Source organism: Shewanella sp. VB17, from assembly GCF_013248905.1.
GTDB lineage: Bacteria > Pseudomonadota > Gammaproteobacteria > Enterobacterales > Shewanellaceae > Shewanella.
Window position 1 is genome coordinate 2,246,653 of record NZ_JABRVS010000001.1, and the last position, 57,671, is coordinate 2,304,323.

The 57,671-nt window shown below is 41.4% G+C and carries 46 protein-coding genes and 1 pseudogene (1 of these 47 running past the window's edge); 29 read left to right on the plus strand and 18 right to left on the minus strand.

The genetic code is table 11. The features are described 5' to 3' along the window. Window positions 1-197: 197 nt before the first annotated feature. The 9 genes and pseudogenes from HQQ94_RS09650 to HQQ94_RS09685 form a co-directional block, all read right to left on the minus strand. On the minus strand, window positions 198-866 hold the full coding sequence (locus tag HQQ94_RS09650; protein WP_173294221.1) for a DUF2057 domain-containing protein: 669 nt from the start codon (window positions 864-866) through the stop codon (window positions 198-200). 9 nt (window positions 867-875) lie between these two features. Further along, on the minus strand, window positions 876-1,550 hold the full coding sequence (locus tag HQQ94_RS09655; protein WP_173294222.1) for a primosomal replication protein: 675 nt from the start codon (window positions 1,548-1,550) through the stop codon (window positions 876-878). Next, complete coding sequence (locus tag HQQ94_RS09660; RefSeq protein ID WP_173294223.1) at window positions 1,547-2,317, minus strand: TSUP family transporter; 771 nt, start codon at window positions 2,315-2,317, stop codon at window positions 1,547-1,549. The genes HQQ94_RS09655 and HQQ94_RS09660 overlap by 4 nt, the downstream gene beginning before the upstream one ends. Before the next feature lie 8 nt (window positions 2,318-2,325). After that, the gene (dinG, locus tag HQQ94_RS09665; protein ID WP_173294224.1) at window positions 2,326-4,398 is read right to left on the minus strand and encodes an ATP-dependent DNA helicase DinG; all 2,073 of its coding nucleotides are present in this window, start codon (window positions 4,396-4,398) and stop codon (window positions 2,326-2,328) included. A 415-nt stretch (window positions 4,399-4,813) separates the two neighbouring features. Next, window positions 4,814-5,185 (minus strand): DoxX-like family protein, encoded by a 372-nt coding sequence (locus HQQ94_RS09670; protein ID WP_173294225.1) that lies wholly within the window; start codon window positions 5,183-5,185, stop codon window positions 4,814-4,816. Between the two features lie 844 nt (window positions 5,186-6,029). Further along, on the minus strand, window positions 6,030-6,188 hold the full coding sequence (locus tag HQQ94_RS09675; RefSeq protein ID WP_173294226.1) for a hypothetical protein: 159 nt from the start codon (window positions 6,186-6,188) through the stop codon (window positions 6,030-6,032). A gap of 209 nt (window positions 6,189-6,397) precedes the next feature. After that, window positions 6,398-7,429: a transposase gene (locus HQQ94_RS09680; protein WP_173294227.1), complete on the minus strand. Its 1,032-nt coding sequence runs from the start codon at window positions 7,427-7,429 to the stop codon at window positions 6,398-6,400. Between the two features lie 95 nt (window positions 7,430-7,524). Further along, a pseudogene (locus HQQ94_RS22555) lies at window positions 7,525-7,764 on the minus strand (alpha-amylase family glycosyl hydrolase); the annotation flags it as partial. A 502-nt stretch (window positions 7,765-8,266) separates the two neighbouring features. Then, window positions 8,267-8,482 (minus strand): hypothetical protein, encoded by a 216-nt coding sequence (locus tag HQQ94_RS09685; protein WP_173294228.1) that lies wholly within the window; start codon window positions 8,480-8,482, stop codon window positions 8,267-8,269. A 505-nt stretch (window positions 8,483-8,987) separates the two neighbouring features. Between HQQ94_RS09685 and HQQ94_RS09690 the strand changes: the two genes are divergently transcribed. From HQQ94_RS09690 to ndk, 3 genes are all read left to right on the plus strand, one after another. Further along, window positions 8,988-11,408 (plus strand): DNA polymerase II, encoded by a 2,421-nt coding sequence (locus HQQ94_RS09690; RefSeq protein WP_173294229.1) that lies wholly within the window; start codon window positions 8,988-8,990, stop codon window positions 11,406-11,408. Window positions 11,409-11,640: 232 nt separating this feature from the next. Continuing rightward, the gene (locus tag HQQ94_RS09695) at window positions 11,641-12,831 is read left to right on the plus strand and encodes a porin (RefSeq protein ID WP_173294230.1); all 1,191 of its coding nucleotides are present in this window, start codon (window positions 11,641-11,643) and stop codon (window positions 12,829-12,831) included. A gap of 432 nt (window positions 12,832-13,263) precedes the next feature. After that, window positions 13,264-13,695: a nucleoside-diphosphate kinase gene (gene ndk, locus HQQ94_RS09700; RefSeq protein WP_173294231.1), complete on the plus strand. Its 432-nt coding sequence runs from the start codon at window positions 13,264-13,266 to the stop codon at window positions 13,693-13,695. 108 nt (window positions 13,696-13,803) lie between these two features. Here ndk and dusC read toward each other — a convergent pair whose 3' ends face one another. After that, window positions 13,804-14,742, minus strand: coding sequence for a tRNA dihydrouridine(16) synthase DusC (dusC, locus tag HQQ94_RS09705; RefSeq protein WP_173294232.1), 939 nt, complete (start codon window positions 14,740-14,742; stop codon window positions 13,804-13,806). A gap of 239 nt (window positions 14,743-14,981) precedes the next feature. Here dusC and HQQ94_RS09710 point away from each other — a divergent pair, with 239 nt between their 5' ends. The 12 genes from HQQ94_RS09710 (at window position 14,982) to HQQ94_RS09765 (ending at window position 27,781) form a co-directional block, all read left to right on the plus strand. Further along, entirely contained in the window at window positions 14,982-15,347 is a 366-nt protein-coding gene (locus HQQ94_RS09710) for a hypothetical protein (protein ID WP_173294233.1), read from the plus strand. Between the two features lie 334 nt (window positions 15,348-15,681). Further along, window positions 15,682-16,518: a DUF692 domain-containing protein gene (locus HQQ94_RS09715; protein WP_173294234.1), complete on the plus strand. Its 837-nt coding sequence runs from the start codon at window positions 15,682-15,684 to the stop codon at window positions 16,516-16,518. Further along, complete coding sequence (locus HQQ94_RS09720; protein ID WP_173294235.1) at window positions 16,518-17,264, plus strand: DUF2063 domain-containing protein; 747 nt, start codon at window positions 16,518-16,520, stop codon at window positions 17,262-17,264. Before HQQ94_RS09715 ends, HQQ94_RS09720 begins: the two co-directional genes overlap by 1 nt. Window positions 17,265-17,628: 364 nt before the next feature. After that, a complete protein-coding gene (locus HQQ94_RS09725; RefSeq protein WP_173294236.1) occupies window positions 17,629-17,997 on the plus strand; it encodes a YbaN family protein in 369 nt (122 codons plus the stop codon). A gap of 185 nt (window positions 17,998-18,182) precedes the next feature. Next, window positions 18,183-18,728 (plus strand): adenine phosphoribosyltransferase, encoded by a 546-nt coding sequence (apt, locus tag HQQ94_RS09730; protein ID WP_173294237.1) that lies wholly within the window; start codon window positions 18,183-18,185, stop codon window positions 18,726-18,728. A gap of 108 nt (window positions 18,729-18,836) precedes the next feature. Then, the gene (dnaX, locus tag HQQ94_RS09735; RefSeq protein WP_173294238.1) at window positions 18,837-21,299 is read left to right on the plus strand and encodes a DNA polymerase III subunit gamma/tau; all 2,463 of its coding nucleotides are present in this window, start codon (window positions 18,837-18,839) and stop codon (window positions 21,297-21,299) included. Between the two features lie 84 nt (window positions 21,300-21,383). Then, complete coding sequence (locus HQQ94_RS09740) at window positions 21,384-21,713, plus strand: YbaB/EbfC family nucleoid-associated protein (RefSeq protein ID WP_173294239.1); 330 nt, start codon at window positions 21,384-21,386, stop codon at window positions 21,711-21,713. A 12-nt stretch (window positions 21,714-21,725) separates the two neighbouring features. Then, complete coding sequence (gene recR, locus HQQ94_RS09745) at window positions 21,726-22,325, plus strand: recombination mediator RecR (protein ID WP_173294240.1); 600 nt, start codon at window positions 21,726-21,728, stop codon at window positions 22,323-22,325. A 196-nt stretch (window positions 22,326-22,521) separates the two neighbouring features. Next, on the plus strand, window positions 22,522-24,438 hold the full coding sequence (htpG, locus tag HQQ94_RS09750) for a molecular chaperone HtpG (RefSeq protein ID WP_173294241.1): 1,917 nt from the start codon (window positions 22,522-22,524) through the stop codon (window positions 24,436-24,438). Window positions 24,439-24,516: 78 nt separating this feature from the next. After that, window positions 24,517-25,362: a tetratricopeptide repeat protein gene (locus HQQ94_RS09755; RefSeq protein ID WP_173294242.1), complete on the plus strand. Its 846-nt coding sequence runs from the start codon at window positions 24,517-24,519 to the stop codon at window positions 25,360-25,362. A gap of 116 nt (window positions 25,363-25,478) precedes the next feature. Beyond that, window positions 25,479-26,123 carry an adenylate kinase gene (gene adk, locus HQQ94_RS09760; RefSeq protein WP_173294243.1) on the plus strand — a complete coding sequence of 215 codons (645 nt, stop codon included), beginning with the start codon at window positions 25,479-25,481 and terminating at the stop codon, window positions 26,121-26,123. A 353-nt stretch (window positions 26,124-26,476) separates the two neighbouring features. After that, window positions 26,477-27,781, plus strand: coding sequence for an inosine/guanosine kinase (locus tag HQQ94_RS09765; protein WP_173294244.1), 1,305 nt, complete (start codon window positions 26,477-26,479; stop codon window positions 27,779-27,781). An 85-nt stretch (window positions 27,782-27,866) separates the two neighbouring features. Here the strand turns inward: HQQ94_RS09765 and HQQ94_RS09770 are convergent, their stop codons facing one another. After that, on the minus strand, window positions 27,867-29,177 hold the full coding sequence (locus HQQ94_RS09770; RefSeq protein WP_173294245.1) for a dicarboxylate/amino acid:cation symporter: 1,311 nt from the start codon (window positions 29,175-29,177) through the stop codon (window positions 27,867-27,869). Between the two features lie 215 nt (window positions 29,178-29,392). Here HQQ94_RS09770 and HQQ94_RS09775 point away from each other — a divergent pair, with 215 nt between their 5' ends. Further along, window positions 29,393-31,810: a hypothetical protein gene (locus HQQ94_RS09775; RefSeq protein WP_173294246.1), complete on the plus strand. Its 2,418-nt coding sequence runs from the start codon at window positions 29,393-29,395 to the stop codon at window positions 31,808-31,810. 88 nt (window positions 31,811-31,898) lie between these two features. On the opposite strand, the gene astB is transcribed toward HQQ94_RS09775, so the two are convergent. Continuing rightward, window positions 31,899-33,236: an N-succinylarginine dihydrolase gene (gene astB, locus HQQ94_RS09780; protein WP_173294247.1), complete on the minus strand. Its 1,338-nt coding sequence runs from the start codon at window positions 33,234-33,236 to the stop codon at window positions 31,899-31,901. Between the two features lie 496 nt (window positions 33,237-33,732). Between astB and topA the strand changes: the two genes are divergently transcribed. Then, window positions 33,733-36,387: a type I DNA topoisomerase gene (gene topA / locus HQQ94_RS09785; protein WP_173294248.1), complete on the plus strand. Its 2,655-nt coding sequence runs from the start codon at window positions 33,733-33,735 to the stop codon at window positions 36,385-36,387. A 147-nt stretch (window positions 36,388-36,534) separates the two neighbouring features. Here topA and HQQ94_RS09790 read toward each other — a convergent pair whose 3' ends face one another. Further along, window positions 36,535-37,308, minus strand: coding sequence for a hypothetical protein (locus HQQ94_RS09790; protein ID WP_173294249.1), 774 nt, complete (start codon window positions 37,306-37,308; stop codon window positions 36,535-36,537). Window positions 37,309-37,535: 227 nt separating this feature from the next. Here HQQ94_RS09790 and cysB point away from each other — a divergent pair, with 227 nt between their 5' ends. After that, a complete protein-coding gene (gene cysB, locus HQQ94_RS09795) occupies window positions 37,536-38,510 on the plus strand; it encodes an HTH-type transcriptional regulator CysB (protein ID WP_173294250.1) in 975 nt (324 codons plus the stop codon). A gap of 62 nt (window positions 38,511-38,572) precedes the next feature. Here cysB and HQQ94_RS09800 read toward each other — a convergent pair whose 3' ends face one another. Further along, window positions 38,573-39,949, minus strand: coding sequence for an L-serine ammonia-lyase (locus tag HQQ94_RS09800; RefSeq protein ID WP_173294251.1), 1,377 nt, complete (start codon window positions 39,947-39,949; stop codon window positions 38,573-38,575). Window positions 39,950-40,264: 315 nt separating this feature from the next. Here HQQ94_RS09800 and nagZ point away from each other — a divergent pair, with 315 nt between their 5' ends. Together nagZ and HQQ94_RS09810 are read left to right on the plus strand one after the other, a co-directional pair. After that, the gene (gene nagZ / locus HQQ94_RS09805; RefSeq protein ID WP_173294252.1) at window positions 40,265-41,284 is read left to right on the plus strand and encodes a beta-N-acetylhexosaminidase; all 1,020 of its coding nucleotides are present in this window, start codon (window positions 40,265-40,267) and stop codon (window positions 41,282-41,284) included. 254 nt (window positions 41,285-41,538) lie between these two features. Then, window positions 41,539-41,811: an acylphosphatase gene (locus tag HQQ94_RS09810; RefSeq protein WP_173294253.1), complete on the plus strand. Its 273-nt coding sequence runs from the start codon at window positions 41,539-41,541 to the stop codon at window positions 41,809-41,811. 7 nt (window positions 41,812-41,818) lie between these two features. Here the strand turns inward: HQQ94_RS09810 and HQQ94_RS09815 are convergent, their stop codons facing one another. From HQQ94_RS09815 to HQQ94_RS09825, 3 genes are all read right to left on the minus strand, one after another. After that, on the minus strand, window positions 41,819-42,766 hold the full coding sequence (locus tag HQQ94_RS09815; protein ID WP_173294254.1) for a peptidoglycan binding protein CsiV: 948 nt from the start codon (window positions 42,764-42,766) through the stop codon (window positions 41,819-41,821). 1 nt (window position 42,767) lies between these two features. Beyond that, window positions 42,768-46,241, minus strand: a complete 3,474-nt coding sequence (gene mfd, locus HQQ94_RS09820) for a transcription-repair coupling factor (RefSeq protein WP_173294255.1) — start codon at window positions 46,239-46,241, stop codon at window positions 42,768-42,770. Between the two features lie 75 nt (window positions 46,242-46,316). Further along, a complete protein-coding gene (locus HQQ94_RS09825) occupies window positions 46,317-46,910 on the minus strand; it encodes a hypothetical protein (protein ID WP_173294256.1) in 594 nt (197 codons plus the stop codon). A 97-nt stretch (window positions 46,911-47,007) separates the two neighbouring features. On the opposite strand from HQQ94_RS09825, the gene HQQ94_RS09830 reads away from it, so the two are divergent. The 4 genes from HQQ94_RS09830 to HQQ94_RS09845 all read left to right on the plus strand — a co-directional run bounded on the left by HQQ94_RS09830 (window position 47,008) and on the right by HQQ94_RS09845 (window position 50,912). Further along, window positions 47,008-48,240, plus strand: a complete 1,233-nt coding sequence (locus HQQ94_RS09830) for a lipoprotein-releasing ABC transporter permease subunit (RefSeq protein WP_173294257.1) — start codon at window positions 47,008-47,010, stop codon at window positions 48,238-48,240. Between the two features lie 100 nt (window positions 48,241-48,340). Then, on the plus strand, window positions 48,341-49,051 hold the full coding sequence (gene lolD, locus HQQ94_RS09835; RefSeq protein ID WP_173294258.1) for a lipoprotein-releasing ABC transporter ATP-binding protein LolD: 711 nt from the start codon (window positions 48,341-48,343) through the stop codon (window positions 49,049-49,051). Beyond that, entirely contained in the window at window positions 49,048-50,304 is a 1,257-nt protein-coding gene (gene lolE, locus HQQ94_RS09840) for a lipoprotein-releasing ABC transporter permease subunit LolE (protein ID WP_173294259.1), read from the plus strand. The genes lolD and lolE overlap by 4 nt, the downstream gene beginning before the upstream one ends. Window positions 50,305-50,345: 41 nt before the next feature. Continuing rightward, complete coding sequence (locus HQQ94_RS09845) at window positions 50,346-50,912, plus strand: YdcF family protein (protein WP_173294260.1); 567 nt, start codon at window positions 50,346-50,348, stop codon at window positions 50,910-50,912. A 23-nt stretch (window positions 50,913-50,935) separates the two neighbouring features. On the opposite strand, the gene HQQ94_RS09850 is transcribed toward HQQ94_RS09845, so the two are convergent. Continuing rightward, window positions 50,936-51,442, minus strand: coding sequence for a DUF2062 domain-containing protein (locus HQQ94_RS09850; RefSeq protein WP_173294261.1), 507 nt, complete (start codon window positions 51,440-51,442; stop codon window positions 50,936-50,938). Window positions 51,443-51,485: 43 nt separating this feature from the next. Between HQQ94_RS09850 and HQQ94_RS09855 the strand changes: the two genes are divergently transcribed. The 5 genes from HQQ94_RS09855 to HQQ94_RS09875 all read left to right on the plus strand — a co-directional run. Continuing rightward, entirely contained in the window at window positions 51,486-53,774 is a 2,289-nt protein-coding gene (locus HQQ94_RS09855) for a DNA internalization-related competence protein ComEC/Rec2 (RefSeq protein ID WP_309247243.1), read from the plus strand. Between the two features lie 34 nt (window positions 53,775-53,808). Next, window positions 53,809-55,623 carry a lipid A export permease/ATP-binding protein MsbA gene (msbA, locus tag HQQ94_RS09860; protein ID WP_173294263.1) on the plus strand — a complete coding sequence of 605 codons (1,815 nt, stop codon included), beginning with the start codon at window positions 53,809-53,811 and terminating at the stop codon, window positions 55,621-55,623. A gap of 3 nt (window positions 55,624-55,626) precedes the next feature. Continuing rightward, window positions 55,627-56,640 carry a tetraacyldisaccharide 4'-kinase gene (gene lpxK, locus HQQ94_RS09865; protein ID WP_173294264.1) on the plus strand — a complete coding sequence of 338 codons (1,014 nt, stop codon included), beginning with the start codon at window positions 55,627-55,629 and terminating at the stop codon, window positions 56,638-56,640. A 1-nt stretch (window position 56,641) separates the two neighbouring features. Continuing rightward, on the plus strand, window positions 56,642-56,818 hold the full coding sequence (locus HQQ94_RS09870; RefSeq protein WP_173294265.1) for a Trm112 family protein: 177 nt from the start codon (window positions 56,642-56,644) through the stop codon (window positions 56,816-56,818). 195 nt (window positions 56,819-57,013) lie between these two features. After that, window positions 57,014-57,671, plus strand: the 5' portion of a protein-coding gene (locus HQQ94_RS09875; RefSeq protein ID WP_173294266.1) for a lipopolysaccharide kinase InaA family protein. 65 nt of this gene lie beyond the right edge of the window; 658 of the gene's 723 nt are visible here — the first part of the coding sequence; it begins with the start codon at window positions 57,014-57,016; the stop codon falls past the right edge of the window.

Below are 57,671 nucleotides of genomic sequence, written 5' to 3' on the forward strand. Positions count from 1 at the left end.
TCTACGGTATTTAGTTTGCTACTATAATGATTTTTGAGCAATAAAAATATTTGCCATGTTATTGATTATTCTAGTGCCTGTTGGTGATAATACCAATGGATATTATGATGTGAGCATTTAGTGCTGCTAAGACAGTGGGACACAATGTCGACTAATAATTGTCGACATGGATGATAGCTGCCTAAACCGGCGTGACGTTATAGCTGTTTTATTGCCCAGCTCATAAATTCTTTTCTTGTTTTAGGATCGGCATGTGACCACCAATATTGCAGCATTTGCTCTGATTGAAGTGCTTTGTTGACTTGGGTACCGGTTATTGCGTCCATCGGTGCTGCTTTACTGACAGGTGCGGTGACAGACGCCATCATCGTTGCTTTGGTGGTAGTATTGATAAGGTTGGTTGCATTTTGGCTGGTTCCTCCCCCGAATAAATGATTAACAAATGAGTCTTCGGTAAAATCTGTTTGTTTAACGGAGTAATTCACCGTACCAGAATCATTGCGGGTGATCACAACTTGGGGCGATTTAGCAAAAGAGACGGGGTGTTTTATCACCTCACCATCAGCCGCTGTTAATGTGTAATGGTGATCGCCATCTACCGTTAAGGTAATAATAAAAGGTGATGATTTAATAAAGCTTTCAGCGTCACTAAAATCATCTTGTATCAGATCATGGTAGCGGATCGCGATTTTATGATTGCCATTTTCAAGCTCGATATCTGATTGATGGCTAAACAAACTTGATGCTATTTTTGTTCCGTCTACTGCAAGGTATTCGAACGACATCGGTATATGTAGACTGGCAGCAAGTACTGAAGAGGAACTGAGTAGTGCGATGATGGCGGTGATTGGCATAACTGATTTCATTGTTGTTCCTTAACGATTAAAACGTCTGTATGTATGTGTTTGAGGGCGCTCAAAGGCTTGTATACGCTCTTCAATGTAGCTAATTGCTTGTCGACATTTACCTAAACGGCGGTGAACAAGTAAAATCTCATTTTGCATGTTAATTTTGTCAGTACTATGACAGCTATCGAGTTTGGATTGCAAATTTTGAATTTTTTGTTCGAATGTTTTTACCCAATTTAAATGTTTGTTTAATTCTTCGTAGAGTTGATGGCTATTTTGCATGACGCCAGCAGCTATCCAATTAAAGCCACTGTCATTATGTGATTGATGCCGACGCTGCTGGGCTTTTGCGATACGCATTTTTTTCTGTTGTTCTGCTGATTTGGCATCTAAAGATGTGGTTGCCATTGCTCGTTTTACTGCGGTGAATCTGTCTTGAATACGTTGACAGCTTAAGAGGATAGTATTGGGTGATATCTTATTGTTGATCAGTTTTTCTAGTTGCTGAATACTTTTATTAATCTGATTAATACAAGAAGATAGCTCTGCACCTGTTTGTATAAAAAGCGTATCGTTAAAACGCTCTGTATCTTGTAGCAAACGTTGCTGTCCTTTGGGGAGTTTAGCGTCATGCTGGAGGACTTCTTGTTCCAGTAGCTTCTGCTGTACTCGTAATCGTTTGAGTAATTCACTTGTTGTCACCAGGCGCCCCACGCTAAGTTAACGGCAATAAGAAGAACAATAACCGTAAATACAGGGCGAATAAATTGCACCCCAAATTTGATGGCTGAACGCGCACCAATAAACGAGCCTATCATCATGCATACCCCCATAGATAAACCGAGGATCAGGTCGACTTGACCTAGTGCAAAAAAGATCACTAGCGAGGTTAAATTACTGATAAAGGTCATTGTTCTGGCTAAACCACAACTATAGAGTAGTGGTTGATGATAATAGTGGGTACTGGTGATGGTCCAAAAAGCGCCAGTACCAGGACCGGCAAAGCCATCATAAAATCCCAAAGTGAAGCCTAGTAACCATTGTTTTAAACGGCTAGCGGCTTTTTTGAGAGGAACATACTGTGTACAGCCCATGGCATTAGGGGTGCACAGGGTATAAATCGCAATCGTAATAATGAGCAGCGGCAATACTTTTTCCAGCCATTCTTTATTAATGTAATGCACTAACAATGTACCACTGACCGCGCCTAAAAACGTGGCGATGAAGCTGTGATACCATAAACTTGGAGAGAAAAAATTTTGCCGATAATAGGTCAATGCAGCCATGGATGAGCCAAAGCATGCTGCCAGCTTATTGGTACCTAAAGCTAAATGGGGGGGAATACCTAAGGTTAGCAGTGCTGGGATCGACAATAAGCCTCCACCACCAGCAACGGCATCAATAAACCCTGCGATTAAGCCTATGGCAGTAATAATAGCCCAAGCATTAGGCTCTAACAGTAGCTCCAAAAGTACTCCTACTCTATTACACGGCGAAAAGGAGGCAAAGCATCGAGCAATGATTTGCCATATCTTTTACTCACCAGTCGTCTGTCTAAAATGGTGATGCGGCCGTAATCTTGCTCTTTGCGTAGTAATCTACCACAGCTTTGAATTAATTTGCGTGATGCATCTGGAATCGTCAGTTGTAAAAAAGGGTTTCCGCCTTTGATTTTGATGTACTCAGCATGGGCTTGTTCTACTGGGGAGGTCGGTACCGCAAAGGGGAGCTTAGTAATGATTAAATTGGTTAAGTAGTCTCCGGGTAGATCGAGTCCCTCAGAGAAACTGCCTGTGCCAAAAATGATACTGGGTTCATTGTTGTCACATCGCAGCTTATGTTTAGTGAGGATCTCTTGTCTGGAAGCAGTGCCTTGGATCTGCAGAGCGGTTTTAATTTTGTTTTCGACAAGGTCGGTGACTTTTTCCATTTGCCAATACGATGCAAATAGCACTAAGGTTGCTTGTTCTCCATCAACTAAGGTGATGATTTGCTCTGCTAATTCTTCAGTGTATTTGTCATCTGTGGGTTCAGTGTTCATTTTTGGTAAATACAGGGTTGCATTTTGTTTAAAATCGAAGGGAGAATCTAAGGCTAAAAAGCGACTTCCATCATTAATTGAAAGGCCTACTTGTCGAGTAAAGTGATCAAAATTATTTAATGCTCTTAAGGTCGCACTGCACAACACTACACCAGCGGCTTTATCCCATAGTAGTTTTTCCAGCATAAAACCGACTTCGATTGGGGATGCATTAAACAGATAATCGAGTTGTTTACCAGTGATCAATTCTATCCAACGTGCCATAGGCGCACCTTTAGCATTATCGACTTTGGCCATCATTTTCCATAGCTTTTGAAGATTTTCTAACCGCTGTAACATAAAGCCAGTTTCAGATAACAAGGGCTCAGCTTGCTGCTTGGGAATATCGCCATCTTTTATGGCTTCAGCCAGTAAGGTTTGCATTTTATTAAACTGTTTGAGTGCCTTGGTCGATGTGGTAGCCAGCTCTTCAGCTTGGCTTAACAGGCCTTCAGGTAGTTTTCCGTGCTCGAAACGGAACCGATTTTCTTGATTATCGAATCGGGCTGTTTGGCTATCACAGTAGTGCGCAATGAGAGTTAACTGGGCGGTTAAATCAGTAATGTGATCGTGCATCGCTTGTACTGGTGCGATAATATTGTTGGTTTTTATTTGAGTTTGTAGCTTGCTGCTGGTTTTATCTATTTTTTCAAGCCATTCGATGGCCCCTCTTAATGTTGACTGGGCACTGGAAAAATCTCTGGCAACTTTGGGTAAGTGATGGGCTTCGTCGATAATATAATACAGTTCTTCAGGATCGGGCAAAATCACCCCACCGCCCAATTCAAGATCGGCGAAGAGTAAGCTGTGGTTAGCGATGAGCACATCCCAAGTGTCGATGTCTTCACGGGCTTTATGGAAGGGACAATGCCTGTGACTGGCTAATTGTTTATGGCAGCTGTGTTTATCACAGGCTATTTGTTGCCAAAGATGGTCGGGCAGTTGCTCTGGTAATGTGTCACGCTCGCCGTTCCACTTCCCTTCGTGGTATTGCTTAAACAAAGATTGTAATAGTACTATCTGGCTATTGTCGGGTTTGGTCTGCCACATGGCCATTTGGGTACCATCATCAGGCCCGGTTAACAGCTGTAACTTTGAAAGACAGACATAACGTTGGCGACCTTTGACTAACCCAAAAGTAAAGTTTAACTTTGACTGGGCAAGAAAAAACGGCAGATCTTTGTGGAGTAATTGTTCTTGCAAGGCGACGGTTGCCGTGGCAATACAGACCTTTTTTTTATTGGCCAATGCTAAAGGTATTGAACCCAATATGTAAGCCAAAGATTTACCAATACCCGTCCCTGCTTCTACTACGATAATTCGCCTCTGCTTATCGTATTCGCCCGCCAATGTTTTTGATATCTCTGCGACAATATAATTTTGTTCTCGCCTGGAACGAAAATCAGGTAGTGCGGCAGAGATACCTTTGTATATCGTGCGAATTTGAGTTTTTACATCAGCAGGTAACATGCGCATACTATGAGAGAGAAATAGAGCTGTACATAATAACAGTCTTTTTTAATATTGCATGCTTTTTAATGGCGATAACCTTTTGGGGTTATTCAGGGAGGGGGAGTTGGATCTGATGTTTGATTGACTTAATACCAATGGCATTAAATATATGATCAATTCAGAGGCTCTCAAACTTTTCAATTCAAGGCGCATTGAGGAAAGAATGCTTGTATCCCTTGTGCATCGATGCAAAGTCGAAGTGGAATGTTTGAGCGCCTATATATAGGACGGGTTTCAAAGCCCTACATTGGACTTCCTTGAGTAAGCTAACGCCCTATTAATCGCCAAATGTAGTTGGCTAAAATGTTGAGATCCGAAAACAGCCAACTGTATGTTTTTCCACTTTAATAGATTGTTATACATACAATTTACACTACTGACGAGTAGGTGATTTACCTAATAATATAAAGCTTAAACCAATTAGTGGAATATTAGTTGTTACCGGGTTAAAGGCTCCGACCAAAAGCTGAGGTTGTAAAACAGCAACAAAAAACAGTAAACCAATTAGACCTGCAACATTTAACATAACAACCGTACGGTTGTTATAAAATATGATAAATATTAAACCAAAGATCAGCTCGCCAAGACCTACTGATTTAGTGATTAAATAAGACATTTCGTCAGAAAAACCTAAGCTAGCAGTCATTGCTTTTTCTAACGGAGCAATATGCAATAATTTTGGGAAAATACCGTGGTAAAGCCAACTAAACCCAATAATGTATCGTGCAATTTGTTCAGATGACACCTGACACTTCCTTGTATGTATAACGCCAGCTTAAGCGGGCTAAAATAGTTGGCTAAAATTGTGAACGGAGTGAAACTGCCAACTGTTTTTTGTCCGTTTGAACGCCTTGTGTACGCCCAGCATGGGCATGAACTCATGAGGTGACTTTCTATTATACATAAGCTTTGTAGGAAGATCACCGTTACTCTTTCTAAAAGAGAATAACTTACTGTTATTAAACGTTAACGATTAGCGAATGGCAAGGGCTTAGCCGCGAGGCTTGGTCTGAAGGACTGATATGTTGCTCCTGCAATATCTGCATTTCCACCATCCTTGGTGGTCAAGCCGCTAGCCCTATTAAGGATTAAAGAGTGCGAGCTGATGAACAAGAAGATCATATGAGGCGTAGGCTAGAGGGATACAGCAAGCATTGAGTAATGAAAAGCTTGAAGTAATGGTTAAGAAAACGGGGTTATGTTCACTAAGAAATGGATGGATCGCAGTTCACTCGGAACAAAGAAGTTAGCAAGAAAGTTGAAGTTAGGACATTTTATTGTTGAGTTCTAGCCATGAACCGCCCTCGGTTCTGGCATCCTCGGTAACAGCTCCCTGCGTTACTCTACCTCCTAAATCTGACTTCCAAGGAAAGGACGAAATGTTTTATTTTGTAGGAAAAAAATAGACCATTTAGTCGTGTGCGGAGCGGCATGCAGGGTGATGTGGGGGCTGGACACCTCCGGCTACCCGTATATGAACAAAAATTGGTTAACTTGTCGGCTAACAAGTTTCAAATATCTTTTTTATTGGGTTCATTTAACTGGTTTGGTGTTTAGTCGGCTTGCTGATCACTATAGCAATATTGGTGTTAATTGCTTGCAGCAGGCTGATGTGCAGATACTTCTGCGGCACGCTGTGAATACTTCCATGTAAGCTCGACGATGGCATCTGATGTGAATGGATTCACAAATGCCGTGATAACAGGGATGTTATAGAACGGCCATGCCACCAACGGCCGCAGCTTCATCTACACCTGCTCTTATCAACAAGAGTAAAGCAAAGCATGGTTTCTTCGATTGATATTTTATGGTTGCTGACTCGATTATGGACAGTTATTAGTTAGAGCTGAGACTCTAATTAAACTGACATTGATTAGAAAAAGTACCTTGGTTTATTCGGAACCCCTAATTATTTCCAAGTATTTGTAGATGATTGCTCGATTTCAGTGATATACGACTAAGGCGAGGGGTGAAGTGCATCGCTACTGGCCTTACCTTTGCACCATTGACCACTGTGATGCTGTCTTTTGAAGGCACACATGGCATCCCAGCGACCACTAATACCACTGTATTGGCGGCGAAACTCTTTTGCTGAGGTGATCCAGACATCGGATGAGATACCAAGTTCATCAAGTAATTTAGGACGACTTGAGTCGATGAACCCTCTTTTGTCTGGCCTAATTGCTCTGCCAGTCCAATCGATAAGTTGTAAATAATCACAGAAATTAAATGGGATCCCTGATTGAGGTGCTAAATGAGCAGCACCATCAAATTGGACAAGGGGGTTGAGTCGCTCACTCGAGGTGAGTTCTGATGTATCATCATTTGGTTTAGTGTCTTTATCAGGTGTGTTTAGCGTGTTAATGCGCTCCTGAATAGACGTATAATCAGAAGCTTGCAGTGTGTCGGCAATTCCCGCTCTAATAGGGTTTAAATCAACATACATCATGCAGGCGAGTAGTGCTTGTTCATCAAGTAGAGCTTGTGACTTAAAGCGCCCTTCCCAGAAAGCCCCTTTACACTCATCTTCACGGTTGGACCTACGGGCAATCTCTTCGTTTAGGCAGCGCATAAACCAGGATATGCTAGATAAACGCTCGTGCCACTCAGTCAGTAAACCATCAAGAAGTATTCGCTCTCCTTCAATCAAAGCGTCACCATTCATGTATTTAGTGGCTACATCATGGCCCTTGGTAATCTGGCACCATCGGGTAATTATTTCACGGTGGCTCAAAGACTTGGCTTTATCCATGTCAATGTTAAGTACTAAATGGTAGTGATTGTTCATTACCGCATAAGCGCATATATCAATACAAAATATGTTCGAAAGCGCTTTGATTTTATCGACAATCCAGCCGCGACGATGCTCATAACTTTTCCCAGTGAGCTTATCTTCCCCACATAGGTAGGCCCTTCTTACACAACGATTTATTATGTGATAAAACGGCGTTGATTCTGCATCAATGAGGGTTCTTCTAGCTGACGTCATGATCGTTATCCTGAACAATACATAGTTGAGGTAACTTAAAGGCTAGTAGAGGATATGCTAAAGCACAAAAGATATGGCTGTCCCGTCTTTCTTCTTATGTCAATGTTAAGTACTAAATGGTAGTGATTGTTCATTACCGCATAAGCGCATATATCAATACAAAATATGTTCGAAAGCGCTTTGATTTTATCGACAATCCAGCCGCGACGATGCTCATAACTTTTCCCAGTGAGCTTATCTTCCCCACATAGGTAGGCCCTTCTTACACAACGATTTATTATGTGATAAAACGGCGTTGATTCTGCATCAATGAGGGTTCTTCTAGCTGACGTCATGATCGTTATCCTGAACAATACATAGTTGAGGTAACTTAAAGGCTAGTAGAGGATATGCTAAAGCACAAAAGATATGGCTGTCCCGTCTTTCTTCAGTTTCAACAATAGTCAACACAAACTCCTAGAGATATAACAGCTTATTGATTAGCAGCAGGATAACCTCCTGCTTTCTTGTAAGTTTCTTCGCCAAAATATCACTTGTAAGTGTTTGTTGTAAATATATTATGTAACAAAAAAATACAGGTTAAATATGACAATTTAGCAGATAAAAAAGATGCATAGGTGTTTACGAGGTCTGCATAGCACTTTTATATAGATATTACAAACCATTGATAATAAAGAGTTAATGTTTGGCAGTTAGTATTATCGATGGGCGTTGTTGCCTAAACATATAATCATCCGAAATTAGGGTGTAAACAGCATAAAATCTTGAAAAAATGAATGCTGAAAACAACTGACGCATGAAACATGCATGCCTTCGTTGCTCCGAGCAACAATGATTTTAGGTTGTGCTTTTAGGAAACAACGCCTTATCGATGCGCCAATCCAACGATTTATGCATCTTTTTCATAGCAATTATCTCAACTTCAGTTATACCTGTATATAAATAAAAAAAAGATGGGACAGGCATAACTTTGTCTTGCTTGAAATAACGTGTGTAGATGCGGCTGCGAGCTTCCAAAACAAGGCCGGAAATGTTCCTTACATTTCTAGGCATTTCCCACATCCTTGTGAGTCAGACGTTTTGGCAGAGCTCACTGGCCTATTCAGTTCCATACTGAATTAGGCATTTCCACCGTCCGTGGCGGTCAGATGTACTTGCAGCGTGCCACAAAAGTACCTACACAGATCCCGCTGAGCAAGCGATAGATAACCCTGAAGGTTCGACCTTCAACAACCCGAATAGATACCAACTCAACTAGAAGCTCAAATTTAACTAACAAAATGAACTATTGTGAAAATATGGCCTTTATTCGAAGACTAGCTAATTTTGAGGCAAAAATAAGTTAGTAAGCTCACCCTTAAACCTTAAATAAAATAGACGCGTTTTGCCCTAAGATGACTCTGAAACAAGCATGTTGACGTGACTTGATCATCAAACATAAACTTACCCGGTCGTTTGCTATTATACTGTACATAATAACAGTAATTGATTAGGCTTAGTGACACAATGTTGAGTTTATTGAATCAAATAAGCTCAGACTTTACTGTGAGTGTGGGTAATGAGTACAGAAGTATCGCTTCAAATCAGTGTTAAAGGCAGAATACTATCACGGCATGTGGTCCAACAGTCTGGATCTCTGTGGCTACATTACTACATTAACACAATCGCTGGGCCAATATTAGTACAAATACCTAATGCTGAATACCTGTGCTTTTGTGCTACATCTACCTTAGATAGGCTGCTTAGTGCATCAGATCTGACCACAATACGCACTAAACCATTAGCATTGAAAAATTTCGATCTCAATAATGTGACCGCACTTTATTGTTCATCACGGCAGAGTTTTAGAAACTTGACTCGAGCAAGTGTTGATCTTGCCATCCCTTTGTATGAAGCTGATATTCGTCCAGAACATCGATACTTGATCGAGCGATATATTGCGTTAGATGTTGAGTTTATTGGTGAGTATGCATCTAATCATCAACAAGATTTACCAATATTGATTGGCAATAGAGCCCGTAAAGCTGAGTTAACGATGCCGTTAAAAGCCATTTCATTGGATTTTGAATGTCGCTTTGATGGTGAGCTTTATTCAGTGGGCTTATACGGGAAAAGTGGGGACACTGCTTACCAGAAAGTCATGATGATTGGCGTTGCGCCTAATATTTCACATCACTCATGCCTTGGCACTGAAGATTTGCAGCAGGCAAGAGAATATGTCGAGTGGGTGGCCGATGAAAGATCACTCATTTTGCAATTGATAGCCTGGTTTCATGAGTATGATCCCGACATCATTATAGGCTGGGCAGTGGTCACTTTTGATCTGGCGTTATTGTATCGTAGGGCAAAGGCGCTTGGGATCAAGTTAAGCATTGGCAGAGGTGGGGCTGAACTAGGCTGGAAGGTGGCGGACAAATTTAGACCTGAGTCACTTTCGTTGCCAGGGAGAGTGGTCTTAGATGGGATCGATTGGCTTAAGGCCGCGTTTTATCGATTTGACAATTTTTCGCTTGAATGTGTGTCGCAATCCTTGCTTGGCGAAGGTAAAGCTATTCATAGTGTGGAAAATCGTGTTGATGAAATTAACGATCTGTTTGTACACGATAAGTTAGCACTTGCCCATTACAATTTGACTGATAGTCGTTTGGTGTGGGATATTTTTACGCATACTCAGTTGTTTGAGTTTGCCATTGAACGCTCTCGACTCACCGGTTTGGAATTGGGACGGGTAGGGGGCTCTGTTGCCGCTTTTAATAATTTATACTTGCCACATTTGCATCGAGCAGGCTTTGTTGCGCCAGCCATGGCATCAACTCAAGGAGTTGCCAGCCCAGGTGGTTATGTGATGGACTCATTACCTGGCTTATACCAAAACATCATCGTGCTTGATTTTAAAAGTCTCTATCCTTCCATTATCCGCACCTTTCTTATTGATCCTAAAGGATTGATACAAGGGCTATCAATGCCTGAACTTGATACAGTTAACGGTTTCTTAGGTGGTAAATTTAGTCGGCAAGATCCTATTTTACCTCAGTTAATCAAAAGCTTATCGGCACATCGTGAGCAGGCAAAGTGTGAACGTAATGGGCCTTTATCGCAAGCGATTAAGATTATTATGAATTCCTTTTACGGTGTATTGGGCTCTAATGGCTGTGTATTTCATGATACCAGATTGGCGAGCTCTATTACGCTAAGAGGTCATGAGATCATGAAGCAAACCAAGGTATGGATTGAAGCGCAGGGATATAAAGTGATCTACGGCGACACCGATTCTACGTTTGTCTGGTTAGGAGATAGTGAGCCTGCGCTCGATGTTGATAGCATTGGCCAGAGACTTGTTAAAGGCATTAATCAGCAGTGGCAGCAAAAACTCAGGGAGACAATGAATATTGAGTCTTTTTTAGAGCTTGAATATGAATCTCATTATGAGCAATTTTTCATGCCGACATTAAGAGGCTCTCTAAAGGGATCAAAAAAACGTTATGTTGGTGCTTTTACTCAGTCTGATGGCGAGTTAGCTTTGGTGTTTAAAGGGATGGAGCAGGTTCGAAGTGACTGGAGTCCTCTGTCAAGACGAGTGCAAGAAGTGTTGTATTATCGATTGTTCTCCAAACAAGATGTGACTGCTTTTTTACAGGAAGTGATAACCGATTTATTGGCAGGCAAACTTGATAGTGAACTGGTGTTTTCAAAAACATTGCGTAGAGATATTATCGATTATACCGCCAAGTCGTCACCTCATGTGAAAGCAGCTCAAATTCAATATGAATTATCAGGTCAAGAAAGATGGTCAAAAAAAGGGGCCAGAATTGACTATTTAATGACAGTTGATGGGGCAGAGCCTGCCTTTTATCGGCAAGCCAATATCGATTACCAGTATTACATTGATAGGCAGCTGGGGCCGATAGCCGATCCCGTGTTGAGTATTTTAGGAGACAGCTTTTTTAATATGACATCTAAACAATTGACGTTAATATAAATAATATTATGTTTCTTTTGTGTTTTCAATTTGTTTTATTTTGGTTTTAATGTTGATGGTATTTAGTTTTTTTGGATGGTTATCGGGTAAAAAGCCGTATTTTTATGATTTTCTGCTTTGAGTACAAGATGATCTTTTGTTAATCTCGCTTCGAAGTTGGAAAGTAAAAAAAGACAACGGAATGATCACAATAAAAAATAAGCAGACTGAAAACATTAAGGTTAGATATCAGATGAAAAAAACACTATTAGCATCGGCTTTAGCAGCGGTTATATTTGTCCCGACAGTTTCGGCTATCGAGATCTATAAAGACGACAAAAACACTGTTGCGATTGGCGGTTGGATGGATGCGCGCATCATTAACACCCAAGGTGAAACCAACGTCATGAACGGTTCATCACGCATTAACTTTGCGTTTAACCGCGATATGGGTAATGACTGGCAAACATTCACTAAGTTTGAATGGGCAGTAAATCCATTTGGCACGAGTGAAATCGTATACGGCAGTGACAGTAAAATTTCGTATGAAAACGATGAATTTTTTACTAATCGCCTTGGTTATGTTGGGCTTTCTCATGATAAATACGGCTCATTGGCGATTGGTAAGCAATGGAGCTTATGGTATCTTGACGTCGTAGGTGCAACTAACTTAGTTAACACGTGGGATGGTAATGCGTCTGGTACTTACACCTACAATAAAGGTGATGGCTCTGTGAACGGTACAGGTCGTGGTGATAACACGGTACAGTATCGTAATAGCATTGGCGATTTTGGCTTCGGGCTACAAGTGCAGTTAAAGCATGACGAAGCGACATTGGGAGCAGATGGGGGTCTTGATGGCACTAATAATGGTCCTTTTGAAGGATTGCGTATTAATGCTGACAGTATAGAGCGCATAGAATTCAATCAAACGATTGGTGGCTCTGTAACCTACGCAGCAACAGATAAATTAACCTTAGCCGCTGGTTTTAACCTTGGTGAGTTCGAGGCGACACAACGTTCTGGTGAAGAAATTTCAGAAACCGATTCTATTTATGGCCTTAGTATGACATGGGGCGGGTTCGAGCAACCAGGTTTTTACGCTTCTGTCAATATTAACCAAAATGAGTTCCATGACACCGATAACATAGGCCGTATCATGCCTGATGCCGTTGGTCTTGAATCATTGTTCACTTATAAATTTGATAATGGTCTTAAGCCTATCTTTGGTTATAACTACCTAGAAGCGGGTGATGATTATGAAGCTCGTTATAATGACGGTAAATTTAAGCGTCAGTTTATTCTAGTGGGTCTTCACTATGTCTGGGATGATCAGACTATGCTTTACCTCGAAGGACGTAAAGACATGAGTGATTTTAATGAACTTAACGATACACCAGATGAAGATGATGGCGTTGCTATCGGTATAAGATACTACTTGTAATTTCATTACTCAGGTAATGTTAAAACGCCCTCTTGAGGGCGTTTTTATTTTCTGTTGTCCATTCCCTATTTAGCAACTTGTGATGATCCCATTCATTGTTTGTAATGAAAGAGTCCTAGTGGCAATACGGCATGTTGGCACGGTGAAATAGGGATATTGTCAATATCTGTTGAATTAACGTGTTCATCTGTAAGTTTTTTATTTTATTGTTGGGTTTTACGTGGCTTAGGATATTTAATACCAATTGCATTAAATATATGATCAATTCAGAGGCTCTCAACCTTTTCAATTCAAGGCGCATTGATGAAAGAATGGTTATTGCCTTGTTCTTAAATTCAAATCACATTATCCTGTTTTTAAAGGTAGGATTTTGATTGATAATTTCGTATAATCCGCGCAAATCAAACCCTGTTTATTAAAAGGAAGCTTTTCATGGCTATCGAACGTACTTTTTCTATCATTAAGCCTGATGCTGTTGCTAAAAACAACATCGGTGCTATCTATAACCGTTTTGAAACTGCTGGCCTGAAAATCATTGCATCTAAAATGGTTCACTTGAGCCAAGAGCAAGCTGAAGGTTTTTATGCTGAGCATAGCGAACGTCCTTTTTTCGGTGCACTTGTTGCGTTTATGACATCTGGCCCTATTGTGGTTCAGGCACTTGAAGGCGAAAATGCTGTTCTAGCTCACCGTGATATTTTAGGTGCGACTAACCCAGCTGACGCAGCACCTGGTACCATTCGTGCTGATTTCGCACAAAGCATTGATGAAAACGCTGCACATGGCTCAGACTCTGTGACTTCAGCTGAACGTGAGATTGCTTATTTTTTCAGTACTGAAGAGCTTTGCCCACGTACTCGTTAATTTTTGTCGAAGATAGCGTGAGATAAAAAGGAGCCAATGGCTCCTTTTTTTATTATCTGCACTGCCAATCATCAGCAGCATCTTTAAAAGGGTTTTAAGGTCAGCGTGTTAATGTTCTGCTTCGCTTTTAAGTAGGGCTAAAATATCAGGGGTTTTCTTCATCACACGCACTTGTAAGAATAGGGCTTCAGCTTCAGCATAATGTTTCACCATAAACTTGAGCCACTGTTTAATTCTCGCTGGGTAATATTTTTCTTTTACACTGACGATTTCATAATGGGAATAGTGCAATAGTAATTGCATCACTTCATTCCAAGGCATCATTGCTTGGTTCGTTTTGATCACATGAGCCAAATTAGGCACTGCGAGCGCTCCTCGTCCGACCATGACATCATCGCATCCGCTTGTCGCTTTGCAGTTTAGATAATCTTGGTGACACCAGACTTCGCCATTTGCAATGACGGGGATGGATATCGATTCACGTATGAGATTAATATAATCCCAGTGTGCTGGCGGTCGATAGCCCTCTTCTTTGGTTCTGGCATGAACCGTCAGTTCAGTTGCACCTGCCGATTCGATAGCTTGTGCGATTTCAACGCAGCGGCTTTTATCGTCCCAGCCTAATCTAATCTTGGCTGAAACAGGGTGTGACAAAGGTACGGCTTCCCTTACGGCTTGAGTCACCTTATAGATTGTTTGTGGCTCTTTGAGTAATGCCGCGCCGCCATTGCTCCTGTTTACCGTCGGAGCCGGACAGCCATAATTGAGATCGACCCCTAAAGAGCCTAACTCTATTGCTCTTATTGCATTTTCAGCCATCCAATTAGGATGCTGGCCTAACAGTTGCAGTCTAACTGGCGTCCCAGCTTTGGTTTTACTACCATGGGCTAATTCGGCACAAAGGCGATAAAAAACTTTTTCAGGTAAAAGTTGATCAACGACGCGAATAAATTCACTGATCACAAGATCATAGCCGCCCACTTGAGTTAGCAGTGAACGCATTGGGGCATCGGCAACGCCTTCCATTGGAGCAAGTATTACACGCATTAATTTTTTCTTATTTGAAATAACATGGCTTATTAGCTGTACTGATTGAATCGGGGTATTTTACCTTAAGGCATTCTGGGATACAAAAGCTATAATCATTGAGTGTATTGATCATGAATAAAATTTTTACATAAAAAATGAAATTAAATTGAAACGTGTCGGGTCTTTTAATGTAGGCCAGCTGACAAGCATGTCGTTGGCATCTAAAACAACTTACATGAATACGGAAGGAAATAATTATGAATTTAGTTAAAAAAACTGTTGTTGCTGCTGCCTTAGGTACTGTTGTTATCGGTTCTGCATATGCAAGTCAAGCTCAAGCTAACCCATTTGGGTATAGTCAGATGGACGCTGGGTACCAACTTGTTGATGGCGAAGGTAAGTGTGGTGGCGATATGAAGAAAGATAAAGAGGGCAAGTGTGGTGAAGGGAAATGCGGTGAAGGCATGAAAAAAGCTAAGGAAGGTAAGTGTGGTGAAGGGAAATGCGGCGAAGGCATGAAAAAAGCTAAGGAAGGTAAGTGTGGTGAAGGTAAATGTGGCGAAGGCATGAAAAAAGCTAAAGAAGGTAAGTGCGGTGAAGGTAAATGTGGCGGTGATAAATAAATTATCTCGTATGAGATGATGCAGCAATGCGATATGGTATACCCAAGCCACCTCAAGATACAGGATTGATCATGTCGAGAAGTGACCGAGTTCAATGGCGTTAATTGTTCCTGCATTAACGAAGAAATAGGTTACTTATCGCCATTCCCTGCGTGAGTTCAATCACTGCCTTATTCAGGCATATTATGATGACTCTGAAACGAGCATATTGAAGTGGCTTGAGTAGATATCAATAAGGCCAGTTAAGCTGGCCTTATTTGTTTGTAAAAGATTGTTTTTTGATATGAATATTGTTGCTCCCAAGGTGAGTTCGATTTTTATTTAGGAGGTGAGCATGAGTGAGCATGCCAAAGTAGGGCTGGGTCTTAGGCGTGAAATGCTGGATGAGTTTTGTCAGTCTGTTCCCGAAGAGATTCATTTTTTTGAGGTGGCGCCAGAAAACTGGATGACGTTAGGGGGCAAATATGGACGTCAGTTTAAGCAGCTAACGCAGAGGCATGATTTTTTTTGTCACGGTTTATCACTTTCCATTGGTGGGCCATCTCCACTTGATGTGCCATTTGTAAAAAATATAAAATCCTTTATGGATGAGCATAATATTTCCGTTTATTCCGAACATTTAAGTTACTGTTCTGGCTCTGGGCACATGTATGATTTGATGCCGATCCCATTTACCGAAGAGGCAGTTCATTATGTAGCAAAACGGGTTAAGCAGGTTGAGGATATTTTAGAACGCTCGTTAATTCTTGAAAATGTGTCTTTTTATGCCGCACCTGGTGCACAGATGTCAGAGGTCGAATTTGTTACAGCTGTACTCAATGAAGCAAATTGTAAGCTTTTACTTGATGTGAATAATATCTATGTGAATTCGATTAATCATCAATATGATGCGAGTCAGTTTTTACGCGCGATGCCAACAGAGCGAATTGAGTATTTACACATAGCGGGTCATTATGAAGAGGATACCGATCTAATCGTTGATACTCATGGTGCTGATATCGTGTCACCGGTATGGGCGTTATTGGCAGAATGCTATGAGATCCATGGTGTGTTCCCCACTTTATTAGAACGGGATTTTAATATTCCAGAGACGCATATTTTACTTAACGAAATTAATAAAATTGCTCAATACCAACAAACGCATCTTGGGGCTATCTCAAGGAGGGCATAATGAGTTTTGTACAGATCCAGCAATCGTTTGTTGATTACATCAAACAAGTCTCCTTCGAATTACCCAATGGGACAGATGCACGAAGAATGAAGGTGTATCGAGAATTATTTTTTAATAATGTAGAAGGCTTTGTTTCCGGTGCTTTTCCTGTATTGAAAACGTTATATAGCAGTGATAATTGGTTAGTGTTAGTGCAAACCTTTTTTGCAAAACATGATTGTCAAACACCAATATTTATTGAAATAGCTCAAGAGTTTTTAACTTTTTTGCAAACAGAATATGAATTTAATGCTCATGATCCAGTATTCATGTTGGAGCTTGCACATTATGAATATATGGAATTAGTGGTTGCAGTAGCACAAAAAAATCCCCAACATAGACCAATAAATGGCCCTATTATCAGTCAATGTATCTGCTTATCAGATACATCAAGAGTGTTACAATATACATTCGATGTACAGCATATTAGTCATGAATATCGCCCTGATATACCAGGCGAGTTACCGCAGTTTTTTTGTCTCTATCGAGATGATGAAGATGAAGTCATCTTTTTACAACTAACACCATTATCAGCTCAGGTATTGGGATTTTTATCTCAATATGAAGCAATTAATTATGATGATTTAAATGTTTGGTTAGTCAATAGCTATCCCGATATGGAAAAAAGTGTCCTAGAGCAAGGGGCTTTACAGTTATTAGATGATTTGGCTGATAAAGGCGTTGTTAAGCAATTTATTCCCAATTAACCATGATTATCGATAGTGATTGATGGGGAGAAAGAGCGAGCAGGCTTTCTATCTTATGCGCTTCTCTTTATAATGGTATAAAATTGATCTAGGTCAATAAGTTGTTGTGTATTATTGTGAGGAAGTTATGAGTCAGCCGTTTAAAGATCCGTTTAACATATTTTATTTTATTGGTTTTGTTCTTGTGTTGTTACTGCCCACTTTACCCGCGACATTATCATGGTTAAAGTTTAGCGGTTTGCTCTAATTTCAATGGAGCGATCATGTATACTAAACACTCTTTTGAGTGTTTTTTTATACTCAATGTACTGATGGAATAGAGTTAGGCGACGTTCATTAGACGTTGCATATATTGGGGACTGTGATGGTGTTAAAACGTGGGTTATACCTTATTTGTGGATTGTGTAGTTTAGCATTAGGGTTACTTGGGATCCCACTTCCTATTTTACCGACCGTCCCCTTTATTTTGTTAGCCGCCTTTTGTTTTGCCCGTTCTAGTGACCGTTTACATTTGTGGTTAATGACACATCCTTGGTTTTCAGAAGCATTATCTGATTGGGATCAAAAACGTGCGATACGCAAAGGACTGAAACGTAAAGCCTATATTGTGAGTGGCTTGAGCTTTTTTGTTAGTATTGCCGTCGTTCCTTTGCTTTGGGTCAAAGTGATGCTGTTGTGCTTTGCCATTGGACTGGGTTGCTATCTGAGGCAGATCCCTGAGCTGGAGGATTAAGATAACACACCTTCTAGTCGCTCAGTGGTTAATACACAGATGAGTTGTTGTATTTAGTGCTATATATCAGTCAAATGTGTCAAATTGATGTTTGAGCTAGTTGCAACTCATGGTAAAGCGGCTTAAGCTTTAGCCGAATTTTCAAAAGTCGACGATTACGGCTGACAATATAAAAAGATGATGGCATGAATAACGATAGTTTAGCGATAATAAAGCAGAGCATTAAAACGATCCCAGATCACCCTAAACCAGGGATCCTTTTTCGGGATGTGACGAGCCTACTGGAAAACCATACTGCTTATAAAGCGACAATGGATATATTAGTCCAACATTATAAAAACCATGGTTTTACGAAAATAGTCGGTACTGAGGCGCGTGGTTTTTTCTTTGGAGCACCATTAGCGTTGGCATTAGGCGTTGGTTTTGTGCCGGTTAGAAAACCGGGTAAGTTGCCTCGTACTACGATTTCTGAAAGCTACGAGTTGGAATATGGTTGTGATGCGTTAGAACTTCATATTGATGCCATTGATGAAAATGATAAGGTACTTGTTATTGATGATTTGTTGGCGACAGGCGGTACCATTGAAGCAACGGTTAAACTCGTTCGTCGACTCGGGGGGGAGGTTAAGCACGCTGCATTTGTGATATCTTTACCTGATTTAGGGGGAGAAAAGCGACTTCATAATATGGGACTTGAGCTGGTGACATTGTGTCAATTCGACGGTGAATAAAACAGCGTAAGCATACTCCTCTGTAGCGCGTTTTTGCTTGTCGTGTTATTGTGCTACATCCTAGGAGCATGCTCCAGAAATGAATAAAATAACAGGTTGAGGAGTCTCATGTCTTATCAGGTGTTAGCCAGAAAATGGCGCCCTGCTACTTTTGAGCAAATGGTTGGCCAGAATCATGTTTTACATGCGCTAACTAACGCGCTTACTCAGCAAAGATTACATCATGCGTATTTATTTTCTGGTACCCGTGGTGTGGGAAAAACGAGTTTAGCGCGGCTGTTTGCTAAAGGCCTTAATTGTGAACAAGGTGTCACAGCGACCCCATGTGGCTTATGTTCAAGCTGTGTTGAAATTTCTGAAGGTCGTTTCGTCGATCTTATTGAAGTCGATGCAGCATCAAGAACGAAAGTTGATGATACTCGTGAATTGCTCGACAATGTACAATATCGTCCAAGCCGTGGTCGTTTTAAGGTGTACTTGATTGATGAAGTACACATGCTTTCTCGCAGTAGTTTTAACGCTTTACTTAAAACGTTGGAAGAGCCGCCTGAGTATGTCAAGTTTTTACTTGCGACAACCGATCCACAACGGTTGCCTGTTACCGTGCTATCACGCTGCTTACAATTCAATCTGAAAAGTCTGACTCAAGATGAAATAACGCAGCAGCTTTCTCATGTATTGACCCAAGAGTCGTTAGTATTTGATGAGCAAGCATTAGCCTTATTAGCAAAGTCCGCCAATGGCAGTATGAGAGATGCTTTGAGCCTCACAGATCAAGCCATCGCTTTTGGTGGGGGTGAAGTGCTGCTTACACAAGTGCAGACTATGCTAGGCTGTATTGATGAAGGACATGTGATCACACTGTTTAATGCACTGCTTCAAGGTGACATTGAACAGCTAATGCAGGTTATTGATAACGTATTGGTATTTGGTGCGGATCCACACGAAGTATTGCGCAGTCTCCTCGAATTGTTACATCAAATCACATTAAGCCAATTTGCCCCTGCCGCGGCTCAATTGTCTGTCTATCGAGAACAAATTACCTCGTTTGCGGTGGAGTTAACGCCAGAACAAGTACAACTTTATTATCAGTTACTGCTTACTGGGCGTAAAGATTTACCTTATGCCCCCGATCCTAAGTCAGGTTTGCAGATGGCACTGCTAAGAGCCGTCTCATTTGTACCAGAAGTGCCGATTAAGCGTTGGGTTGTCGAGCAACCTGTCCCAGCACACATTAATGATACCAGTATTGTTAATTCAAACGATGAGGACTCGGAACTTAATCGTTTACACAGTGAGCAAGCATTGATAGTAAGCCAAGCAGCCAGTCAGGGAATGGTGCAAGAAGGGTTAACGGTTACCAATGATGCTGGTCTTACAAGTGAGTTGATCTTGGATGAGCATGAGGTCGATACCGTTGCGGATAAAAATCAACCCGCTATTGAGCATGAACATGCGACGAATGAAGCGGCTCCGCCAGAGAATAATAGCTTACCTGATGAACACTATCAAACACAAGTCACGCAGTTTGATAGTCAAAGTGAATACCTCACATTACCCGAGGTAGAGGCGGGCGAACAGTCATCTGAATTACCTATTCATGACGTCGATTCATCAAATTTACCCCCTCCACAAATAGATGAAGCTGATGCGATTCCTGCAGCGATAAATGCACCTGAACAAGATGATATACTTGATGCTGTTTTAGCAGCGAGAGAGACTTTACTCACTCAACTCAGTGCTGAAGAGCCTAAGGAGAGTGGTGGAAAAAAGTATGAACTTGAACGAAAAGAGTGTGTCTCACCGACACCGCCTCCATCCATCATCACTTTTCCAAGTGATGATAATGGGGCCACTGAGCACCTAAATATAACAGATGACATCTCCGCAATAGAGCTTAAATCTAGCTTGTTAACGTGTGAGGATAGACCACCTTGGGAAGAGCCTGAAATACCCGCTCCTTTGGTAGATAAGCCTACTAAGTTGCTTGAGTCGATTCAGGTGGGTGAGGACAACAGTGTTAAGCCTAAAAACCATGAGGAGCTTGCACAATCAACATTACAGGCAGTGCAACCTCATATTGCATCACCTGATGATGGCTTGATAACGGGTAATGATGTTGATTTAAAATGGTACCGATTAATGTCGGCGCTTGACGTTGGTGGTCGAGTACGTCAATTGGCGGTCAATTCTGTTTGCTATGACTTTGTTGATCCTCTTGCACTTTTATTAAAGCCAAATCAAAAGCATTTAGCTGCAGATATTGCCGTTATACAGTTAACCGATGCGTTAGTCAGAGCATTAGATAAAGACGTTCATGTTAGTGTGTCAGTTGGTGTTGATGCTATGCGTGAAACACCGTTAGAGATACGGCAACGCTTTCATAAAGAATTATTATCTCAGGCTCATCATGAATTAATGAGTGACACGCACGTTCAATGGTTGGTGGCAGAAATGGGTGCGGAGCTCGAAACAGACAGTGTAAGTTATAGCCCTGAGCGATTGAGTTTAAAAGGAAATAGTATTGAACTGATCGATAAGTCGAACTTTACGACGCTCTCTGAGTCATAATTTTATACGGCTTTGATTGATTATCACTATTTTTTAAGTAAGATGAGCCAACTTTATTAGCCCCTTAATTGAAGAGATATAACTATGTTTGGAAAAGGCGGTATGGGTAACTTGATGAAACAGGCCCAGATGATGCAAGATAAAATGGCTAAAGTGCAGGAAGAGATAGCACGAATGGAAGTGACTGGCGAAGCCGGTGCCGGTCTTGTAAAAGTGACCATGACAGGTTCACACAGTGTCCGTAAAGTGGATATCGATCCAAGTTTGTTAACCGATGACAAAGAAATGCTTGAAGATCTTATTGCTGCAGCGTGTAACGATGCAGCTCGTCGTGTTGAAGATAATCAAAAAGATAGAATGGCTGAAGTCACCGGTGGAATGCAATTACCACCTGGTATGAAAATGCCTTTTTAATCAGAGAAATAAATGAAATTTAGCCCTCTTGTTGATGAACTTATTGAGTCATTGAAGTGCTTGCCAGGTGTCGGGCCTAAATCTGCCCAGCGTATGGCGTTTCAGCTTTTGGAACGTGATCGTAAGGAAGGGCAATCTTTGGCTTCAGCGCTAACCAATGCCATGAGTAATGTGGGCCATTGTCAAGCTTGTCGTACTTTTACGGAAGAAAATCTTTGCCCTATTTGTGCCAGTCATAAACGGGGCAACTCTGACATTATTTGCGTTGTTGAAACACCTGCTGATGTGCTTGCGATTGAGGCCGGTGGGCATTTCTCTGGACGATACTTTGTGTTGTTAGGCCATCTTTCTCCTCTTGATGGTGTCGGGCCTGATGAGCTTGGTTTGTCATTACTTGAAACACATTTGGCTTCTGGTGAGATATCAGAGCTGATTCTGGCGACTAATCCTACTGTTGAAGGAGATGCAACAGCGCATTTTATTGCAGATATGGGCAAAGGCTATCAAGTGTCGGTCAGTAGGATAGCCCATGGCGTGCCTGTTGGTGGCGAACTTGAATATGTCGATAGCACCACATTAGCCCTTTCTTTTAATGGGCGTTTGCCCCTGTAAATGAGATCCGTCTAATAGCATGCTACTCATGTTATTGTCTTAAATAATAAAAAACCAGGATCTATACCTTAGAACCTGGTTTTTTTTTATTCATTTAAATGATTCAATGTTTTTTTCCCTTGAAAAGCTAAATTTTAGCCCCATCTCTAATTGCATAATGAAATAGCTTTCGTGAATATAGATAAAGGAACAATCCATGTCTCAACAAGAAACCCATGGCTTTCAAACTGAAGTCAAGCAACTATTACACTTGATGATCCACTCTTTGTATTCAAATAAAGAGATTTTTTTGCGTGAATTGGTGTCTAACGCTGCCGATGCTGCGGATAAGCTTCGTTACGAAGCGTTGACTAACGATGCGCTTTATGAGGGTGATGGCGAGCTGAGAGTTCGTATTAGTGCTGATAAAGAAAAAGGGACTGTGACGATAGAAGATAACGGTATTGGCATGAGTCGCGACAGTGTTATCGAACACTTAGGCACGATTGCTAAATCTGGTACCGCTGATTTTTTCAAAAACCTTTCTGGTGATGAATCAAGAGATTCACAGTTAATTGGTCAATTTGGTGTCGGTTTCTACTCTTCATTTATCGTTGCTGAACGAGTCACAGTTCGCACTCGTGCTGCTGGTTGCAGTAGTGAAGAGGGCGTTCAGTGGGAATCAGCTGGCGAAGGTGATTTTACGGTTGAAAATATAGTGAAGCATGATCGCGGCACTGAAATCGTGCTTCATTTACGTGAAGAAGAGAAGGAATTTGCCGATGACTTCCGTTTACGTTCAATCATTACTAAATACTCTGATCATATCTCTGTGCCTGTTGAAATGCTTGAAGCGGGTACACCAGCTGTTGAAGCAACCGATGAGCAAGAAGCGGTAGAAGCGGTAGAAGGTCAGTGGAAGCCAATGAACAAGGCTACTGCGTTATGGACTCGTAACAAGAGTGATGTCTCTAAAGAGGAGTATGAAGCGTTTTACAAGCATATTTCACATGATTTTACGGAGCCACTGTTGTGGAGTCATAATCGTGTTGAAGGTAAACAAGAGTATACAAGCTTACTGTATATACCTTCTAAAGCACCATGGGATATGTGGAATCGAGATCATAAACATGGACTAAAACTGTTTGTACAGCGTGTATTTGTGATGGATGATGCTGAGCAGTTTATGCCTAGCTATTTACGTTTTGTACAAGGTTTGATTGATTCCAATGACCTTCCGTTAAACGTGTCTCGTGAGATTTTACAAGACAATAAAGTCACCACTGCGCTTCGCACCGCTGTGACTAAACGTGTATTAGGCATGCTTGAGAAATTAGCCAAAAATGATGTAGAAAAATATCAATCATTTTGGACTGAATTTGGTCAAGTGTTAAAAGAAGGACCCGCTGAGGATTTTGCTAACAAAGAGCGCATTGCAGGTTTACTACGTTTCGCCTCTACTCATAATGAGGATGCTTCTCCAACGGTGTCACTTGCAGATTATATCAGCCGTATGCAAGAAGGTCAGAGCAAGATTTACTATATCGTTGCTGATAGCCATGAAGCTGCGGCAAACAGCCCGCACTTGGAGTTGTTGCGTAAGAAAGGCATCGAAGTTTTACTGATGTCAGAGCGAATTGATGAGTGGTTAATTAATCATTTAACTGAGTTTGATGGAAAACAACTGCATTCAGCAACGCGTGGTGATTTAGCATTAGGATCGCTTGAAGATGCAAGTGAAAAGGAAGCGCAAGAAAAGCTAGAGACTGAATCTGAAGGCTTAGTTAAGCGCGTTAAAGATGTGCTGTGTGATAAAGTGTCAGTGGTTAAAGTGACCACTCGCCTTACCGATACGCCAGCATGTGTTGTTGCCGGTGATGGTGATATGTCAACACAGATGATTAAGCTGATGGAAGCTGCGGGTCAATCTGTGCCAGAAAGTAAGCCCGTTTTTGAGATAAACCCTGAACATCCGCTTGTTGCACGTCTCAATGATGAACAAGACGAAGAGCTATTTGCTCAGTGGAGTGAGCTACTTCTTCAGCAGGCTCAACTTTCAGAAAAAGGCAGTTTATCGGATCCGTCAGCATTCATTAAGCTGATGAATCAAATGCTTTTAGCCCAGTTAACGTAAGCTTTTAACTGAATAAATCTGAGGCATGGCTTGTTGTATTAAGAGCCAGCCTCTTTTTTTTGTTAATTTAGGATTGTTATGGAACCTATTTTGGAACTGACTAAAGATAATATTCAAGATGTGGTTGATGCATCAATGAAGCAAGTTGTTGTCTTAGCTTTTTGGTCGCAACAAAATCCTGAAAGTGTTGCTTTATATCAAACCTTGACTGCGATAGCACATAAACAAAGTGGTCGTTTTGTATTAGCCAAAGTTGATTGTGACAAAGAAATAGAGATCGCGAACTATTTTCAAATTCAAAGTATTCCAACCACGTTAGTATTAAGTGAAGGTAAACCGATTGATGGTTTTGCTGGTTTACAAGAGGAGATGCAAATATCCATGATGTTGGATAAGCACCTTCCTGCACACTGGCAAATACAATTAAATGAAGCCAAAACCTTATTGGCGCTACAAGATGCCGAATCAGCTTTAGTATTATTGAAGCAAGCTTACACAGAATCGCCTAATGAAGAAGTGGCTTTAGTTTATGCTGACGCGCATCTGTTACTTGGAGATTTCGACGCCGCTGCAGAGTTGCTAGCGTGTGTCGGCCTAGCTTATCAAGACAGCTATTATCAGACTTTGAAGGCGAAACTTGCGTTAGCCTTAGATGCGGCCGATAGTCCTGAGATTAGGCAGCTGCAACAGGCTGTCGAGAATGAACCTGATAATATGCCTAATATGCTTTTATTGGTTAAAGCATTACATCAAGCGAAGAGAAATGAAGAGGCATTATCGATATTATTTACGCCTTTATCAAAAGATATAAATGCAGAAAATGGTGATGTTAAACAACTATTTTTAGAGATACTTACCGCGTTAGGTCAAGGTAGCTCGCTTGCTAACCAATATCGTCGTAAGCTGTATAGCCTTTTATATTAAGGCTACAGTTTGATGATTATCCGCTTTAAAACCCATGCGGACCCCTTCAAAATAGTGGTTAAGTGTGCGAAGATCGCGGCCCAATGAAATCTAAGTGACATAAAAGGACAATCGAGATGCGCATCATGTTATTAGGTGCCCCAGGTGCCGGTAAAGGTACTCAGGCACAGTTCATCATGGACAAATACGGTATTCCACAAATATCCACAGGTGATATGTTACGTGCAGCAGTTAAAGCTGGAACACCGCTTGGCTTAGAAGCTCAAAAAGTGATGGATGCTGGGCAATTGGTGTCTGATGAATTGATTATTGGCTTAGTGAAAGAACGTGTAGGCCAAGCTGATTGTGAGAAAGGTTTTTTACTTGATGGTTTTCCTCGTACCATTCCTCAAGCCGATGCTATGGCGGCTGGTGGTATTACTATCGATCATGTTGTAGAAATTGATGTGCCGGATGAAGAGATCGTTAAACGCATGAGTGGGCGCCGTGTTCACCCTGGCTCCGGTCGTGTTTACCATATTGTGTTTAATCAACCTAAGGTTGAAGGCAAAGATGATGTCACTGGTGAAGATCTTGCTATCCGTCCTGATGACGAAGAGAGCACAGTTCGTAAACGTTTGGACATATACCATGAGCAGACTAAACCATTAGTTGAGTATTATGGCAAGGTTGCTGCTAGCGGTCAGGTGACATACAGTAAGTTTGATGGCACCCAAAGTGTTGCTGCAGTGAGTGACGAAATTGTGGTTGCGTTACGTTAATTTATTATGCTGTTAAGATGCTATTGCATCGAACGTGACTTGCTTTCAAACCCACTTAGGTGGGTTTTTTTATGAAAATTATGATAATGAAATGACGTGATTTTTGCTTGTTTTATCGTCATCAAAACAAGCATGGTTTTTTTAAAAAATTAGCATTTCTGGCTGGTGAATGTTGCTGTTTGTGTTAATATCTGCCGCCGATTTATATTTGCTCATAAGAGCGAATATACACATTGATGACATATTCAATCCAAGTTATTGAGACATGTTCACTTTCGAGTTATTGCTATGTCGCGAGTGGGTACATTTCTGTTGATTTGGGGAATAAAGCTAGCATTCAACGAGAATATTAAATGAAGTTTCCAGGTCAACGAAAATCAAAGCATTACTTCCCGGTGCAGTATCGTGATCCACTGTTAGCAGAAATAACTCAGCAGCCAGAGCGATTCTCAACATATGTTACAGGTATTGATCAAACACTGGTTGATATTGAAGCGAAAGTCGGTCATGAATTGTTAAGTCGGTATCAATTACCGATAGGTAATTCAACGTTAATCGATGATGAAACTGCGCATGCTTTGTATGCAGAGTTAAGAAACAAGCAGTTGATCAGTGATGAGTTTGCTGGTGGTACGATCGGTAATACCGTGCATAATTACTCTATTTTGGCCGATGATAGATCGGTATTGTTTGGTGTGATGAGCAATAATATCGAAGTGGGCAGTTATGCTTACCGCTACCTTTGTAATACCTCATCTAAAGTGGATCTCAATTATTTACAACCGGTAGAAGGGCCAATAGGACGCTGTTTTACGCTGATATCTGAATGTGGCGAGCGCACCTTTGCTATCAGCAAAGGATCAATGGATAAATTAAGCCCAGAGTTTATTAATAAAGAGCTTGTTCAAGGAGCTTCTGCGCTAGTGTTGACAGCTTATTTGATGAGAGCATGTGGCGGAGATCAAATCACTGCAGCTGCATTAACAGCGATTGAGTATGCTAAAGCTGCAGATGTTCCAGTGGTATTAACGCTAGGCACTCGGTTTTTAATTGAAAGCGATCCGCAGTGGTGGAAACAGTTTATTAAAGATAATGTCGCTATTGTTGCAATGAATGAGGATGAAGGTGAAGCATTAACAGGCTTTAAAGACCCTCTTCAGGCTAGTGAAGCGGCGCTTGAGTTATGTGATTTAGTTCTGACCACTGCGGGTCCTTTAGGTTTGTATATGGCAGGCTACGCAGAAGACGCTGAAAAACGAACAACTAGCCACACTTTATTGTCTGGTGTGATCCCTGAGTTTAATCGTTATGAGTTCTCTCGACCTAAACTAAAATTAGCATGTGATACACCGCTTAAAGTTTACGCGCATATTCCTCCTTACATGGGAGGACCAGAGAAAATACGTAATACTAATGGTGCTGGCGATGGCGCTTTGGCTGCATTATTGCACGATCTTGCGTCAAACACCTTTCATAAGGTCAATGTACCTGAGTCAAGTAAACATAAGCGGGATGGGTTATGTTACTCTTCATTTTCTCAAATATGCAAATATGCAAATCGAGTTGCTTATGAGGTCTTAGTTCAGCATAGTCCGCGTTTATCCAGAGGGCTGCCAGAACGTGAAGACAGTTTAGAAGAGGCGTACTGGGAAAGGTGATTTTCTATATTGACCTAGAGTGATATAAAAAGCGTCCTAAAATAGGACGCTTTTTATTTGTCAAAATGAAGCCTGTTTCAGTGGTTTATTTCGCGTGTAACTGCTCGTTAAAACTACCCGCTGTTTTTCCTGCTTGAGTATTGTTATACACGGTTTCATTAAATTCATTTTCTGATTTAGCAATAATGACTGTTGCGACGGTATCGCCTGTGACATTGACCGCTGTTCTTACCATGTCTAATAATCTATCGACACCAATGATCAGTGCGATACCCTCAACAGGTAAACCGACCTGATTCAGCACCATGGCGAGCATAATAAGACCGACACCAGGCACTCCAGCTGTGCCTATCGAGGCTAATGTCGCTGTTACCACGACCATAGCATAATCGGTAATGGTCAGATCAACACCGTAAACTTGGGCAATGAATACCGTGGCAACGCCTTGCATGATCGCGGTGCCATCCATATTAATTGTCGCACCCAGAGGCAATGTGAATGAAGCCACTTTATTGTCTACGCCTAGTCTATGCTCAGCCGCTTCAATTGTGACTGGTAGCGTGGCATTTGAACTTGCTGTACTGAATGCGAACAGTTGCACATCTCTCATCTTGCGGATAAAGATAAAGGGATTAAGCCCGGTGAACATTTTGAGTAGAGAGGGGTAGACAACAAAGCCATGGATCAACAATACACCTAAGACGACGAGGAAATATTTGACGACACTGCCGAAGGTTTCCATGCCCAGGGTGAGCGCTAATTTTGCCATTAGTGCAAATACACCGTAAGGAGCTAACTGCATAATGAGTGTCACTACGCGCATAATCACTTCATTAAGGTCGCTAAACAGCGCAGCAACACGTTTTCCTCGCTCACCAATATGTGAGATAGCAAAACCAAAAATGACAGCAAACAAGATGATTTGAAGCATGTTACCTTCGCTCATCGCGTGCATAGGGTTGGTTGGCACGATATTAATTAATACTTCAGATAAACTGGGGGCTTCTTTAGCATTAAAAATTAACCCTTCGCTGACTAACGAGGCATTACCTGGATGAACCATAATTGCCACAGCGATAGCGACTGTGATAGCAATAGCGGTAGTAAAGAGGTAAAAAGCGATCGTTTTTCCTCCTAATCTGCCTAATTTTGCAGGATCACTGAGTGAACAAGTTCCGCACACGAGAGAGATAAATACTAAGGGGACCACGAGCATCTTTAGGCCTGAGACGAAAATCGTCCCAAGAACGTGTAAAACACCTCCGGTGATGTATTCGTTTATAAAGTGACTATCTGGAAATGAATTTCTTAAAATTAACCCTAATATTACCCCAGTACCCATACCAATGAGTATTTTACTCGTGAGACCGAGCTTTCTTGATTGCGTTAGTGCCATGGTGATTCCTGTATAATTATTATCTTTTCAATTTGCCTATTAAGACTAGCACGCAAACTTCAGTGAGGATACGGGATGAAAGTTAAACTTCCAGGGTATTCTTTTTTGATTAGTTCTAATAGTTTTTATCGTGTTGCAGGAAAGTTAATCAATACTGTCCTATAAGTAATAAGTGTATTAATTAAAACTACATTTTAAGTAACTGGGAGTCTGGCATGCAGACCGTTTATCATGTTTTTATCGGCTTCATTTTGTCTTTTTTTATGGTTGGTTGCAGTGGAGGAGGATCAATTACTGATCCTACGGATCCAAATCCTGATGGTGGAACAGTCTCTATTTCAATGACGATCTCTAATTCAGATATCAACGCAGCCACTCCGGCAATGGTCACTGCAACCGTTGTTAATTCAAAAACGGGAATGATGGTTGATACGCTAGTCACATTTACGTTAAGTAATGGCACATTAGGCTCTTTTAATCCTGGGACGGGTACATCATTAACCAATGCGGAGGGGCAAGCGCAAATAGAACTTGTTACCTCTAATGTACCTGGCGCTGGGAGTGTGACGGCAGAAGTTGATGGTTTTACTGGGACGGTAGAAACGGTCGGGTTTAATATGGCGGGTGATGGCGGCGAAGTTGGAGAAGCCCAAGTTGTGTTAAGCCTGACGGATGCGGATGGGATTGTCATTGATTCTATTTCAACGACCAGTTCAGGTAAATTAGTGGCGACGGTTAGCGGGTTGAATAAGCCTTCAATCGTGACATTTACCTCTGCAAAGGGGGAGATCCCCGTCGATGCTGCTGTGACGGTCAATGGAGTGGCCATTGTTGATATTTATGCAGGAACCGACTTAGGTGCAGGTAAGGCGGTGGCGACCTTAGATTCTGGAGAGATAGGTGAAGCGATTGTGGTGGTTGGGGCCACTAATGTTTTGATGGGCAGTGGTAGCCCTTTTTCTGACGGTGTTGCAACGGTTTCTACGAACCAATTATCTGCAGGCGGTACTGCGATTGTCTCTGTGTTAATTCAAGATGATCAAGGAGTGCCTTTTACTCAGCCTGTTGAAGTGAACTTTGCATCAACTTGTGCCTCATTTACAAGCCCACTTGCTATTTTAAGTACACCAGTAACTGCTGTAAATGGTGAGGCTTCAAGTTCGTATTTAGCACAAGGCTGTAGTGGAGATGACCAAATTAATGTTACTGCCAATGCCGGAGGGTTAAATTTATCGGCGATGACAAGTATTAATATCCTTCCTGCCAATATTGGCAGTATCGTTTTTGAATCTGCAACACCACAAAAAATTGGCATATTAGGGACTGGTTTATCAGAGTCATCTACGGTGATTTTTAAGGTTTTAGATACTAATGGTTTACCAGTGAGTAACCAGTTGGTTGACTTTAGCATCAACACGAATGTGGGGGGAATTAATATTGATCCTGTGTCAGCGGCCACCAATGCTCAAGGTTTTGCCCAAACAGTGGTTGGTTCAGGTACTGTTGCAACTGTGGTACGGGTGACGGGAACGATTAATGGATCAATCCCTGTTATTTCGAGTCAGTCGAGTGAGTTGGTTGTGACGACGGGGATCCCTGATCAAGATAGTTTCTCACTCTCAAGTTCAAACTATAATCCAGAAGGGTGGGGTGTTGAAGGTACACTAGTACAGATAACAGCTAAACTCTCAGATGCGTTTAATAATCGTGTGTCTGATGGTACATCGGTGACTTTCAGGACAGAAGGTGGCGATATTGTCGATTCGTGTGTTACGACCGATGGTGATTGCACCGTTGATTGGCAGAGTAAAGCCCCACGACCAACAGGAGCAACAGTACAGCCGTTAGCTGCCGATGCACAAGGGCGTGTTTACTGGGATGTACGTTCTGCTTATTACCTTGGTCAGCCAATGGGAGGTAGAGTTACAGTGACCGCGACAGCGATAGGGGAAGAGTCTTTTGCCGATAGCAATGGTAATGGTCGCTTTGATGCTGCTGAGCGCACTGCATTTTTAGGAACAAACATAGCAGGTGAAGACTTTGATCTAAATGAGCCATTTGAAGATTTTAATGAAGATAACGTATTTAATCCTCAGCAGGGTGGAGGTGAAACAGGTGGCTTACTTGAAGAGTTAATTGACTTTGACTTTGATGGTAATTTTGATCTTAAAGATACCTTGTATAATGGGGTGTTGTGCTCTGATCCAGCCCATGCTGGATGTGCGTCTTTTACTGCACAGAGTACCAGTACTTATGTTAGGCGCAATCTTGTGTTAATCATGTCCGGCAGTACTGCTTATGCGTCACAGCCCATTGTGACCGACAGCGGAGTGGATAATGGAGATACCATAATAGATTTAGGTGTAAAATCAATTGGCTCTGTTTATCTGTGTATATCAGATCGACATAATCAACAAATGCCATCAGGGAGTGAAATTAGTGCAGTGACTTCGGTTGGCAGTGTGGCAACGACGAACCCGATTATTTGGCCAGATTCCAATTTTAATGGTGCCCGCTGTGAAACCATCTCAATAAAAGGGCCCAATGATCCTGAAGATGGTGTATTGACCATAAACGTCACTACACCAAGTGGTGTGGTTTCAAGGGTGGCAACAATAGATGTTAATATGTAGTAAAAAATACATCTCGCTTGGGTGCATAAAAGCCAATATAGAAGTGGCTTTTATGCGTTAAATTAAGTCGTAATGTATCAAAAATCAATTATTTTTGAAATTGATATATACTGCCAAGTTTCATTATCTGTGTGAGCTCATCCAATGCACAGCGAGACTGAATAAGCATTTGAGGATCAGCTAAATCATCGACACTTAAACGGTCACGGTAATGCTTATCTATCCAGATGTTTAAACGCGTGAATAATCCGTCATTCATCAGAGTATGTTGGTTAACGGCTGCAAGTTCGCTATCATTCATGGCCACACGTAAGCGAAGGCAAGCTGGCCCGCCGCCATTTTGCATGCTTTGTTTAACATCAAAGTAATTAACCTGCTTAATTGGCGTATTTAACTCGACTAATTCATTCAGATAAGAAAAAACAGCGGGATTTTCTTGGCAATGCGTGGGGGCTATGATCGCCATCTCTCCAGAGGGGAGAGTGATTATTTGAGTATTAAACAAATAGCTATTGACTGCGTCTTCGATACTGACTTTCGCAGTCGGGACTTCGATAAAATGAACGTCTGAATGGCCAAACTTACGTTTTATTTCATCGAGCTTATTTTTAGTGTCTAAAAATGCTTGTTGGTGGTAGAAAAGTACATTTTGGTTACCTACAGCGATGACATCATTGTGAAATACACCTTGGTCAATGACATCAGGGTTTTGTGAGATATACACCGTATTTTCTTCACTTAATCCATGTAAGCGGGCGATGGCCTGCGATGCTTCTAGTGTTTGTCTCGCTGGGTATTTTTTGGGCTTAGGGGCATTCGGATTTGTGGCTTCTTGGCCATAAACAAATAATTCAACTCCAGCATTGGCGTAGTTTTCACATAGACGAGTATGGTTCGCTGCGCCTTCATCACCGAAGCTGGCATGTTCTGGTAGATGTTGGTGATGATGAAAATAACGTGGATTATTAAACGTCGCTGCTAAAATGTTACCGGTTGTTGTTGGCTCAATACTGCGATGTAATTTATCGACCAAGTTGGCTGGCGTAAAATGCAGTTTACCATCTTGGGTATCTGCACTAGGAGAAACCGTCGCAGCGTTGGCTGTCCACATGCTTGATGCACTGCAACATGCTCGTAAGAGTGCAGGAGCCTGTTTAGCGGCTTTATTTAATATTTCAGCATCAGTACCCGAAAAACCAATTCGGCGCAGTGTATGAATGTCTGGGCGCTCTTGAGGGGCTAATATACCTTGAGCCATGCCCATGTCAGCTAAGGCTTTGGCTTTTTTTAGTCCTTGTTTCGCGGCGGCCTTGGGATCTGATACCGCTGCAGCATTACTGCAAGAAGCAACATTGCCAAAAGAAAGGCCTGCATAGTTATGGGTGGGTCCAACGAGTCCGTCAAAGTTCGCTTCAAAATGCTTCATTTATTATCCTTGTAGGCAGCAATAGGGGTTTTGTTGAATAAAATTGGCGTTAAAGAACCCATTTTATATAGCGTTAATCTGTTGAGTTGTTTAGCTGATCCTCAACACGCTTAGCATCAGTCTATTATTTAGACGATGTAAAATGTGATTTAACGTGTCATGTTATGATTTTATAACTGATACTTAGCTGGTACAGTCTGCAAGATTTGCTTCATTTGGCGTCAGTATACGTGAGGTTTTGTGGTAAACAAGTTGCAGCTAAATACTGAATTTTTGATTTTTGCATCGAAATTCACAAAAAAACCTTGCTAGATGACTAATAATGAAATAATAGTTTTTAAATAAGCAAAAAAATATTTTACATTTTATCTATGTATGATTAAAAATTGACTTAACGATACAAATAAAAGAGGGATTAACTTGAAACTATCGAGACAACACTCTATATATGGAGCCAATTTCCAATTTTTTGAGACTTTTTGGCGCAAATCATTCTATGGGTAAATCGCTAGTTATTGTCGAATCACCGGCCAAAGCCAAGACTATTAATAAATATCTCGGCAAAGATTACATCGTGAAATCGAGTGTGGGTCATATTCGTGACCTACCAACATCATCCACTGCAGAAGCGAATGTGGCGACAAAAACGCCAGCTGAAGTGAGGAAGATGTCTCCTGAAGACAAAGCAGTTTATAAGAGTAAAAGAGCGAAACAAGCGCTGGTTACTCGAATGGGTGTCGACCCTGATAATGGCTGGAAAGCTAAGTACCAGACACTGCCGGGTAAAGAGAAAGTGGTTAAGGAGCTGCAGACTTTAGCTGAAAGCGCCGATCATATTTTTCTCGCAACCGATTTGGATAGAGAGGGAGAGGCCATTGCTTGGCATCTCCAAGAAGTGATTGGTGGGGATAGATCTCGTTATCAACGAGTTGTTTTTAATGAAATCACTAAATCAGCTATTCAGGATGCATTTAGTCAACCTGCAACGCTAGATACCAATATGGTCAACGCACAGCAAGCGCGCCGTTTTCTTGATCGTGTTGTTGGTTTTATGGTTTCCCCTCTGCTTTGGAAAAAAGTAGCAAGGGGGCTTTCAGCTGGCAGAGTGCAGTCTGTCGCGACCCGTTTAGTGGTCGAAAAAGAAGGTGAGATTAAGGCGTTTGTACCAGAGGAATTTTGGGATATATATGCAAACTTAAATACACTGACTAACGATGTGCTTAAAATGGAAGTGGTTAAATTCCAAGATAAAGCATTTAATCCTGTTAACGAGTTGCAAGCTCAAACTGCTGTGACAGCATTATCGCAGTCAAGTTTTGTGGTTGCTGCTCGTGAAGATAAAGCCACGTCGAGTAAACCTTCAGCGCCTTATATCACCTCTACGTTGCAGCAGGCTGGCAGTACCAGATTGGGCTTTGGTGTTAAGAAAACGATGATGATGGCTCAACGTTTATATGAAGCGGGTCATATTACCTATATGCGTACGGACTCAACTAACTTGAGTCAAGAAGCGGTAGACAATGTTCGTGAGATGATCAGCAAAGAATTTGGTGATAAGTATCTTCCTGATGCACCTATTCGTTATGGCAGTAAAGAGGGAGCTCAAGAGGCTCACGAAGCGATTCGTCCTTCAGATGTTTCTGTCCATGCAGCCAGCATGAAAGACATGGAGCGAGACGCACAGCGTCTGTATGAATTAATTTGGCGTCAGTTTGTTTCTTGCCAAATGACCCCAGCCAAATATGATGCGACCCGTCTTTCAGTGAAAGCGGGTGAATATGAGCTTAAAGCAACGGGTCGGACATTACGTTTTGATGGTTGGACGCGAGTTCAAACTGCAGTTAAAAAGAAAAATGAAGAAGAAAGTACCTTGCCAGTGGTGGCTAAAGGTGATGTGCTTTCTTTAGAAGAGTTGTTGCATAAGCAGCACTTTACCAAGCCACCAGCAAGATACAGTGAAGCCTCTTTAGTTAAAGAGCTTGAAAAGCGGGGGATTGGCCGTCCATCAACTTATGCAACAATTATTTCGACCATTCAAGACCGTGGTTATGTGAAGGTTGAAAACCGTCGTTTTTATGCTGAAAAGATGGGAGAAATCGTCAGTGAAAGTTTAGTTGGTAGTTTTAAAGAATTGATGAGCTATGACTTTACTGCGAGCATGGAGCAAACCCTAGATGATGTTGCTAAAGGTGAGCTTGAGTGGAAAAAAGTACTTGATGGCTTTTATCAAGATCTGACCAAGCAACTTGATCAAGCTGAGTTAGCACCTGAAGAGGGAGGCATGCGGCCTAACGAAATGGTGTTAACCGATATTGAGTGTCCAACGTGTGCAAGGCCGATGGGGATCCGTACTGGAACAACAGGCGTGTTCCTTGGGTGTTCAGGCTATGCGTTACCGCCAAAAGAGCGCTGCAAAACAACAATGAACCTAACCTCAGGCGAAGAAGCGGTTAGTGAGAATAGTGAAGATGCAGAAACAGATGCATTACGTGCTAAACATCGTTGTGGCGTGTGCGGTACAGCAATGGACAGCTACCTAATCGATGAGACACGTAAGCTTCATGTTTGTGGTAACAATCCTATTTGTGATGGATATGAAGTTGAGTTAGGACAGTTTAAGATTAAGGGCTATGAAGGACCCATCATTGAATGTGATCGTTGCAGTCATGATATGGAACTGAAAAATGGTCGATTCGGTAAGTATTTTGGTTGTACTAATTCTGAATGTAAAAATACGCGTAAGCTGTTAAAAAGCGGTGAAGCTGCACCACCAAAAGAAGATCCTATACATCTTCCTGATCTCAAGTGTACTAAATCTGATGGTTACTTTGTACTTAGGGATGGCGCAGCGGGGATCTTTATGGCTGCAAGTACTTTTCCTAAATCACGTGAAACACGTGCCCCTTTAGTTGAAGAGCTTGTCACATATCGAGCGTTACTCTGGCCTAAATATGCTTATTTAGCAGATGCACCAGTTGAAGACAATGACGGTAATAAAGCCACGGTACGTTTTAGTCGAAAAACGAAAGAACAATATGTAGCCACTGATGTTGACGGCAAAGCGAGTGGTTGGACATCCAAGTACATTGATGGCAAGTGGGTGACAGAATCTAAGAAAAAAGTGAAGTCTAAAGCGAAAGATAAAGAGTAAAGTCAGAGGTACGTGTTTGTATGAGTACTAAGCTTGATAATAAAAAAGCTTAGTACTTTTTGATACATTCTACATTATCTTGAGAGACTTTGGGATTAGAGCAAAAAAGCCAGTCGTTTGACTGGCTTTATATTTATTAAGCTTCCATTACCATTTCTTTTTTTGTTGAAATAGAACATCAATATCTTTTTCTTCTTTATCTTGTTGTACAACAGGAGCTGATTCTTTTTGCGCGCCACTGATCTCTTCTAACAATGCTTTTGCTTCATCGACTTTACGGCCAATAAAAGGGTCATTTGGTGTTTGTGCTTTAATGGCCTGAAGCGTTGAAAGGGCTTTGGTTACCATTTGCTTTGCTGTGCCGTATTGTTTAGTTGCGCAGGACATTTTTGCTCTTGAAAGCATTGACTCTACATTGATACGTAATTGGAGACTGTCTATTCTGCCCTCTTCTTCGCTGAAGATACCCATGCTGACTTTGCCTTTATTATGTTCAGATCGTAGTATGGCTTTTAGTTTTTTGAGGACCTGAACTAACGCTAACACCTGTTTGTCATTGTCGGGAAGCCTAAATCCTTCGATAGGAGGCGTATTTTGAGTGCCGTTGCTTATGTTTGTGACTTGACCGCTGATATCATTGAGACGACGTTCATAATCGGCGACTTGAGTCCCTGCCATGCCTTTGGCAATTTTTAGCGCGTCTCTTACGCGCTTATAAAGCACCAAAATAATTTGTGATGAACAAGGGAACATGCTCGATTGAGACAGGATCTCTTCTGTTTCATCGATTATAGCTCGTTGCCTTGCCAACTCCACTCTCCGTTCAGCCTCCGCACGTTCTTTTTGTTGTTGAATGACGTTAATCCCGATAACGAGAAATAAGAGGACACCAATAAGGACCAGAACCAAAGTAAATATCATAGACCTACCATCAAATAAGCGATTCTTTAATGCTACTATAAATCAATAGTCTAGCATACTTATCTTAGTCTAGGATTTTGCTTATGTCGTGTGATTCTCGTGAACTCTATGTTATATTCCATATTGATTTAATTTTTACCGTGAACTATAACTTATTCTTATAGTTAATTAAGCATATAGACCTAATAAAATCAGCGTTGATTTGAGGTCAAATTGAAGGATAAAAGATGAAGCTGCAGCAACTCAGATATATTGCCGAAGTGGTTAATCATAACCTCAATGTGTCGGCTACTGCTGAAAACCTTTATACTTCTCAACCAGGAATAAGTAAACAGGTTCGAATGCTTGAAGATGAGTTAGGTATCCAAATCTTTGGTCGTAGTGGCAAGCATTTAACACATGTCACCCCTGCAGGAAAACAGGTAATAGAGATAGCCAATAATATTTTAGGTAAAGTTGAAAGCATTAAAAAAGTAGCTGAAGAATACACCAAGCCCGATCAAGGTGAGTTAAATATAGCCACGACGGATACGCAGGCAAGATACGCATTACCGAACATTATTCGCAGTTTTATTGATCGTTACCCTAAAGTTAACCTCCATATGCATCAAGGCACTCCTTCGCAAATAAGTGGACTTGCTGCACGTGGTGAGGCGGACTTTGCTATTGCAACTGAAGGTATGCATCTTTATTCAGATCTGATCATGTTGCCCTGTTATCATTGGAACCGTTCAATTGTGGTCACACGAGATCATCCGTTGGCGTCTCGCAGTCATATTAGTATTGAAGATTTAGGCCGTTTTCCATTAGTCACCTATGTATTTGGTTTTGATCGTGAATCTGAGATTGAAAAATCATTTAATCGTGCAGGTCTAGAGCCAAGGGTGGTATTTAGTGCTACCAGTGCCGATGTGTTAAAAACGTATGTCAGATTAGGCCTTGGGGTTGGGGTTATCGCTTCGATGGCAATCGATCCAAATATGGACAGTGATCTTGTTGCCATTGATGCAAGTCATTTGTTTGAACACAGTACGACTAAAATAGGCTTTAGAAAGGGTAATTTTTTAAGAACTTACATGTATGAATTTATTGAACACTTTGCTCCGCACCTGACTAAAGAAGTCGTAGAAAAGGCGGTAGGGCTAAGAGATCCACAATTGATTGAAAATATGTTCACCAATATCAAACTTCCGGTACGTTAAAACGAAATTAGCCAAAAAAACTCGTCATATTGACGAGTTTTTTTATGGATAAGAATGTCAGGCTAGCACTCTACGATATTAACGGCTAAACCACCTTTTGCGGTTTCTTTATACTTGCTACGCATATCTTTACCTGTATCCATCATGGTTTTAATGACTTTATCCAATGATACTTTGTGATTTCCATCGCCATGCAATGACATTCTTGAAGCGTTAATCGCTTTTACTGCACCCATTGCATTACGTTCGATACAGGGAACTTGTACTAACCCACCGACAGGATCACAGGTAAGTCCCAAATTATGTTCCATTCCAATTTCAGCAGCATTTTCAACATGCTCAATCGTTCCACCCATTATTTCTGTTAATGCACCAGCAGCCATTGAGCAAGCAACGCCAACTTCACCCTGGCAACCCACTTCTGCGCCAGAGATAGAGGCATTTTTCTTATAAAGAATGCCAATAGCGGCAGCAGTTAATAGGTAACGGCAACAGACTTCCATATCCACTTCTTGAACAAACATATCGTAATAACTGAGCACTGCGGGAATGATCCCAGCAGCTCCGTTTGTTGGTGCGGTAACCACGCGATCACCGGCAGCATTTTGCTCATTAACGGAGAGTGCAAATAGGTCAACCCAATCCAATGCCGTTAAAGGGTCGACGCTGTTTTTTCCTTCAGCTTTTAAACGACGGTACATGGCGGGAGCACGGCGTCTCAGTTTTAGACCGCCAGGTAATATTCCTTCTTTTTGGTAGCCACGTTCAATGCAGGTTTTCATGGTCTGCCAGATAGCCCATAATTGGTGTTTAATGTCACTTTCAGGTCTTGCACTAAGCTCATTCTCCATCATCAGTGAAGAGATGCTTAAGCCATTTTCAGTACACAGTGCTAATAACTGTGCAGCACTATTAAAATCAAAGGGAGCGGATTCTATCGGGGCAGCTGGCGATGCATCGCGTGCTAGTATTTCATCTTGATCTAAAATAAAGCCGCCACCGACTGAATAATAAGTACGTTCGAATATGCATTCACCTTGGCTATAGGCATAGAGTGTCATGGCATTGGCATGAGCGGGAAGACTCTTTCGTCTATGATAAGTAATACTCGCTTCTCGTGTAAAAATGACTTTTTTACCGCTTGCCATTAGGAGTTGCTGGCTGTGATGTACAGCGTCTAAAATCTCATCGATGGTATCAGTATCTACTGTATCAGGTGATTCACCCATTAGACCTAAGATCACAGCTTTCCCCGTGCCGTGACCTTTGCCTGTTTGGCCTAATGAACCAAATAATTCTGAACGCAATTCATCAGTTGTGCTTAACAGACCTGATTTTTCAAGATCTTGAATAAAAATATTACCGGCTTTCATTGGGCCTACAGTATGTGAACTTGAGGGGCCAATGCCTATTTTGAACATGTCAAATACGCTAATCATGTCTCAAACCTTATTTGTTTTAATTGTTATGTCTGTACTCTCTAATACTAGGTTAATTTTCTTCAAGATTAATCAATAAAAAGGAAAAAACCATGGTATGGTGATCGTGATAGACTGTGGTTTTGTATTGATAATTATCCCACACTTTTTAATATGGCTTATCATGAGTTTTTTTAATTGATATTTTAAGATTAGATAAACTAATGTTATTTCTAATGCTTTTTGTTTTTATATTGTTGTTTATATATATGTTTTTTTGATTAATGAAAGATAAGTCACTTTAGTTCATTATTTTATTTTATAACAGGAGAAAATGTGAGTTATTTAATGCTTGATTTGCTTACAACGCAAGCTTCTGAAGAGGAATTACTTCAATTACAGCATCCTATGGTAGGGGGGGTGATATTATTCAGTCGTAATTTTTCTGATCGTACACAACTAATGTCATTAATTGAGTCTGTTCGTTCGGTACGATCGGAACTTATCATTGCTGTTGATCATGAGGGAGGACGAGTCCAAAGGTTTAGAGATAGTTTTACCAGTATCCCTGCAATGGGAGATATTCTTCCATGTGCTGCTGGTAACATGTGTCTTGCAAAAAACTGGGCTGTTGAGTTGGGGTTTCTCATGGCCATAGAGCTACTTGCATGTGATATAGATTTGAGTTTTGCGCCGGTACTTGATCTCAATCGAGTGAGTGAAGTGATAGGCAAGCGTGCATTTAGTGCTGAGCCTAGTGAAGTGATTGAGCTTGCTGAGAGCTTTATTGACGGTATGCATCAAGCTGGTATGGCATCGGTGGGCAAACATTTTCCGGGGCATGGAAGTGTGGTCGCAGATTCTCATGTAGCCCAGCCTTATGATGAACGCAGTGCTGCAGAGATATTTGATATAGATATGTTGCCATTTCAATATTTGATTGAAAGAGGTCAATTGCAGGGGGTGATGCCAGCACACGTGATTTATTCAAAACTTGACCCGAATCCTGCTGGTTTTTCTTCATTTTGGTTGCAAGATATCCTAAGAGGCAGACTTGATTTTAAAGGGGTTATATTCTCAGATGATTTGGGGATGAAAGGCGCTGGTGGTGTGGGTGATTATAAAGCGAGAGCGCAAGCTGCACTTGATGCTGGCTGCAACATGATTTTAATTTGCAATGATGCCAAAGGGGCAAGTGAAGTGCTTAATGAGCTAACATGGCCTACAGCATTACCTGAATATCCAGCTCAGCGGTTAAAACCTGATGTTGAAAAGGTTGCAGTGGCTCTGCAAAATAGTGATCGGTGGTTACAAGCAAGAGAACTTGCCATGACATTGATTAAACATGAATCTTAATTTATACCCCCAATACTCTATGATCGGAAAATCAGTTCGGCTTGAAGAATATGTCGATATTGCCAATCATTCAAGTATTGTAAAATCCCTAAAACGAATATATTCTCCATTAAAAATACGGCCAAGCCAGTGAAAAATTCGACTGTTTACGCTAACAGCTCTTCTCTTTTATGCGTCTTCTGTGTCTGTTTTTTTTGATCTATCACACGGACTGGTTTATCTTCATAGAAGATGCTAAGCGAGTTGGGGTTAGTATGAAGCGAGTGATAATCAATGTTGAGGGCAAAGTACAGGGAGTTTATTTTAGGCGTTTTACACAATCCAAAGCCATTGAACTCGGTATTACAGGTTATGTGATGAATGATGCCAATGGTTCTGTCAATATCTTAGCTCAAGGGGCATTGTCAGCGGTGGACCATTTTATTGAGTGGTGCCGTATAGGCTCACCACAAGCGCAAGTCGATAAGGTGTATGTTCAAGAAGATGAGGAGGATGAGATCTACCTCGACTTCTCGATTCTACCTTAGAAAGTGATTAATTCAATACATTGACAGTGGTTTTATTCGTCCTATTTATCGGTTGTTCCATCTTTCTTATTTGCAAAATCATGCCCATCTTTGGGTGATCAAAATAATGGATCTCGTCACTTCGGACTCTACGGTTCTGTGCCAATGGAAAAGCATAGAGAAATGGAACGGTTTTACTGTGTTCTTCTATGATTCCATTAATATTATTTTGCGAAATATCAAGGTCTTTTTTTCCTTCTTCTCTTAAGTGTAGAGTGGTTTCAACATACAGAAAATGATTAAGGTAAATGTTGATCATCCCGTCTATTTTCCAGACTGGTTTGTGAGTGTTAGCGGGGTAGCTGGCAGTTAAAAAGTTGAACTCTGGTATCGCTAATTCCGATTGATGGGCTTGTATTGTCTGACCATTCATTTCAAATCGATCGGAGAAATCTTGTCCAGAATAGAGTCTAACAGGCTTAGCTTTATGCCGCGGTAACATCGATTGTTGCCAAGTCATATGAAGTAAACTTTTATTACCCGGCTCTCTACTCAATTTGCGTATAATGTCATTAAATTGATTTTGTTCACTCGACAGTAAAATTGGCGGCCCATTAGGACGACCATATTGCTTTGTTGCAGAGGCTATATTGACTGGGATCTCGACGGAATGGCTGACTTTGGTTGATTCTAATTGCTGATCGCACATGTCAGCATTTATTGCCCAATCATTGGATGAACATCCCTTTAAGCCTAAGCTTGCACCTGTAATATCGGTACTGTAAAGCGGGGATATAAGGTCGACTGCTTTTTTAGTGTTTGGAATCGTGACTTTTTCAGGACTGAGTTCCTGATTATGTCCGTGACCTCGTTCAAATAAGTAGACCTCGACTTCAAACCAGCGCTCATTTTGTGCATAAGCTTGGTTTATCGAGAGTATGCCTATTATTAGGAGGGATAAAATTTTCTGTAACACATTAGTCTCCAAGACGATGTTGTGATAGTTGTCCCAACAGCAATTTAACCAGAGCCAGTCTGTCCGAATGAGATTCTGTGGGAATAATGAATTTTAACTTATTCGGGCCATCCATTCGATAGTTTTGTGGCTGGTTTTGCAGTAAACCAATAATAAAGCCAGGATCGACCTTGTGATCATCATTGAACTCCACACTGCCACCTTTAGCATGCATTTCTAATTTCTTTATCCCTAATGCCGTCGCTTGATGCTTATAGAGGGTCAGTTCCATTAGGTTTTTGGTTGAAGATGGTAACAGCCCGAAACGGTCTATTAACTCTACTTTGAGCTCATTGAGTGCCGTTTCTGTTTCGCAATTGGCGATCCTTTTGTAGAGAGAGAGTCGAATATTGACATCGTGAACAAAATCTTCAGGCAGTAATGCAGGGATACGCAGTTCGATTTCGCATTGATGCCTTAACATCTGACTTAAGGAAGGCTCTTTTCCTTCTTTTAAGCATTTAACGGCATCTTCCAACATTTCCATGTAGAGGGTGAAACCGATTTTTGAAATATGCCCACTTTGTTCATCGCCTAAGAGTTCACCTGCGCCACGGATCTCTAAATCTTGTGTGGCTAACATGAATCCTGCACCGAGATCTTCTAATGCACCAATCGCTTCGAGACGCTTTCTTGCATCTTTAGTCATGCTTTTTGGATGTGGCGTCATTAAATAAGCATAAGCTTGATGATGAGAACGTCCAACACGTCCCCTGAGTTGATGAAGTTGGGCGAGACCAAATTTGTCGGCTCGTTCAATGACGATAGTATTCGCCGTGGGGACATCAATACCCGTTTCTATAATAGTGGTGCAAACTAATACATTGAATTTATGATGATAAAAGTCAGACATAACTTTTTCAAGCTCACGCTCACGCATTTGCCCATGAGCTGTTGTTACACGGGCTTCCGGTAGCAACTCACTTATTTCAGCAGCGCGTTTCTCGATCGTTTCCACGGTATTATGCAGAAAGTATACCTGTCCTCCACGTAAAATTTCACGTAATAGGGCTTCCCTGATAGCTGCAGCGTCATACTCTCTAATAAATGTTTTAACCGATAAACGTTTTGCCGGTGGGGTGGCAATAATCGATAAATCTCGCATGCCTGACATGGCCATATTTAGGGTTCTAGGGATCGGCGTCGCGGTTAATGTGAGAATATCAACATTGGCTCTTAATGCTTTAATTTTTTCTTTTTGGCGAACACCAAATCTATGTTCTTCATCTATCACCAATAAACCAAGATTTTCAAATTTGGCATCCGATTGGAGCAATTTATGGGTACCAATCACAATATCGACTTTACCCGAGGTGAGTTCTTCCATGATCCCTTTTTGTTCTTTGGCTGTTTTAAAGCGGGATATCACCTCAATTTTCACCGGCCAATCGGCAAATCTATCTTTGAAATTTTCAAAATGTTGTTGGGCTAATAGAGTGGTAGGGACTAAGATTGCAACCTGTTTACCATCATTAACTGCAACAAATGCCGCACGCATAGCGACTTCCGTTTTACCAAAGCCTACATCACCGCACACCAATCTGTCCATGGCGATCGGTGAACTCATATCGGTGATAACCGCATTGATTGATGTTTCTTGATCGACGGTTTCTTCGAAGGGGAAACTATGACAAAATTGAGCGTATTCTTCTTGGTCAATATGGCAAGCATCACCTGGTCTAGCTTGTCTTCTGGCATAAACATCAAGTAGCTCAACCGCAACGTCGCATATTTTTTCAATGGCTTTTTTCTTGGCTTTTGCCCAGCTTTCATTGCCTAACTTATTGAGGTTGGCTTCTTCATCTGGCCCAACGCTGTATCGACTGATGAGATGTAATGATGCAACGGGGACATAAAGTTTGTCGCCACCCGCATATTCAAGCTTGAGGTATTCAGCCACTAAGCCGCCCGTGTCTAAGGTTTCTAAGCCTTGATAGCGTGCGATACCATGATCGAGATGAACAATAGGTTGACCTACTTTGAGTTCTGCGAGATCTTTTACTAGTGCATCACTGCTTATCTGTCTTTGTTTATCTCGACGTCGTGTTTGAGATATGCGATGACCGAATAATTCAGTTTCACAAACAAAACTGAAGGTTGTCCCTTGAGCATTTTCAATAATGCAGCCTTTGGACAAGGGGGAAACGATGAGGCCGATTTCGGCTTTAGACTCGACGAAATCATCTAAATGTGTGAATATTTTAGGGGTGAGATCGATCTTACTAAATAGCTCTAATAATGCTTCTCGGCGACCTTCCGATTCAGCACTAAATAGCACTTTTTTACCTTTAATCATATATTCTTGTAACAGGTTTAATGGCTGTTTAAGTTTATGATTGGCGGTTAATTCAGGCAAAGATTCGAGCTTAGCACAGTGATCTTGTTCTTGACTGCGGCCTATTTTTAAGTAGGTTTTGGGCAGGGTCTTAAAAGCTGAAAAAAGCTGCTCGGTGAGTAAATAAAGCGCTTTCGGTGGCAATAAAGGACGCAAAGGATCAACTCGTCTATCTTCATAACGCTGTTCAACTTCTGCTAAATGGGCTTTGGAGGCGCCTTCTAAATCACCAATACTGATCAATTGTGTTTTTTCTGGAAGATAATCAAACAGGTTAGCTGTGTCGTCGAAAAAAAGCGGGAGATAGTTTTCTATGCCAGCGGGGAGAATTTTACGGCTGACCATTTGATAGATAGATTCAGGCTCTTTGACGAGTACGTTGAACTGACGTCTATAGCCTTGCCTAAACTTTTCAATCGCAGCATCATCGGTAGGGAATTCTTTTGCAGGCAATAAACGTATTGACTCAATTGTGCCACTGGACCTTTGAGTCTCAGGATCGAAATGTCTTATCGATTCAACTTCATCATCAAATAACTCAATGCGATATGGCTGATTTGATCCCATAGGGAAAAGGTCAATAATGGACCCGCGAATGGCAAATTCACCATGCTCATAAACTTGTCCAACGAGATTATAACCGGTATCTGACAACTGCTTCCTGACATCTTGAAGGCAATAGCGATCCCCTTTAGAGAGTATCAGTAAGTTTCCAGCTAAAAATGATTTAGGTGGCAGCAACACCATCAAAGTATTAACGGGAACGATCACGACGCCATGTTTGGCATTCGGGAGTTGAGATAAGGTTTCTAGGCGTTGTGAAACGAGATCTTGGTGGGGTGAAAAACTGTCATAAGGCAATGTTTCCCGATCAGGAAATAGCCAAACAGGCAGCGACTTATCTTGTAATAAGTAGCGTAATTCACTCTCTAGCTGTAATGCTGCCGGTGTATCATTGGTGACAGCCAGCGTGAGACCTTCGTGGTTTTTAATCAAGCTTGCTAAAGTGATCGCTTGCGAAGCCCCCCCTAATGTTACTAAGGTTTGTGCTTTAGCGATACTTTTGACAGCAGGTGGCGTTAATATGGAAAATGCTTTCATTGAGAAGAGACAAGAGATCAGCGACAAAGATGCCTGTCATTGTAGTGGGATACAGGCACTTGTGCTAGTGAAAGTTTATGATGATTTTCTGGCAAGTTTTTGTTGTTTTAATTGTTTTTGTTGTACGCTTAGACTGGCTTTGACCAACTGCTCAATATCGATGTCTGAGATCCGATTAAATACGATGTCAGTGACATATTGGGTGTCAGTGCTTATCGGGTTATTTTCTACCATTTGAGTCGTGGTAACATGCCCAAAGCATAAAAGTGAAATCAGTTCTTCTTTAATGTTCAAGGTGATTTTGAATGTATCACCGATCTCAAATAAACTGGATCCGATGATACGGATCCCACTTCCACCAAAGAATACCCCTAGATGTTGCTCACCTTCGTGAGTCTCACGTTCAAGTATATGGAGCAGAACCAGATCAATTTTTTTGGATTGAAGCTTAAGATATTCAATGATGGTTTTAGCTTCATCATCCAAGTGCCTTAGTTGTAATAAACAATTTGCCTCTAATGATTTTACATCACTAATGAGCTGTAGACTGAGCGGCAACATTAGATTCAATTCACTTTCAGATGGAATAGGCTTATCATCTGGCCAAGGGGTCAAATAGGCCTTAAAATCGTGCTTGACACTAAAATAGGGGGTTGAGTCAGTAAGCAAGGGATTTCCTCTTGTTTTTACATGGCTATTACCCCTATTATCGTGCGCATCTTAATGATTTAGCAAGGCTCGATATTTAATGAGTCGTTGGACAACTATGAATTTTGCGTTATCAGCACATATAGGCTTTCGTTATTGGCGTGTAAGAAAGACCAATGGGTTTGCTTCATTTATCACATTTTTTGCGGTCTCAGGAATTTTGCTAGGGGTGGCGGCATTGATTGTTGTCAGCTCAGTAATGAATGGTCTAGAAGGTCAGTTAAAGCAGCGTATTTTAGGTGCGGTGCCTCAATTAACCGTTCATAGTGAACAGGCCTTAACGAACTGGCAAGCCAATGTGTCAGCATTAATCACCTTACCTGGTGTATTAGCGGTGACTCCAAGTATTTCCACTCAAGCGATGGTGCAATCACCTTCGAATATCAGTGCTATCCAAGTGTATGGGGTTTATCCTGAATACGAAAAAGAGTTTAGTGATCAGATGCAAGGTACGCTTAATGCTTATTTTGACCAACTCGAACCTGGTCAGTACCGGGTTATTTTAGGATCTGAACTTGCTAGGCACTTGGCAGTATCGATAGGGGATCAAGTGAGAATTCTTAGCGCTGAAGGTGTCGTGTATTCACCTCTTGGACCTGTGCCCAGTCAGCGGAAGTTTATTGTCGCAGGTACATTCGAGATGGGCTCTCAAGTGGATGCAAGTTTGGCGTATATTCATTATGAAGATGCACAACGTTTAATGAGACAAACACCTGGAGAAATAAAGCACTTGCGCCTATACCTTGCTGATCCGTTTAATGCCAAGCAGCTAAATGCAAAAGTACAATCCGAATTTAAACAAGAGGGGATTGATGTAACAACCTCTGACTGGCGCGAGACTTATGGGCACTTATTTAGTGCCGTAAAAATGGAAAAGAACATGATGTCTTTGATGCTGAGCCTCATTATCGCCGTTGCGGCGTTTAATATTGTCTCTGCTCTGGTCATGATGGTCGTTGATAAAACAACGGACGTTGCCGTGCTCAAAACCCAAGGGTTAACGACATCTAATGTCATGGGGATTTTCATTTTTCAAGGATCGCTTAATGCAGTGATTGGTTTGGTGTTAGGGCTAGTGATAGGCATAGGGTTAACCCTTAATTTAAATTCGATGATGAATTCAGTTGGCGTGTCAATTTTAGGTGCAGGTCAGTCACTGCCAGTGCAAATTGAATGGGGGCAAATGGGATGGATAGTGTTGGGTACGTTAATGATTACTTTCTGCGCAACGATATACCCAGCGTTTAGGGCTGCTAAAGTGCAGCCTGCGACCGCATTAAGATACGAGTAAATTGTCTGGCTGGGAGTGTGAGGATAGTCAGATAATAAAGAGTCGAAGTTGGGCTAACCTTCTCAGTTTGTTCGAGCGAAGAATACAAGAGTGATCATCAATGTCAGAGTTATTGTTAGAAGTAAAAAGTGTGAGTAAGTGTTTTAAAGAAGGAAATGTTGAGACTCAAGTTCTCAAAGATGTCGATCTACAAGTATTTAAAGGAGAGCAGCTTGCCATTGTAGGGACATCTGGCTCAGGCAAGAGTACTTTATTACACATCATGGGGACCTTAGATTGTCCAACAAGTGGTAGTGTTATGATGCTAGGTGAAGATCTTTATCGCTTGTCTGCTCGCCGTCAATCAGAGATAAGAAATCAAGATTTAGGTTTTATTTATCAGTTTCATCACTTGTTACCTGAATTCAGTGCGCTGGAAAATGTGGTTATGCCTGCTTTGATCCAAGGTCGAGATCGAAACATGGCAGAGGCAGAAGCTAAGGCTCTGTTGGAGCGAGTCGGTCTAGGGCACCGACTAACGCATACACCTGCTGAGATGTCAGGAGGAGAGCGGCAACGAACTGCGATTGCACGTGCACTGATTAATAAGCCTAAATTGGTGTTGGCAGATGAACCTACGGGTAACCTTGATGCTAGCAGTGGTGAGGCTGTCTATGAGTTAATTCAGGAATTAGCCAATCAATTGGGCACTGCATTTGTGGTCGTCACCCATGATACAAAATTAGCAGCGAGAATGGACAGGCAATTGCAAATGAAAGATGGTTATTTGCAAGTTGACGATCCTGTAAATGTAACAGGTAAGGCTTCATGAGTCCGCTGTTATCAATATGGATTGGCTGGCGTTTTTATATGGCACGTCAATCAAATAATCTTATTAGCTTTATTTCATTTGCATCTACTGCGGGTATTGCGCTTGGTGTTGCAGTATTGATAGTGGTGCTCTCTGCCATGAATGGTTTTGAGAGTGAACTGGAAAATAGAATGCTAGGGGTTGTCGCTCATGGTGAATTGAGTGGCGTTAATCAGCCCATTGATAACTGGCAGGGGATAGTAAAAGATGCGAATAAGATAGCAGGTATTGTCGCTGCTGCGCCTTATATTCGCTTGCAAGGGTTAGTGCAAAAGTCGGGTGGATTTCAAGGCCTAACCCTATTAGGCGTTGATACTGAATATGAGCAGAAAGTGTCAAATATTTCACAATTTATGTCTGCAGATACTTGGTCTGAACTTGGTGTTAAAGATAAAAACAGCATCGTACTGGGTAAGGGATTGGCCACGAGTTTAGGCTTAACGGTGGGGGATGCGTTAAGTTTATATATGCCTAATGTGAATACGGATCCGAGCACTAAACGTATAGGCTCAACTAAGAGTTATCGTTTTACGGTGATCGGTGTGTTTGAACTTGGAGGTGAATTAGATCTTTCGACAGCTTATGTGCCTATGCAATACGCCGCATCCATTTTAAATATGGGGGAGCAAGTGTCAGGAGTGAGAATTAAAGCAGCTCAAGTATTTGAGGCGCCACGTCTTATCCGTGAATTGGGTTTTAGCCAAAAGCAATATCTTTATATTACTGATTGGACTCGAACTCAGGGGCATCTTTATCAGGATATACAACTGGTCCGCAGTGTGATGTACCTTGTACTTGCACTCGTGATTGCGGTGGCGTGTTTTAATATTGTATCAACTCTAGTGATGGCTGTGCGTGATAAACAATCTGAAATAGCCATTTTACTGACAATGGGAATGAAACGTAGTGCGATCATGGTGGTCTTTATTATCCAAGGGGCTTTAAATGGTGTGCTGGGTTGTTTACTCGGTGGTGCCTTTGGCGTACTTATTGCGAAAAATTTGAGTTTCATTGCGCAGGGGATTGAGAATCTCTTTGGGATACAGCTTCTTTCTGCCGATATCTATTTTATTGATTTTTTGCCATCACAATTGCACCTATCAGATGTTGGTTTTGTGTTATTGTTAGCGTTTGTTATGAGCTTAATTTCAACCTTATATCCTGCTTGGAAAGCGAGTCAAATAGCGCCTGCTAGTGCTTTGGCTGGACGTTAAATTGTTGTCATGTGCATCCAATTAATCATGAGGGGACAATAGTGGACGGTGCCATAGTGATATTGGGTGCGCCAAATGATGATCAAGGTACTTTATCACAGATAGCTATTTCTCGTTGCGATATAGCGTTAACTGAATGGAATAAGCATTCTGCACTTAAGCTTATCTGTACCGGAGGTATAGGTGAGCATTTCAATACCACCTCTACTGCGCATGCCTACTATCTGAAGCAGTATCTAATGAACAAAGGGGTACCGGAAACGAGCTTTCTTGCTCTTGTTGAGAGTCGATTTACCTTTGAGGATGCGCTTTTGTCTAAAAGTGTTATTGACGATAATGGGATAACATCGGTCATTCTAGTGACCTCGGAGTTTCATCTCCCAAGAGCTAAATTAGTTTTTTGTGGTGTGTTTCCCCACATAAAATTTCGTTATTTAGCAGCCATTACACCGCTTCCATATGAGAAGGTCCTTGAGCTTGAAAAACATGAGCTTCAGGTTATGCAAAGAGAGAAACATAATCTTTTTACTTTGCGTCATTCTATCAAGTCAGGCGATATACCCAAATCACTTCAAGATACAGAGTTCTATATGTCGAGAAGTGATTGAGTTAATTTTGCCTACATTAAAATTTAGTCTTTTCGCTTGTTCCACTTCAATAGTATTGAGTATTTCCACAAGGTCTTTATTAAGAAAAAACCGATAATGGAGAAACTCACTCCCATAACGAAGCAGCCGAGTAAAAAGGGAGGACCGATAGTCGTAAGAGAAGACTCTATCCAAGCCCACGTTGCTTCAAATGCAAAGTTCTGTGGTGGATGGTGAAGTATTTTTGCGCCTAATATGTATGCAGCATAAAACATAAAGGGCATAGTGACAGGGTTGGTTATCCATACTAACGCGACGGATACTGGTAGATTGCAGTTAAAGACAATGGCCAGGGCGGCAGCTAAAACCATTTGAAATGGCATGGGGATCCAAGCGACAAAAAGACCGACAGCAAACGCCATGGGCGCAGAGCGTCTGTTGAGTGACCACAAGTTAGGCTTATGCAATAACTTACCAAACATGCGAAGATGTTTGTGGTTTTGCAATGTTTCAGATTTAGGCATAAATCTTTCAATTATTTTTTTTGGCATAAGTGGCTATTGCTGTCTTAACTTATTCAGTATGAATCGATTTATGTTTGGCTTTAGTGCCACGATTATTTTAACTATGTTGTGGCCTTCGTTGCCATCAATGTTTCTAGCCCTTATCTTAGTTGCGATAGGGTGCTTATTATTAATCCGATCCCCGTTATTGTCAGGGGCTGTATTAGGCGTAGCGTGGATATCAATTTACGCTCAACTCATGCTGAGTTGGGAACGTGAAAATATCGATCGAGAGCATTCCATCACTGGCGAAATCATATCACTAGTAAATCAAAACAGCGACTGGGTTAGTATGGATTTTAGGCTGTTGAACCACCATTCTACAAGATTATTACCAAAAATATTGCGATTGAGTTGGAAAACTCCCCCTTCACTACAAATCGGTGAGATCTGGGAGCTTAGGGTCATACCTAAACCTATCACCAATGTACTGAATCAAGGTGGCTATAATCAGCAAAAAGGGTTAATTAGCCGTCATATTGTGAGTAAAGGAAAGGTGGTTTTTGGTCAACGGATTGAAACGAGTTATTCATTTCGTCATGCTATCTTATTAGCACTCAAACCTGCTTTGGATACATTCGATAATGGGGATTTGATTTTAGCGTTACTGTTAGGTGACAGGAGCTTAATAGGTACTGAGCGTTGGCATTCACTTAGGGTTACTGGTGCTGGGCATCTGGTGGCTATTTCAGGTTTGCACCTCTCGGTTGTTGCAGCTTGGGTGTTTATCAGTAGTTTTACATTTCTTGGTCGTGTGTCGGTGCCATTAGGTCGGCGAAATTTACTATTAGCTGCTATTTTATCTGCAATGGCGTGTAGTGTGTATGCATACCTCGCGGGTTTTTCACTGCCAACACAACGTGCGTTAGTGATGTTATTACTCCTAATGTTATTGACTATGTTGAATAGGTATTCCTCATCTTGGGAGCGTTTGTTATTTGCACTGTTCTTTTTGTTAATGATAGATCCTTTAAGCTGTTTAAGTGCTGGGTTCTGGCTGTCATTTACCGCGTTATCGATTATTTTATTGACATTACAATGCCGCTCTCCCAAGGATAATCCAGCATGCAGGCAATCCCATTTGAGAGTCTTCATGCAGAGATTGGGGCTGTTTTGGGCAATACAATGGCGATTGAGTCTAGTGTTAGGTTTGCTGCAGTCGATTTTTTTTGGTGGGTTAACTTTTTATGGCGTATTGTTTAATTTCTTTTTTGTTCCTTGGTTTAGCTTGGTTGTGATCCCTGCTGCGATGTTAACGTTTATCGTCTGGCTATTATGTTGGTCAGTGGGATTTGATGTGTCCCCTTTGTTTTACTTGGTGGATGTTACTTTGTGGCCGATGGATAAATTGTTAACTTTTTTTGTGACGTTACCCGGTGCATGGTTTCCTATCTCTGAGGTTATGATACTCGCTATGTCATTTTTTATGTTGGGATTAAGCCTGATAATGACAGCGAAAAAGTTGGAGTGGCGATTAATGATGTCAATATTACTCCTTCCCTCGATGATCACGTTATGTTTTCAGTATTTTTCGGTGTCACAGGGAACATGGCAAGTGCACTTGTTGGATGTTGGTCAGGGCTTGTCTGTGGTGGTTGAAAAAGGTCAGCATGGTTTTGTTTATGATACTGGAGCTAAATATGGCGAAAACTTTAGTTATGCCGATCGAGTTGTGGTGCCATTTCTTCATGCCAGAGGAATTAAACAACTTGACTATTTAGTGCTTAGTCACAGTGATAATGATCATGCTGGTGGTGCGTCTGAACTTATTAATGCGTTTCCAAAAGTGAAAGTGGTCAGTGATATCTCACAGTATTCAGATCTAAGTTGTCGGCCTAAAGTATTAATATGGAAAGGGTTGGAGGTGGAAGTGTTAGCGCCTGAGATGGCTGAAAAAGGCAATGATGGTTCTTGTGTGATTAAAATTAGTGATAAGTTTCATCAAGTGCTGCTCACGGGAGATATTGAGAAATTAGCAGAACAACGGTTATTAGATTTAGGAGATAAGCTTAAGAGCGACGTGTTAATTGCTCCTCATCATGGTAGCCGTACCTCTTCAACACCAAACTTTATCAAACAGGTCTCTGCTGATCTGGTCCTGTTTCCTGCTGGGTTTAATAATCGTTATGGCTTTCCTAAATCAGATGTTGTGCACCGCTACGTAAAGCATGGAAGTGATTATTTGATTGCAGGTCGTGAGGGACAAATTAGTGTTATTTTTAATCGAGAGAAGCGATTTGTTCGCACATACCGTACCGATTTAGCCCCTTTTTGGTACAACCGATTGTTTGAATTTGGTAAGAACGGCAATCCAGAGTAGAATGCATTTTTTGAATTAAGAATAGATCCGGTTCATGACAATATCTTCAAATCAAGAAGTGTGGACAGTGTTTACGCGTTTAATGCTGTATATTAAACCGCTTAAAGGTGTGTTTTTCTTAGCTGTTATCGGCTTAATACTTTATGGCTTGGTGGATATGACATTTATCGCCATGATTAAGCCATTTATCGATGGTGGTTTTGGGGGGCAAGCAAGTCAGCTCCCCTCTGCAGCTAATGGCATAGATTTAGGCACCAGTGCAGGTTTTAACGCGTCTAGTGATGTGCTTATGATGGCGCCTTTTGTTGTTATCATATTATTTACTTTTCGTGGATTAGCGAATTTTTTGTCTAGTTACTGTGTTTCATACATGAGCGCAAGACTCATCATGGATATGCGTCAACAAGTGTTCGAACACTATTTGACTTTACCTGTGAGTTATATGGACAGAGAAAACTCAGGCAGTTTGATCTCACGTGTTACCTATGACACTGAACAGATTGCACGTGCGACAGGAAGTGCATTGATCACCATGGTACGAGATAGTATTACCGTTGTTGGTATGTTGGTGGTGATGTTCTATTACTCGTGGAAATTATCTCTTTGTATTTTGATTATTGGCCCCATTATTGGTGTCATTATGACGGTCGTGAGTCGACGTTTTCGCAAAGTATCTAAACGTATTCAAACTGCGATGGGTGGGGTGACGGCAGCAACAGAGCAGATGATCACGGGTCATAAAAATGTGCTCTCTTTTGGTGGTCAAAAAGTAGAATCAGAGCGTTTTGCTCGTGTTAACGAACAGAACCGTTACCAGAACATGAAGTTAGCCATGGCTCAGTCTGTTAGTCAGCCTTTAGTGATGATCATAGGTTCGTTTGCTTTGGCGTTTGTTCTGTATGCTGCTAGTTTTGAGGGGCTACAATCTGAGCTGACATCGGGGACATTTGCTACTATTCTTGGTGCTATGCTAGCGATGTTGAATCCAATTAAAAGTTTAACCCGTGTTAATGCTGAATTTCAACGGGGTATTGCGGCTTGTACTACGGTATTTGAATTGCTTGATACAGAATCTGAAAGAGACAATGGTCGCTATACCCTCGATAGAGCAAAGGGAGATTTAAGCTTTAATCATGTGAATTTCAGTTACCCGCAGCAAGAGGGACTCGCCTTAGATAATATCGATTTTTCCGTTAAACGAGGCCAGACTATTGCGCTTGTTGGGCGTTCTGGCTCAGGTAAGTCTACCATTGCTAATTTAATCACACGCTTTTATACCGGTTTAAGCCAAGGTGATATAGAACTTGATGGCGTGAATATTAATGATTACAGCCTTGCGTGTTTGCGTGGTCAGGTGGCATTAGTCTCTCAACAGGTCACTCTGTTTAATGATTCAATAGCGAATAATATCGCTTATGCTTATTCAGGAGACGTGACGTCAGAACAGATAGTCGCAGCGGCGCGTTTGGCCCATGCGCTTGAGTTCATTGAAAAGCTGCCTGATGGGATGGATACACAGATTGGTGAAAATGGCGTCATGTTATCTGGCGGTCAAAGACAGCGTATTGCCATAGCCAGAGCTATTTTACGTAATGCTCCCGTGCTCATTTTGGATGAAGCAACATCGGCATTAGATACTGAATCTGAAAAGGCCATTCAACAAGGACTGGATAATTTGCGACTCAATAGAACGTCGATCGTTATTGCACATCGTTTATCGACCATTGAGTCGGCTGATCAAATCTTGGTGATTGATCAAGGTCGGATTATCGAGCGTGGTGATCATGCGAGTTTACTGGAAAAAAATGGCATGTATTCTAGTCTTTATCAGATGCAATTTGGCAGTTAATTGATGCAGGATTTTGTCAACAAACTTTGGTATCCAAAAGCGGACACTCATCTTGGATTTAAAGTAGTAAAGTGGCTGCTGAGCCCATTGAGTTTATTATTTTGGTTGATCACTTATATTCGAAGTGTACTGTTTACGTGCGGGTTAAAGAAAGTGGTTTCTTTGCCTGTACCTGTGATTATCGTTGGTAACATTACGGTGGGGGGAAGCGGTAAGACGCCGACAGTCATCTATCTTATCGAATTGTTAAGACGGCAAGGATTTAAACCTGGTGTTGTCAGCCGAGGTTATGGGGTTAAGTTTGAGGGTGTGAAACGGGTCGAGCCTTTGATGGGAGCCGATCTGGTGGGAGATGAACCTGCCATGATAGTCGCCAGAACTCAAGTCCCCATGGTGATAGGCAGTGATCGTGTTAGCGCAGCTCAAGCCTTAATTCAAGCTTATGATGTTGATATTATTATCAGCGACGATGGCTTACAACATTATAGGCTTGCTCGCGATATCGAATTACTTATTCTGGATGGAGAGCGCCGTTTTGGCAATGAATTATTACTGCCAGCGGGACCGCTTAGAGAATCAACAGATAGACAACAGCATGTTGATTTTATTATCGTCAATGGTGAAGCTCATGACGGTGAGTTTCCGATGATACTGGAACCGACGCGATTTGTGCCTGTATCCGCGTCATCTCAGCAGGTTTTTGATCCATATAAGCCTGCTGTCGCGATTGCTGGGATCGCTAACCCTGAACGTTTTTTTACCACTTTACGTGATGCTAATGTGCCGTTGATAAAAACCAAAGCATTTGAAGATCATCAAATATTTAGTTTGAAAGCATTAATGGAAGTCACTAAAATGGCGCCTTTATTGATGACTGAAAAAGATGCCGTAAAATGTCGCGACTTTGCCAAAGAAAATTGGTGGTATTTAGCCGTTGATGCCAAGTTAACAGACAATTTTGATCAACTTTTGATGAATAAAATTCATCAAGTGATGGCCGTTAAACAAGGAAATTGAGATGTCGTTTGATAAAAAACTATTAGAGATTGTTGCTTGCCCAGTGTGTAAAGGTAAATTATTTTATGATAAAGCTAACCAACAATTGATTTGTAAAGGTGAGCGTTTAGCGTACCCAATCAATGAAGGGATCCCGGTTTTATTGGAAAACAAAGCGGTGAGCTGGCAAGAAGCTTAACGTTTACCCTTGACGATTAAAGCGCTTTTTTGAGCGCTTTTTTTTGTTTTTCCGATTGTATATTCTAATCGTGTTTTCTTATTATTGCTGCTGTGGATGTTTGTTTAGGTGGTAGGCATAACATTGAACATTTCGGTTTGCTTTACGTCGGTCAAATACGGATAATCACCCCTCATTTTTTTGGGAGTAAATTGCGTGCCTAATCAAGCCTTCAGATGTTTCGTTGATAACGTATTGAATGACAATATAGGGAAAAGGGTGGTGCGATTTGAATATTCGGGGCAGGTTTATTGGTTAAAACAGGCTGAAAAACTAACCGGTGCGATGCGTTTTTTAAAACCCAACTCCAAAAAATCGATTCAAATTGAGATTGATACGTTAAAAAAATTAGCACTCAAGGGGGCGCCAGTTCCCACATTAATGTACTGTGGTGATCATTTTTTGGTGATTGCTGACGTTGGTAAGACCTTAAATGAATGGATGGCTAATGCGAATATTGAGTCAAATACGCAGCAGCAGATATTGGTAGACAGTGGTGTTGCCTTAGCCAAACTTCATACTTTAGGCCTGGCTCATGGACGACCCGCACTTCGGGATATTAGTTGGCAAGATGGACAGGTGAGTTTTATTGATTTTGAAGCGAGTCAAAACAATAAGAGTATTATCTATCAACAAAGACGCGATATTCTTGTTTATATTCATAGTCTATACCGTTATTTAGGTCCTAAGCATGAGTCTATAAAGCCTGTGATTATGGCGTATCGTCATGCTGGAGGTGATAACATTTGGCAAGAGGCTAAAAAGTGGATAACACCTTGGCAATGTCTCTATTTTGTTTTGTATTGTTTAAAAG

Coding starts and splice junctions, on each gene's coding strand:
- dusC (WP_173294232.1), bottom strand. CDS start 14,742: ATGCGTGTAATACTTGCTCCAATGGAAGGCGTTGCCGATGCCCCAATG.
- HQQ94_RS09710 (WP_173294233.1), top strand. CDS start 14,982: ATGAATTTAGTTAAAAAAACTGTTGTTGCTGCTGCCTTAGGTACTGTT.
- HQQ94_RS09725 (WP_173294236.1), top strand. CDS start 17,629: ATGGTGTTAAAACGTGGGTTATACCTTATTTGTGGATTGTGTAGTTTA.
- dinG (WP_173294224.1), bottom strand. CDS start 4,398: ATGTTACCTGCTGATGTAAAAACTCAAATTCGCACGATATACAAAGGT.
- HQQ94_RS09855 (WP_309247243.1), top strand. CDS start 51,486: ATGTTTGGCTTTAGTGCCACGATTATTTTAACTATGTTGTGGCCTTCG.
- lolE (WP_173294259.1), top strand. CDS start 49,048: ATGAGTCCGCTGTTATCAATATGGATTGGCTGGCGTTTTTATATGGCA.
- HQQ94_RS09800 (WP_173294251.1), bottom strand. CDS start 39,949: ATGATTAGCGTATTTGACATGTTCAAAATAGGCATTGGCCCCTCAAGT.
- htpG (WP_173294241.1), top strand. CDS start 22,522: ATGTCTCAACAAGAAACCCATGGCTTTCAAACTGAAGTCAAGCAACTA.
- msbA (WP_173294263.1), top strand. CDS start 53,809: ATGACAATATCTTCAAATCAAGAAGTGTGGACAGTGTTTACGCGTTTA.
- ndk (WP_173294231.1), top strand. CDS start 13,264: ATGGCTATCGAACGTACTTTTTCTATCATTAAGCCTGATGCTGTTGCT.
- HQQ94_RS09870 (WP_173294265.1), top strand. CDS start 56,642: ATGTCGTTTGATAAAAAACTATTAGAGATTGTTGCTTGCCCAGTGTGT.
- HQQ94_RS09720 (WP_173294235.1), top strand. CDS start 16,518: ATGAGTTTTGTACAGATCCAGCAATCGTTTGTTGATTACATCAAACAA.
- dnaX (WP_173294238.1), top strand. CDS start 18,837: ATGTCTTATCAGGTGTTAGCCAGAAAATGGCGCCCTGCTACTTTTGAG.
- astB (WP_173294247.1), bottom strand. CDS start 33,236: ATGAAGCATTTTGAAGCGAACTTTGACGGACTCGTTGGACCCACCCAT.
- HQQ94_RS09790 (WP_173294249.1), bottom strand. CDS start 37,308: ATGATATTTACTTTGGTTCTGGTCCTTATTGGTGTCCTCTTATTTCTC.
- cysB (WP_173294250.1), top strand. CDS start 37,536: ATGAAGCTGCAGCAACTCAGATATATTGCCGAAGTGGTTAATCATAAC.
- mfd (WP_173294255.1), bottom strand. CDS start 46,241: ATGAAAGCATTTTCCATATTAACGCCACCTGCTGTCAAAAGTATCGCT.
- lpxK (WP_173294264.1), top strand. CDS start 55,627: ATGCAGGATTTTGTCAACAAACTTTGGTATCCAAAAGCGGACACTCAT.
- HQQ94_RS09810 (WP_173294253.1), top strand. CDS start 41,539: ATGAAGCGAGTGATAATCAATGTTGAGGGCAAAGTACAGGGAGTTTAT.
- HQQ94_RS09685 (WP_173294228.1), bottom strand. CDS start 8,482: ATGCCTAGAAATGTAAGGAACATTTCCGGCCTTGTTTTGGAAGCTCGC.
- HQQ94_RS09830 (WP_173294257.1), top strand. CDS start 47,008: ATGAATTTTGCGTTATCAGCACATATAGGCTTTCGTTATTGGCGTGTA.
- HQQ94_RS09765 (WP_173294244.1), top strand. CDS start 26,477: ATGAAGTTTCCAGGTCAACGAAAATCAAAGCATTACTTCCCGGTGCAG.
- HQQ94_RS09680 (WP_173294227.1), bottom strand. CDS start 7,429: ATGACGTCAGCTAGAAGAACCCTCATTGATGCAGAATCAACGCCGTTT.
- topA (WP_173294248.1), top strand. CDS start 33,733: ATGGGTAAATCGCTAGTTATTGTCGAATCACCGGCCAAAGCCAAGACT.
- HQQ94_RS09690 (WP_173294229.1), top strand. CDS start 8,988: ATGAGTACAGAAGTATCGCTTCAAATCAGTGTTAAAGGCAGAATACTA.
- adk (WP_173294243.1), top strand. CDS start 25,479: ATGCGCATCATGTTATTAGGTGCCCCAGGTGCCGGTAAAGGTACTCAG.
- HQQ94_RS09755 (WP_173294242.1), top strand. CDS start 24,517: ATGGAACCTATTTTGGAACTGACTAAAGATAATATTCAAGATGTGGTT.
- HQQ94_RS09770 (WP_173294245.1), bottom strand. CDS start 29,177: ATGGCACTAACGCAATCAAGAAAGCTCGGTCTCACGAGTAAAATACTC.
- HQQ94_RS09650 (WP_173294221.1), bottom strand. CDS start 866: ATGAAATCAGTTATGCCAATCACCGCCATCATCGCACTACTCAGTTCC.
- HQQ94_RS09775 (WP_173294246.1), top strand. CDS start 29,393: ATGCAGACCGTTTATCATGTTTTTATCGGCTTCATTTTGTCTTTTTTT.
- lolD (WP_173294258.1), top strand. CDS start 48,341: ATGTCAGAGTTATTGTTAGAAGTAAAAAGTGTGAGTAAGTGTTTTAAA.
- apt (WP_173294237.1), top strand. CDS start 18,183: ATGAATAACGATAGTTTAGCGATAATAAAGCAGAGCATTAAAACGATC.
- HQQ94_RS09675 (WP_173294226.1), bottom strand. CDS start 6,188: ATGAAGCTGCGGCCGTTGGTGGCATGGCCGTTCTATAACATCCCTGTT.
- HQQ94_RS09715 (WP_173294234.1), top strand. CDS start 15,682: ATGAGTGAGCATGCCAAAGTAGGGCTGGGTCTTAGGCGTGAAATGCTG.
- recR (WP_173294240.1), top strand. CDS start 21,726: ATGAAATTTAGCCCTCTTGTTGATGAACTTATTGAGTCATTGAAGTGC.
- HQQ94_RS09695 (WP_173294230.1), top strand. CDS start 11,641: ATGAAAAAAACACTATTAGCATCGGCTTTAGCAGCGGTTATATTTGTC.
- HQQ94_RS09850 (WP_173294261.1), bottom strand. CDS start 51,442: ATGCCAAAAAAAATAATTGAAAGATTTATGCCTAAATCTGAAACATTG.
- HQQ94_RS09740 (WP_173294239.1), top strand. CDS start 21,384: ATGTTTGGAAAAGGCGGTATGGGTAACTTGATGAAACAGGCCCAGATG.